At 59.8% G+C, this 41,577-nt stretch carries 41 protein-coding genes and 1 tRNA gene; 18 read left to right on the forward strand and 24 right to left on the reverse strand.

The annotated features are described in order from the left end of the window. Positions 1 to 11 precede the first annotated feature (11 nt). From HMPREF2781_RS05310 to betT, 3 genes are all read right to left on the reverse strand, one after another. Positions 12 to 1,418: an IS1634 family transposase gene (locus HMPREF2781_RS05310; protein ID WP_070644690.1), complete on the reverse strand. Its 1,407-nt coding sequence runs from the start codon at positions 1,416 to 1,418 to the stop codon at positions 12 to 14. Positions 1,419 to 1,671: 253 nt separating this feature from the next. Continuing rightward, positions 1,672 to 3,249: an aldehyde dehydrogenase family protein gene (locus tag HMPREF2781_RS05315; RefSeq protein WP_070644661.1), complete on the reverse strand. Its 1,578-nt coding sequence runs from the start codon at positions 3,247 to 3,249 to the stop codon at positions 1,672 to 1,674. Positions 3,250 to 3,294: 45 nt separating this feature from the next. Further along, on the reverse strand, positions 3,295 to 5,550 hold the full coding sequence (gene betT / locus HMPREF2781_RS05320; protein WP_070644662.1) for a choline BCCT transporter BetT: 2,256 nt from the start codon (positions 5,548 to 5,550) through the stop codon (positions 3,295 to 3,297). A 330-nt stretch (positions 5,551 to 5,880) separates the two neighbouring features. On the opposite strand from betT, the gene betA reads away from it, so the two are divergent. From betA to HMPREF2781_RS05345, 5 genes are all read left to right on the forward strand, one after another. Then, positions 5,881 to 7,656 (forward strand): choline dehydrogenase, encoded by a 1,776-nt coding sequence (gene betA, locus HMPREF2781_RS05325; protein WP_070644663.1) that lies wholly within the window; start codon positions 5,881 to 5,883, stop codon positions 7,654 to 7,656. Between the two features lie 162 nt (positions 7,657 to 7,818). After that, positions 7,819 to 8,466, forward strand: a complete 648-nt coding sequence (locus HMPREF2781_RS05330; RefSeq protein ID WP_070644664.1) for a LysE family translocator — start codon at positions 7,819 to 7,821, stop codon at positions 8,464 to 8,466. A 19-nt stretch (positions 8,467 to 8,485) separates the two neighbouring features. Beyond that, a complete protein-coding gene (locus tag HMPREF2781_RS05335) occupies positions 8,486 to 8,764 on the forward strand; it encodes an RNA-binding S4 domain-containing protein (RefSeq protein WP_210384562.1) in 279 nt (92 codons plus the stop codon). Continuing rightward, positions 8,764 to 9,468: a VOC family protein gene (locus HMPREF2781_RS05340; RefSeq protein WP_070644665.1), complete on the forward strand. Its 705-nt coding sequence runs from the start codon at positions 8,764 to 8,766 to the stop codon at positions 9,466 to 9,468. The genes HMPREF2781_RS05335 and HMPREF2781_RS05340 overlap by 1 nt, the downstream gene beginning before the upstream one ends. Beyond that, entirely contained in the window at positions 9,440 to 9,742 is a 303-nt protein-coding gene (locus HMPREF2781_RS05345; RefSeq protein ID WP_070644666.1) for an MGMT family protein, read from the forward strand. The genes HMPREF2781_RS05340 and HMPREF2781_RS05345 overlap by 29 nt, the downstream gene beginning before the upstream one ends. 70 nt (positions 9,743 to 9,812) lie before the next feature. Here the strand turns inward: HMPREF2781_RS05345 and HMPREF2781_RS05350 are convergent, their stop codons facing one another. Further along, complete coding sequence (locus tag HMPREF2781_RS05350) at positions 9,813 to 10,937, reverse strand: HNH endonuclease signature motif containing protein (protein WP_246821780.1); 1,125 nt, start codon at positions 10,935 to 10,937, stop codon at positions 9,813 to 9,815. A gap of 425 nt (positions 10,938 to 11,362) precedes the next feature. Here HMPREF2781_RS05350 and HMPREF2781_RS05355 point away from each other — a divergent pair, with 425 nt between their 5' ends. Then, entirely contained in the window at positions 11,363 to 12,130 is a 768-nt protein-coding gene (locus tag HMPREF2781_RS05355; protein ID WP_141750572.1) for a hypothetical protein, read from the forward strand. A gap of 74 nt (positions 12,131 to 12,204) precedes the next feature. On the opposite strand, the gene HMPREF2781_RS05360 is transcribed toward HMPREF2781_RS05355, so the two are convergent. Beyond that, the gene (locus HMPREF2781_RS05360; RefSeq protein ID WP_070644669.1) at positions 12,205 to 13,047 is read right to left on the reverse strand and encodes a PrsW family intramembrane metalloprotease; all 843 of its coding nucleotides are present in this window, start codon (positions 13,045 to 13,047) and stop codon (positions 12,205 to 12,207) included. Continuing rightward, on the reverse strand, positions 13,044 to 13,535 hold the full coding sequence (locus HMPREF2781_RS05365) for a hypothetical protein (RefSeq protein WP_070644670.1): 492 nt from the start codon (positions 13,533 to 13,535) through the stop codon (positions 13,044 to 13,046). The genes HMPREF2781_RS05360 and HMPREF2781_RS05365 overlap by 4 nt, the downstream gene beginning before the upstream one ends. A 42-nt stretch (positions 13,536 to 13,577) precedes the next feature. On the opposite strand from HMPREF2781_RS05365, the gene HMPREF2781_RS05370 reads away from it, so the two are divergent. Further along, positions 13,578 to 15,494, forward strand: a complete 1,917-nt coding sequence (locus HMPREF2781_RS05370) for a M13 family metallopeptidase (protein WP_070644671.1) — start codon at positions 13,578 to 13,580, stop codon at positions 15,492 to 15,494. Positions 15,495 to 15,508: 14 nt separating this feature from the next. Further along, on the forward strand, positions 15,509 to 16,339 hold the full coding sequence (locus tag HMPREF2781_RS05375; protein WP_070644672.1) for an alpha/beta hydrolase: 831 nt from the start codon (positions 15,509 to 15,511) through the stop codon (positions 16,337 to 16,339). Between the two features lie 2 nt (positions 16,340 to 16,341). Here HMPREF2781_RS05375 and HMPREF2781_RS05380 read toward each other — a convergent pair whose 3' ends face one another. From HMPREF2781_RS05380 to HMPREF2781_RS05400, 5 genes are all read right to left on the reverse strand, one after another. Further along, a complete protein-coding gene (locus HMPREF2781_RS05380) occupies positions 16,342 to 19,668 on the reverse strand; it encodes an arabinosyltransferase domain-containing protein (RefSeq protein WP_070644673.1) in 3,327 nt (1,108 codons plus the stop codon). 31 nt (positions 19,669 to 19,699) lie between these two features. After that, positions 19,700 to 21,640 (reverse strand): galactan 5-O-arabinofuranosyltransferase, encoded by a 1,941-nt coding sequence (locus tag HMPREF2781_RS05385; protein WP_070644674.1) that lies wholly within the window; start codon positions 21,638 to 21,640, stop codon positions 19,700 to 19,702. 38 nt (positions 21,641 to 21,678) lie between these two features. Then, a complete protein-coding gene (locus tag HMPREF2781_RS05390; protein WP_070444366.1) occupies positions 21,679 to 22,437 on the reverse strand; it encodes a decaprenylphospho-beta-D-erythro-pentofuranosid-2-ulose 2-reductase in 759 nt (252 codons plus the stop codon). 14 nt (positions 22,438 to 22,451) lie between these two features. Further along, positions 22,452 to 23,867, reverse strand: coding sequence for a decaprenylphosphoryl-beta-D-ribose oxidase (locus HMPREF2781_RS05395; RefSeq protein WP_070644675.1), 1,416 nt, complete (start codon positions 23,865 to 23,867; stop codon positions 22,452 to 22,454). Between the two features lie 148 nt (positions 23,868 to 24,015). Continuing rightward, positions 24,016 to 24,294, reverse strand: coding sequence for a hypothetical protein (locus HMPREF2781_RS05400; protein WP_070644676.1), 279 nt, complete (start codon positions 24,292 to 24,294; stop codon positions 24,016 to 24,018). Between the two features lie 36 nt (positions 24,295 to 24,330). Between HMPREF2781_RS05400 and HMPREF2781_RS05405 the strand changes: the two genes are divergently transcribed. The 4 genes from HMPREF2781_RS05405 to HMPREF2781_RS05420 are packed head-to-tail and all read left to right on the forward strand — an operon-like array spanning position 24,331 to position 26,520. Further along, positions 24,331 to 24,753: a hypothetical protein gene (locus HMPREF2781_RS05405; RefSeq protein ID WP_070644677.1), complete on the forward strand. Its 423-nt coding sequence runs from the start codon at positions 24,331 to 24,333 to the stop codon at positions 24,751 to 24,753. 20 nt (positions 24,754 to 24,773) lie between these two features. Further along, positions 24,774 to 25,649, forward strand: coding sequence for a plasmid pRiA4b ORF-3 family protein (locus tag HMPREF2781_RS05410; protein ID WP_070644678.1), 876 nt, complete (start codon positions 24,774 to 24,776; stop codon positions 25,647 to 25,649). A 32-nt stretch (positions 25,650 to 25,681) separates the two neighbouring features. After that, positions 25,682 to 26,071, forward strand: a complete 390-nt coding sequence (locus tag HMPREF2781_RS05415) for a GtrA family protein (protein ID WP_010188318.1) — start codon at positions 25,682 to 25,684, stop codon at positions 26,069 to 26,071. 2 nt (positions 26,072 to 26,073) lie between these two features. Continuing rightward, positions 26,074 to 26,520 (forward strand): GtrA family protein, encoded by a 447-nt coding sequence (locus HMPREF2781_RS05420; protein WP_070644679.1) that lies wholly within the window; start codon positions 26,074 to 26,076, stop codon positions 26,518 to 26,520. Here HMPREF2781_RS05420 and HMPREF2781_RS05425 read toward each other — a convergent pair. The 3 genes from HMPREF2781_RS05425 to HMPREF2781_RS05435 form a co-directional block, all read right to left on the reverse strand. Then, positions 26,517 to 27,422, reverse strand: a complete 906-nt coding sequence (locus tag HMPREF2781_RS05425; protein ID WP_070444354.1) for a galactofuranosyltransferase GlfT1 — start codon at positions 27,420 to 27,422, stop codon at positions 26,517 to 26,519. The two genes, HMPREF2781_RS05420 and HMPREF2781_RS05425, sit on opposite strands and share 4 nt — an antisense overlap. 60 nt (positions 27,423 to 27,482) lie before the next feature. Further along, the gene (locus HMPREF2781_RS05430) at positions 27,483 to 27,941 is read right to left on the reverse strand and encodes a hypothetical protein (protein ID WP_070644680.1); all 459 of its coding nucleotides are present in this window, start codon (positions 27,939 to 27,941) and stop codon (positions 27,483 to 27,485) included. A gap of 147 nt (positions 27,942 to 28,088) precedes the next feature. Further along, on the reverse strand, positions 28,089 to 28,487 hold the full coding sequence (locus tag HMPREF2781_RS05435) for a hypothetical protein (protein ID WP_070644681.1): 399 nt from the start codon (positions 28,485 to 28,487) through the stop codon (positions 28,089 to 28,091). 187 nt (positions 28,488 to 28,674) lie between these two features. Between HMPREF2781_RS05435 and HMPREF2781_RS05440 the strand changes: the two genes are divergently transcribed. Further along, a complete protein-coding gene (locus HMPREF2781_RS05440; RefSeq protein WP_070644682.1) occupies positions 28,675 to 29,280 on the forward strand; it encodes a GNAT family N-acetyltransferase in 606 nt (201 codons plus the stop codon). 63 nt (positions 29,281 to 29,343) lie between these two features. Then, the gene (locus HMPREF2781_RS05445) at positions 29,344 to 30,234 is read left to right on the forward strand and encodes a Fic family protein (protein WP_070644683.1); all 891 of its coding nucleotides are present in this window, start codon (positions 29,344 to 29,346) and stop codon (positions 30,232 to 30,234) included. Here the strand turns inward: HMPREF2781_RS05445 and HMPREF2781_RS05450 are convergent. Further along, entirely contained in the window at positions 30,231 to 31,028 is a 798-nt protein-coding gene (locus tag HMPREF2781_RS05450) for a galactan export ABC transporter ATP-binding subunit Wzt/RfbE (protein WP_070444344.1), read from the reverse strand. The two genes, HMPREF2781_RS05445 and HMPREF2781_RS05450, sit on opposite strands and share 4 nt — an antisense overlap. Before the next feature lie 12 nt (positions 31,029 to 31,040). Beyond that, the gene (locus tag HMPREF2781_RS05455) at positions 31,041 to 31,892 is read right to left on the reverse strand and encodes a galactan export ABC transporter permease subunit Wzm/RfbD (protein WP_070444741.1); all 852 of its coding nucleotides are present in this window, start codon (positions 31,890 to 31,892) and stop codon (positions 31,041 to 31,043) included. Positions 31,893 to 32,088: 196 nt separating this feature from the next. Between HMPREF2781_RS05455 and HMPREF2781_RS05460 the strand changes: the two genes are divergently transcribed. Continuing rightward, positions 32,089 to 33,300, forward strand: coding sequence for an aminotransferase class V-fold PLP-dependent enzyme (locus HMPREF2781_RS05460; protein WP_070644684.1), 1,212 nt, complete (start codon positions 32,089 to 32,091; stop codon positions 33,298 to 33,300). Here HMPREF2781_RS05460 and HMPREF2781_RS05465 read toward each other — a convergent pair. After that, the gene (locus HMPREF2781_RS05465; protein ID WP_070644685.1) at positions 33,297 to 34,253 is read right to left on the reverse strand and encodes an NAD(P)H-quinone oxidoreductase; all 957 of its coding nucleotides are present in this window, start codon (positions 34,251 to 34,253) and stop codon (positions 33,297 to 33,299) included. The two genes, HMPREF2781_RS05460 and HMPREF2781_RS05465, sit on opposite strands and share 4 nt — an antisense overlap. Positions 34,254 to 34,268: 15 nt before the next feature. Then, the gene (locus HMPREF2781_RS05470; RefSeq protein WP_070644686.1) at positions 34,269 to 35,165 is read right to left on the reverse strand and encodes an NAD(P)/FAD-dependent oxidoreductase; all 897 of its coding nucleotides are present in this window, start codon (positions 35,163 to 35,165) and stop codon (positions 34,269 to 34,271) included. A 226-nt stretch (positions 35,166 to 35,391) separates the two neighbouring features. Here HMPREF2781_RS05470 and HMPREF2781_RS05475 point away from each other — a divergent pair, with 226 nt between their 5' ends. From HMPREF2781_RS05475 to HMPREF2781_RS12515, 3 genes are all read left to right on the forward strand, one after another. Continuing rightward, positions 35,392 to 37,104 carry a SulP family inorganic anion transporter gene (locus HMPREF2781_RS05475; protein WP_070517122.1) on the forward strand — a complete coding sequence of 571 codons (1,713 nt, stop codon included), beginning with the start codon at positions 35,392 to 35,394 and terminating at the stop codon, positions 37,102 to 37,104. 128 nt (positions 37,105 to 37,232) lie between these two features. Continuing rightward, positions 37,233 to 37,320 (forward strand) — tRNA-Ser (locus tag HMPREF2781_RS05480). A gap of 349 nt (positions 37,321 to 37,669) precedes the next feature. After that, positions 37,670 to 37,813 carry a type II toxin-antitoxin system Phd/YefM family antitoxin gene (locus HMPREF2781_RS12515; protein WP_157844601.1) on the forward strand — a complete coding sequence of 48 codons (144 nt, stop codon included), beginning with the start codon at positions 37,670 to 37,672 and terminating at the stop codon, positions 37,811 to 37,813. Between the two features lie 79 nt (positions 37,814 to 37,892). On the opposite strand, the gene HMPREF2781_RS12160 is transcribed toward HMPREF2781_RS12515, so the two are convergent. From HMPREF2781_RS12160 to HMPREF2781_RS12520, 6 genes are all read right to left on the reverse strand, one after another. Next, on the reverse strand, positions 37,893 to 38,162 hold the full coding sequence (locus HMPREF2781_RS12160; RefSeq protein ID WP_083308526.1) for a type II toxin-antitoxin system RelE family toxin: 270 nt from the start codon (positions 38,160 to 38,162) through the stop codon (positions 37,893 to 37,895). A gap of 9 nt (positions 38,163 to 38,171) precedes the next feature. Beyond that, positions 38,172 to 38,426, reverse strand: coding sequence for a type II toxin-antitoxin system Phd/YefM family antitoxin (locus HMPREF2781_RS05490; RefSeq protein WP_371325752.1), 255 nt, complete (start codon positions 38,424 to 38,426; stop codon positions 38,172 to 38,174). A 57-nt stretch (positions 38,427 to 38,483) separates the two neighbouring features. Beyond that, on the reverse strand, positions 38,484 to 39,239 hold the full coding sequence (locus HMPREF2781_RS05495) for an NAD-dependent deacylase (protein WP_070644688.1): 756 nt from the start codon (positions 39,237 to 39,239) through the stop codon (positions 38,484 to 38,486). Positions 39,240 to 39,243: 4 nt separating this feature from the next. Then, on the reverse strand, positions 39,244 to 39,975 hold the full coding sequence (locus HMPREF2781_RS05500; protein ID WP_070644689.1) for a DUF1648 domain-containing protein: 732 nt from the start codon (positions 39,973 to 39,975) through the stop codon (positions 39,244 to 39,246). 265 nt (positions 39,976 to 40,240) lie between these two features. Then, the gene (locus HMPREF2781_RS05505; protein WP_246821781.1) at positions 40,241 to 41,323 is read right to left on the reverse strand and encodes a ThiF family adenylyltransferase; all 1,083 of its coding nucleotides are present in this window, start codon (positions 41,321 to 41,323) and stop codon (positions 40,241 to 40,243) included. A 21-nt stretch (positions 41,324 to 41,344) separates the two neighbouring features. Then, positions 41,345 to 41,577: hypothetical protein (locus HMPREF2781_RS12520; protein WP_210386009.1), on the reverse strand; the 233-nt coding region annotated here is incomplete at its 5' end.

The following is a 41,577-nucleotide window of genomic DNA, read 5'->3' on the forward strand; positions in this document are numbered from 1 at the left end:
ATATCAGGTGTCTACCAAACAGGGGTCAGGTCCGATTGACCACTGCGGGTCTCCATTAGGTGGGCCACGGCTAGTGCTGCGATGACAATGTTGAGATGTGCGGTGATGGAGTCTTGTTTCCTGGCGTAGATTGGGCGTGCTTTCAGGTCTGATTTCGACATCCGAAATGATTTCTCAATGTTAAATAGCCTGCGGTAATGCCCGATAACCTCCTGGGCGGCAAGCGCGGTCAGGTCGGTTTCATAACCTTTAATTCCGGCAAGGGCTCGGTGTTTGGCAGCAAGAGCATAGTTGACCTTCTTGTTCGGGGCGGAAAGATCGATATAGCGGTTGCGCTTGATAGCGATATCGCCGTCAACAGCGCGTTTGGCTTTCGCTACTTGCTCTTTGATTCCGCGCAGGCTGCGTCTGGCCCGATCGTGGGAGTACTGGTAATGCGTCACCGTATTCGGGGTTGTGTGTTTGCGCCCATCACTTGCCGAGGCTTGTGTCCAGATCTGGCCGTGGGTGTAGTCTTCACCGGGGTGTTCCCACCGCCAGGTTTCGATCACCTCAGGCACGGTGGGGGTTTTCACCGACAAGATGTAGTGCAGACCTGCATCGATGAGGGCTTGTTTGTTCGCCGCGGAGAACATGCCTGCATCAGCAACGACGGTAACTTCATCGAGTTGGTAGGCCTCTTGGAACCGTGTGATCATCGGCAGCATCGTGTGGGTTTCTGCCGAGTTGCCAGCAAACGCCCCCGCATGCAGTGGAAACCCAGTGGCATCAGTAAGCAGCCCGACAAGGATTTGCGGCTCTAGGCGGCGCTCTTTGGAAAACCCGGGTTTGCGAAGCTCATCAGCGGTATCGGTTTCAAAGTACAAGGTGGTCACGTCGTACAAGATAAAAGTACCTGGCCCGATACCTGCATGATGGGCCAACGCTTGGGTTAGTATCTCCCCGAACGATTCGGTTGCGAAGGTGGGAAGACGCCTCTGGATGGTGCGGTAGCTTGCGCTGGTGATGCCAACCTCGGCAAGAGTCTCGATGGAATCCAGCTTTGAGCCGGGATGGATGATCCGGGCACGCACCAGATCCCGAAACACCTGATCATCACCGCTTGCTACAGCAAGACCTAGCTCGTTGAAACACGCATCAATACAGTCCAGCAAGTATCCGGCCCGCTGACCGACTACCGGCAGCGGGTGGCAAACGCTGCCTGTTGCCGGTGGGATGTGTTCTACCTCGCCGAAGTCCAATGCGAGTTGGTCACCATCAACGATGCGTTGAGCTTCAGCTCTTAAAAGCGCAAGCTCAGACTCTGAATGCGCTGAGCCGATATGCTTCATCCTTTTCGCACCTTTGCGTTCAGAGAACACCACCTGCACCGCCATCGCCCCAGAAGCGGTCTTGACAGTGCGAATATAAGGACTCACAAAAATCAGACTACTGAATACCCCCGGCACTACCCACTTAGTGCGGAAAAATTCCTCCCCACCGACGAAAACCAACAGGTAACAGTGTCAAGAGTGACGTTACTCACCCACCCATGACCTAAGTCAGGACGTCAACATTGACACCATGACCATTAAGCCGCGCACGCAAAGCTAAACCGTGGTGTGTGCCTGCCACTGAGGCCCCGCGTTCTTTTCTGGACCGCGGGGCCTTAGCGATATCTGTTCCTACGAACTACTGTAAACCGAACTGCTCCCACGCGGCAGGGGACAGGTTTTGGTACACGTGCTTGTGTTCTTGGTATTCGGCTAGGCCGGTGGGGCCAAGCTCGCGGCCGTTACCGGACTGCTTGTAGCCGCCCCACTCTGCCTGCGGCAAGTACGGGTGGAAGTCATTGATCCAGATGGTGCCGTGGCGCAGGGCCCGGGCAAGGCGCTCGGCGCGGCCAGCGTCAGCGGTGTACACCGCACCCGCTAGGCCGTACTCGGTGTCATTCGCGATGGCGATGGCCTCCTCCTCGGTGGTGAAGGTCTCGATGGTTACGGTTGGGCCAAAGGCCTCGTCGTGGACACAGTCCATCTCGCGGGTCGCGCCATCAATGATGGTGGGCAGATAGTAAATGCCAGCCCCCAGGTCAGTCGTGCCGGTGCCATGCGGTCCAGTGGTGTCCTGGCTAGTGGCGACGCGTCCGCCAGTGAGGATCTTGGCGCCCTGCTCACGTGCTTTATCCACATAAGCGGCAACCTTTTCGCGGTGCTCAGCGGAGATGAGGGGGCCGGTCTCGGCCTTTTCATCTGTAGGGCCACCGATTTTGATCTTGTTTGCGCGCTCCACCAAGGCGTCAACAAACTTATCGTGCAAGGACTCTTCGACAATGATGCGGGAGCCCGCGGAGCAGACCTGTCCGGAGTGGAAGAAGGCGCCGTTGAGGGCGTTGTCCACGGCGACGTCGAAGTTAGCGTCAGCGAAGATCACGTTCGGGTTCTTACCGCCGAGTTCGAGTGCAGTGCGCTTGACGGTCTCGGCCGCATTCTTGGCGATAATTTTGCCCGTGGCCAGTCCACCGGTGAAGGACACCATGTCCACATCGGGGTGTTGGGACAGCGGGTTGCCACAGTTAGCCCCACCGCCGGTGATGAGGTTACCTACGCCGTCGGGCAAGCCACATTCTTTGAGTGCGGCCATGAGCAGCATGGCGGTGTGCGGCGTGAGCTCGGCCTGCTTGAGTACAAAGGTGTTACCGGCAGCCAGTGCGGGACCCACCTTCCAGGACACCTGTAGCAGCGGGTAGTTCCACGGCGTAATGAGACCACAGACGCCAATCGGCTCTGCATCGATACGGGAGCGAACATTTGGGTCACCCGGGTCGACTACTCGACCGGCCTGGTGCTGAGCCAGGGTACCGAAGAACTCGAAGGCATTGGCGATATCATCCATATCGCCTAAAGATTCCTCGTAGCGCTTGCCGGTATCGGCGGACTCGGCTTGGGCGAAGAGCTCCTTGTGCTCGCGGATGAAATCGGCCACGCGGATGACCAGCTTGCCGCGTTCGACGGCCGGGGTATTAGCCCACTCGCCGTTGTCGAAGGTTTCACGGGCAACCTTGATGGCGCGCTCGGTGTCCTCGTCGGAAGCCTCGGACACGAGGCCCACGGTGGAGCCATCAGCGGGGCAGATGATGGTGCGGGTCTCGCCGCTCTGGGCAGCCTCCCACTGGCCATTGATGAAAAGGGACTTGGGCGAGCCGCCGGAGTGCACGCCCTTCAAGAGGTCGGTCGTTGTGGGGTCGAACAAAGTGTTCTGGGGGCTCAAGTGAAAAGCAACCTTTCTTTCATAGAGGCTTGTGGATTCGCCAGCTTAGCTATCTTCGCGCCAGGTGCGCTCAGGCTCGGCGCCATCGGAGACATCGGATTCGCCCGGCTGGGTTTGTTGCATATATAGGAAAGCCAGGTGGCGTTCGTAGAGATCCAACACGTTATTGATGATTTGGTTCCCAGAGTAGCCATAAACGTCATAGCCCAGTGAACCGGTCATATCGTAGACCTCGAGGCGGTAGTACTCATCGCCTTCGCCTTCAATGAAGTCTGGACGCTCGGCGGCGACGGGAAAGAGCTGATAACGGAACTTTCGTTCATTGTGGAGACGCACTTCAAGATCAAGCTGGGGCAGCTCGACATCGGGAAGCTCGCTGGTGAGCAAGATGGCGTCGTAGCCGCGGGTGCGCATGTGCGTAGCAACCTGCTCAAGAGCGTATGTAGCGGTGTCGCGTAGGTAGGTCTCCATCTCTGTCTTAGAGGGGAAGGTGTTGGCTCGATCCAAGCGGTTCTTCCACAGGCTGGAATCAGCTGGTTCGCGCTCGGTACGACTAGAGATGACTCCATGCAGTGCGGTGCTGCGGGCGTCAGCTTGGATGCTTTCCAGACGCAAGGACTTCCACAGTGAGAACATGATGAGATACACCACGAAAGCAAAAGGAAGTCCCATCACCACTGTGGCGGACTGAACGGTGGCGATGCCGTCGATCTGCAGCAGGGCCAATGTTAGAGCGCCGACGGTGACGGACCAGAAAATGCGCAGCCAGCGGGAGCCGTCTTGGCGGTTATCAGTAATGCGCGAGGTGAAGTTGGACATGACCAGTGCGCCGGAGTCGGCAGAGGTGATGTAGAGAAGCAGGCCAATGAAGGTGGTCAGGAAGATGACAATGGCAGAGCCAGGGAATTCCTGCAGCATATCGTAGAAGCCCTGCTCAGGGACGTTAATGGCATTTTCTGCGAACTCTGGATAGTCGCCGGAGCGCACCATATCCAAAGCGGTGTTGCCGAAAAAGGACATCCACATGAGGATGAACAGGAATGGGAAGGTAAGGGTGCCGAAGATGAACTGGCGCAGCGTACGGCCGCGAGAAATGCGGGCGAGGAAGAGGCCCACGAATGTGGCCCACGCGATCCACCAGGCCCAGAAGAACAGAGTCCAGGCCTGCATCCAGGCATCAGTGCTGGCTTGGTCTTCGGCAAAGGCGAAGGTCTCCAAGGTCCAGGAGGGGAACTTGGACACGTAGTCACCGACGTTGGTCACGATGGCGTCGAAGAGGTAGGCGGTCTTGCCAAAAACAACGATGTAGACCATTAGCGCAATGGCCAGGTACACGTTGAGCTCAGACAGGAAGCGGATACCTTTGTCCACACCAGATACGGCCGAGAGGGTCGCAATCGAGATGGCGATGATGATGAGCGCGGCCTGGAGGCCGAATCCCTGCTCGATGCCAAAAATGAGGTGGATACCGTAGGAAAGCTGCACTACGCCGATGCCGAGGGAAGCAGTGACACCGAAAACAGTGCCGAGCATAGCGGCGATGTCCACTGCGGAGCCGATTGGGCCGTGCACGCGCTTGCCAATGAGCGGGTAGAGTGCGGAACGAATAGCCAGGGGCATATTCAGGCGGTAGGCAAAGTAGCCGAAGGCCATACCCATCAGTGCGTACAACGCCCAACCGGTCAGACCGTAGTGGAACATGGCGTAGACCACGGCTTCCTTGGCAGCTTCCATGGTTTCGCCTTCACCCACTGGCGGTGCCATGTACATAGTGACCGGTTCGGCCACGGCAAAGAACATGAGGTCCACACCGATACCGGCGGCAAAGAGCATGGACACCCAGGAGAAGGTGCTGAATTTAGGGCGTGAGTGATCCGGTCCTAGGCGGATCTCGCCTGCTTTGGATAGTGCTACATACAGAACAAAGACAACGGCGATGGTGGCGGTGAGCACGTAGAACCAGCCGAGGTTGTTGCCGATCCATCCGGTTACGTTGGCCAAGGTTTCTGCGGCGGATTTTTGGCCGAACCCGGCATAGAGCACCATGGCGATGATCAGTAGACCGGAAATGATAAATACTGGCCAATTCGTCTTGGGTACAGGGACTTCGCCCGCACCCACATCATCGCCGGTTTCTGCCTTGTAGCTGCCGACGAGGGCTCGTACCTGGTAGCGCGGGATGCGCCGTTTGGCTTCTTTAGTTTGAGTGGGGGTGCCACCGGTCGGCGTGGCGAGAGTGTTTTCGTTGCTCTCGTGGGCCGTGGAAGGATCCCCAGAGTCGAGAGGGCCGTGGTTAGCCATCTACTTCTCCTATCGTTGGTTGATTTATGCCGAGTCTCTTATCCACTGGGCCTCGGACTGCTCACAAAGCACTCGAGAGAAAGATGAGTGAAATGAATCATATCCGGGTAGCTATGCGGTCAAGACTTCGGATTTCATCTCCTCAGACGTCCATCCGAACAACGCAAATATACATTAATCTGGGAAAATCTCCACAGGATGTGTACGCTGGGGCGCGGCCTCGCGAAAGAGACAATGTAAATAAATGCAGTATAGTGCATAAAATATAGTAGACTCGCTCGCGGAGTGCGGTATGGAAATGTCATACAAATCATGGAAAGAAGGGGATTTATGGGTATTTTGGACAAGCTAGCCAAGAAGCGTTCTGCGAAGAAGGTCACCGATGAAGTAAGTGACGTGGTCGTTGTCGGCGGTGGTTCCGCCGGCTCTGTTATTGCCGCACGCCTGACTGAGGAAAAGGACACTCGCGTGCTGGTTCTTGAGGCCGGCCGCCCCGATTCCCTGTGGGATCTGTTTATCCACATGCCCTCTGCCTTCTCTTTCCCCATTGGTGCAAAGAGCTATGACTGGATGTATGAATCCGACCCAGAGCCAGAGATGAACGGTCGCCGTGTCTACCATGCCCGTGGCAAGGTTCTCGGTGGTTCTTCCTCCATCAATGGCATGATTTTCCAGCGGGGTAACCCGATGGATTACGAAAAGTGGGGCATGAACCCAGGCATGGAGAAGTGGGACTTCGCTCATTGCCTGCCATACTTTAACCGCATGGAGACTGCCGCTGCGGCTGAGCCGAATGACCCGCGCCGTGGTCATGACGGCCCGCTGTACCTCTCCCGCGGCCCGGCAACCTCCGAGCTTTTCCAGGCTCTGTTCAAGTCGGTGCAGGAAGCTGGTTACAACCTAACTAATGACGTTAATGGTTACCGCCAGGAAGGCTTCGCTCCGTTCGATCGCAACATTAAGAACGGCAAGCGCTGGTCTGCTGCCCGTGCTTACCTGTACCCGCATTTGGATCGCGAAAACCTCGAGATCCGCACCGGTGCCTTTACCACCAAGGTTCTCTTCGAAGGCCAGAAGGCCGTCGGCGTCGAGTACGAGTGGAAGGGCGGCGTTCACCGCGTATACGCCGATAAGATCGTCCTGTCCGCCGGCGCTATCAATACTCCGCAGCTGCTCGAGGTTTCGGGCATTGGTGACCGTGAGATTCTGGAGAAGCACGGAATCGACGTCGTCAAGCACTTGCCCGGTGTGGGTGAGAATCTGCAGGATCACCTCGAGGTCTATATCCAGTATGAAACGACTAAATCCACCGCTTCCTCCCAGCCGTACTTGGACAAGTGGCGTTGGCCATTCATGGGTTTGCAGTGGCTGCTGACTAAGAAGGGACCCGTTGCCACCTCCCATTTCGAAGGTGGTGGCTTCGTGCGTTCTAATGAGAACGAGGAATACCCGAACCTCATGTTCCACTTCCTGCCGATGGCGGTGCGTTACGACGGCCAGAAGGCCGACGTGAAGCATGGTTTCCAATGGCACGTTGGGCCGATGTTTTCTGACACCAAGGGCCATGTCCACATTAAGAGCGCGGACATCCACGACAAGCCGTCCATCCTCTTCAACTACCTGAAGACTGACCAGGACCGCCGAGAATGGGTCGAAGCCGTGCGCGTTGCCCGCTCTCTGCTGGACACCAAGGCTATGGAGGAGGTTGGTGCTCGCGAGTTCAGCCCGGGCCCAGACGTTCAGACTGATGAAGAAATCTTGGAATGGGTCCGTAACGATGGCGAGACCGCTCTGCACCCCTCCTGTACTGCCAAGATGGGTGCAGAGTCCGATCCGATGGCCGTGGTTAACCCGGACACCATGGGCGTATGGGGCGTTGAAGGCCTCTATGTTGCTGATGCCTCCGTCTTCCCGTCTGTGACGAACGGCAATATTTATGCCCCGACCATGATGGTGGGCGAGAAGGCTGCCGACCTCATTGCTGGCCGCACCCCGCTCGCACCGAACAACGCTAAGTGGTACAAAGCCAACACGGATATGCCGCTCTACGCTGAGGGCGAGGCCGTGCGTGATCACAAGCAGTCCATAAGAGGTGCTGACCACTAATTTAGCCTCGTGCTACATCCCCTAAGCGCTGTACTGTCGCCGAGAGATGCCAGTACAGCGCTTATTGTGTAAAAAGGGCCAGGTTACCTGTTTCGCTGCAGATGAAGCCCGCTCTACAGTGGCATGTGTTAGCAATAATGCATGTGAGTATGGGGGTGTTAGATGGCATTCAGCGCCATAGTGGCCTTAATGGGTGTGTGGTTCGCGGCGATGGCCTCGCCGGGACCAGATGTGGTACAGATTATTCGTTTGGGCGCCCGCTCTACGCGCGCGGCGGTGTGGGCCGCAATCGGTAGCACCACCGGCTTGATGATGTGGACCGTTGCTTCGCTAGCGGGGCTCACCGCATTGATTTCGGCGCACCCGGAAATCCTAGTGGCGCTGCAGATTGCCGGCGGCAGCTATCTGCTGTGGATGGCTTTTTCTGCCATCAGCGGTGGCATCAAAGAGCGTCGTGCTCCGGCAACTATGAATCCCCAACCGCGTGGGTTCACCCCGGATGGCATCATCAGACTCGGCACGGCGTACCGCATGGGCCTGGTCAGCGATCTTTCCAACCCCAAGGTGCTGATCTTCTTCGGCGCTATCTTTGCCAATTTCATCGACCCCGGCATGGGGTTTGGTGCCAATGCCACGGTGGGCTCAGTGCTCATCCTCGAAAGCCTCATCATCTTCGTTGGCGTCGCGCTGTGTACTCGTGCGGTGTCGAAGTGGATGGCGAAGAACTCCGCCAGTGTCGATATCTTTAGTGGTGTCGTGTTTGCCCTGCTTGGCGTCATCATTCTGACGGAGGGACTCCTTGCGCTTTGAGCTGGGTATGCTGGTCAGCATGCTAGAAGTCTCAATTAAGGGAGAATCCATCAAGCTCGGCCAGTTCCTCAAATTGGCCTCCTTGGTCGCAACCGGGGGTGAGGCCAAAGAACTCATCGAGCAGGGCCAGGTCACCGTCAATGGGGAAGTCACTAAGCAGCGCGGTGCAACGCTGGTGCTTGGCGACGTCATCTGTGTCTCCGACACCTGCGCCCGCGTCGTCGAAGACGACGACGATTATTTCGATGAGGCCACCGCCGATGATGACTTTGACCCGGAGAAGTGGAGGAACCTCTAATGCCCGCTTTTGAAGCAGAAGTAGGAATGCCCTACTGGATTACTCTGGCTAGTTCCGATGTGAAGGCCTCCGAAAAGTTTTACTCGGCCGTGTTGGGTTGGGAATTCGAAGACGGCATTGCCCGCCTGCAGGGCCTTCCCATCGCGGAGATTGTCCCAGGCCAAGACACCTGGGCAACTTATTTCCTTTCCCGCGACTTGGAGGCGGATTGCGCCCGGGTAGAACAACTCGGTGGCAAGATCCTCGCTTTAGGTGCGCCGTTGGCGCTTGTTCTGGACAACAGTGGTGCCATGTTTGGTTTGACGCAGCCGGAGCTCGACCGCTTCGTCGCCGGCGGAGAGCCGGGTACTCCGGTGTGGCATGAGCTGACGGTTTCGTTGAATTTCCACTCAGCGCTGGACTTTTATGGCGAGCTCTTCAACTGGGAAATCCGTGGTGATGAGCATTACGCAGTAGCGGAGGAAGAAGGCGCTGCCTTCGCCGGATTTTGGCACGCGGAGGGCTTGCCGAGTTTCTGGCAAACCTACCTGGGCGTGCGGGACATTGACCAGGCAGCTAAGGCTGTAATTGATAACGGCGGAAAGATCATTCGTGAGCCCCACGATTCCCCATTCGGCCGTCTGTGTCTGATCGAGGATTGCACAGGTGCGGCGCTTACCTTGTGTGAGGTTGAGGATGCCCCCGAAGAACCCATCGAGCTCTAGGGTTACGGAGGTCGTTCTCCGCATTCCAGCTGGCAATGTCTCCACCTACGGAGAGATCGCCAAAGTGGTGGGGGTCGGCGCGCGATATGTGGGCTGGGTGATGTCGAAAAGCGCAGATCTGCCCTGGTGGCGGGTGGTCAACAGCACTGGCCGCGCCCACACCTCGGCCGCCCAAGCCCATTGGGATGAAGAAGGCATCCCGCACCGCGGCGACCGCGTGGTCCTTTCTGAGTGTGGGCTGGATGCAACGGATCTGGGAGGCAGCGCCTATTAAGATCCGCTTTGAGAATCGCCATTCTTGGTAAGGGGGTGGCTACTGCGTCGTTTTAAACGACGGACCTTTCTTAGAAGGGGATTTCCTCACCGCCTTCAGGTTCCTTGTTCTCTGCCTTTTCTGTAGGTGCGTGGTGTGCGGCCTCTTGTTGTTCTTTGTCTAGCTCAGCTTTAAGTTCTTGAGCCTCACGGTGTTTCCGGGCGCGGAAGCCCTCAATATCTTGTGCCACACTTCGCGCCCAGCGTTTGTTCTTAGGGGCTAGTGGTCCGGAAGGTTCGGTGATTGCCCACGTTCCATCCTCAAAAAGCCAGACCACATCCCCGGTATCCGGGTCCAAAATATAAAAGGCCCGTCCGTCGGTCTTCATGTTGTGGTGATGCTGGCATAACGCGACCATGTTGTCCGGGTGCGTTGGTCCGCCATCGGCGTAGTTAATACGGTGGTCCAACTGGCATAGCCACGCAGGCATTCCGCAGCCAGCTGCACGGCAGGTGCCATCGCGGCCCTCAACATATTTGCGCACCATCGTGTTTGGTCCGTAGCTTTTGGAGGCCTCTGGCTTGGTGCTTAAATCCCTTTTTGTTACGGCCTGTGCGGGGATATTGCCCACCTGCCAGCCATGGCCTTCTACATATACTGGTGCATCCTCGACGTCATTAGCTTGATAAGTGTGGAGTACTACTCGGGCAGCCTCTGGCTCTACCTTCCCAGTGATGAGGAGGATGAGTGCCTCGGCCATAGAAACTTCATACTTTTCCGCCGCTGCCTTAATAGCCTCATGAATAATGACCCCGATGCTGCTGTCAACCTCTAGTTCGATGGTGGCGCGCTGGGCGCGGGTGAGTATGGAATACCGGTTCTTCGGGCGCGTATCTTCCACCGCGATGGAGTCATCATGAACCTTGACGAGATCACGCATGCGGCGGCGAATCTGCGAAGTGCTGGGAAACGCCTGATTGGGCTTCGTAGGAGTAAACCAACGGGCCAACGAAGTATCGATGGCAGCCACTACCTCTGGGGAAGGCTGGCCCAGCTTAGCCATGACCTGGTCAATGGCAATCAAGGCAGGTAGGTCCAGCAAATAATAAGCATCTTGTAGGGCCTTGAGCTGGGGGAGTTCTCTAAGGCGGTAAATCCCCATGACTATGCGAGCAACTGCCCCGGCCGTTTTGCCGGTCTTTAACCCAAGGCGCATACACGCTGTGTCTGAATCTTCGTCCAAGGCGGGAAGGACGCTAGACCAGAACTCGTAGTCTGCTTGGCGTATGTCCTTGCCTTTCATACATACTGGGTCGTTCGGATTGGAATGAGAAAAATAGGGAACAACAACGTCTGAAGTGGAAGACACTTCAACCCCCTCTTTTGACTGAGTTAATGCGACGGGACGAACCCCCACCGTTCGAAATCCCTTTCGAAATAAGAGCTTATTCGGTATCTCTGGAGAAGTCCATACTGCGGAAAGAAGTTGTGATTAGAGGGGTAAATGAGAAAACTGGTGCTCCACACAAGTCGTGGGGTAAGCGCCAGATAAAACGAACATTCGAGATTTCCAGTGGGGGTTTAGGGCGCCAAATCTCCAATCAGAGCTGTTAAAGCTGTGACTTGAGTTAATCTATACAAGTGTTTAAGTCTCGTTCCTTCATTGTCGGTCTTGCCCTGGCGGCCGTCACCGCGCCTTCTGCCCAGGCTCTGACTTTCGATCCTGGAAAAGTCCCACCACGCACCCAGATGACCGTGCGTTATGCCGATGGAAATTCAGTTTCCACTGGGAATAGCCACGAGTCCCGCCCCGCGCTTTCCCTGGCGAAGCTGTATCTCGGTATGTGGGTGCTGAAATATGGCGCATTCGAGGATAAGGCGCGGGTGGAGAACATGATTCGTTTTTCTGAGGACGGCACCGCCAGTGACTTGGAGCGGAAGTATCCACAGGCCATCCCCTCTATCATCGGGGAGTACCGGCTAGGGGACACTCATCACAATGGCTACTGGGGAAATACCACGACGTCGACGGAGGATCTCACTCGCTTCATAGGGGCGATATCTGGCGACCCGTCTGCCGCGCCGCTCATGAAGGGTATGGCGACGGTAGCGCCTGTGGCATCCGACGGCTACCGCCAGGACTTTGGCACCGCACGCATCCCGGGCATTATTGGAACGAAATTTGGATGGTCGGACAACCGTCAGGTTCACGCTAGTGCCTCTTTCGGCCCTGGGTATAGCGTGGCGGCTAATACTTATGGATCCCCCGCGGATCTCACGGGGGATGTGCTGGGAGCGGTGGAGGTTGCACCGCAGGCGCCAGGCTTGCCGACGCCTCTACAGGACGCGCGCGATAGAGCATGTGCGGAACTAAAACGGGCGGTGCCGAGCTCATCGCAGGCATGCTAAGCGTAGCCGTTGTCGGAAGTAAAGAAAGTATCCTTCGGGCGCGACATCAGAGCTGCAGGGGCAGTTCGACTAGTTCACCGCAGGCTGGCGAGGCCGGGCGAATGCGAGTAGGTATCGTCCGCCTTAGCTAGACGGTGGGCTCGAATCCCCAGGGCGATGACGGTGGGGTAGAGGATTAGCGCGACGACGATATACTGCGTGATCAGCTGCCAGGTTTCTTCCCACATGTAGTTCCACGCGAAGTGGAGACAAAAGGAAACAAAAAGCGCGCCCACGCCGACGCCGAGACGCCACCACCAAGTTTTATGGGCAGCGTAAATGGCCCAGCCGATGCCGAAGCCCGCAATGGCTGTCAGTGACATGTGCAGACCTGGTCCCGCCACAAGGCGCAGTCCCCACATCTGCAGCATGCCAATCCAATCCGACGTCGGGTGCATTACGGCGCCGAGAGAGGCGTAGAGGATGTTCTCGAAAACATCGAAAGCCCAGCCCACGAGTGCGCCGACGATGAAGCCGTGCCAGGGCCGGTTGAGCTGGCGGAAGCTGAGGAGAATGAAGACCACGCCGAGGGCCTTAGCGAATTCCTCCGGATAAGCACCGGACCAGGACATCATGGATTCTTCCCAGCCCACACCTTTGGTGAGGGAGGTGAACGGCAGTGCGGAGAGGAGCGCTAAAGATACCGCGGTGCCGCCTCCCCACAGCACGCTGGCAGTGGCCCAGCCCTTGGCCGGTGCGGCCCACATCGGGCTGAGGCGCCACAGGTATAGGCCTAGTGCTAGGAAGGCTAGTCCGATCAGCAGGCTTATCAGGCCTGGGAGCGGGGCAACGAGAAAGGAGCCCAACAGATTGATAAGAGCGGCGGGTAGGCAGACGCCAATGAAGACCCACAGGGTTACGCGGAAGATCTTGCTCACTTGAAGGCCTCCATAAATTGATCGGCGAATTCCTCTGGGTTTCCATCCGAGAAGACGAGCTCGTAGTTGAGGTTTCCCTTGGCCACGCTGAAGGCAACGACCGGGATGTACGTATACGTTCGCAGGACGAGGATGCCGTCTTGGTTTTCTACTTTTTCCTTCGGCATCGACCCGAAGGTGGTCGCGCGAACGGCGCGGCGCAGGGCTAGCTCATCATCGTCGACATCAGAGGTGAGATAGGCCTCGACCAAGGTGTCGCCGCAGTCCCACGCCTGGTTGGCCACGGAATCGTAGTTAACGCTGCACTCGACGCCGTCGATGGGCTGATGCCACTCCGGATCATCGAGGACGACTGGCTCTGTTTCCGGCTCGTGTTCCGGCAGTGCCAAGCTGAGGATGGCGGGCGTGCCCAGCACGAGGAGAGTCACTCCCAGCACAGCGAAAAACGGCCCCGTCATCTTCGCTGGCGGGAAACGATAAGAAGTCATGCACACCACACTAACGCGTGCTTCTGACATAGAGTGAAGTGCATGAAGGATCTGTATCAATTTGTTAATGGCCCCTGGATTGAGTCCCACGTTATCCCCGATGACCGTGGCGTCGACGGCACTTTTCACGCGCTTCGCGACGAAGCCGAGGAACTCGTCCACGACATCGTTAAGGAAAACACGGGCCGCCCAGGGATCGTGTATTCCTCCCACATGGATGTAGAAGGAGTCAATGCTGCGGGAACGACGCCGCTTGACGAGGACCTCGACAAGCTGGTGGCGGCGGACCCGGAGGAGCTGGCCCACAACCTGGGTGTGCTGGAGCGCGAGGGCGTTGGCGCCCCGGTTACCTTCTGGGTGGAAAAGGACTCCGGCGCCGAGGAGGCGGTGGCCTACATTATTCAGTCCGGTTTAGGTCTGCCGGATGAGGCTTATTACCGCGAGGAAGCCCACGCGCAGACGCTCGCTGACTACGAGAAGCACGTTGCGGCGATGCTGGGATTCTTAGATCCCGCCCGCCTCTTCGGACTGGGCGCGGAGACGGCCGCGACGCGTATCGTAAACCTAGAGAAGGAAATCGCGGCCGGCCACTGGGATGTGGTGGCCTCGCGTGATGCGGTGAAGACGTATAACCCGGTGGACGTCGCCAAGCTGCCCAGCATCACCCGCGCCATCCTGCAGGGCGGGGGACTGCCCGAGCACCGTGCGGTAGCTATGATGCCGTCTTATTTCGAGCACCTCGAGGGCCTGTTCACCGCCGGCCGTATGGCGGATTGGCAGCTGTGGGCAACGTGGCACATTCTGCTATCGCGCGCGCCTTACCTCTCCGAGGAGATCGGTAAGAAGAACTTCGAGTTCTACGGAACCAAGCTTTCCGGTGCCACGGAGCAGCGTGACCGCTGGAAGCGCGCCGTGGGCTTGGCGGAAAACATGGTGGGACAGGAGATTGGCAAGGTCTTCGTGGACAAGCACTTCCCGCCCTCCTCGAAGTCCGAGATGGATGAGCTGGTGGAGTACCTTACCGCCGCTTACCGCGAGAGGATTTCGCAGCTGGAGTGGATGACTCCGGCTACTCGTGAACGCGCGCTGGAGAAGCTCTCCCAGTTCAAGGCCAAGATTGGCTATCCAGATACCTGGCGTGACTATTCTGACCTGGAGTTTTCTCCGAAGGGAGCGGACTTGGTGGCCAATGTGCGCGCGGGTAATGCGTGGAATCACGATTATGAATTGGCCAAGATTGGCAAGCCGGCGGACCGCGATGAATGGTTCGCAACCCCGCAGACGGTCAATGCTTTTTATAATCCAGTGGTCAATGACATCACCTTCCCGGCAGCGATTCTGCGCCCGCCCTTCTACAACCCTGAGGCGGACGCGGCGGAGAACTTCGGCGCTATCGGTGCGGTGATTGGTCACGAGATCGGCCACGGATTTGATGACCAGGGCTCGCAGTATGACGGCCAGGGCAACCTCAACTCCTGGTGGACGGAGGAGGACCGTGCGGCCTTCGAGAAGCTGACCGCGAAACTGGTGGACCAGTTCCAAGGGCAGGTACCGAAGGTGCTGGAAGGCACCGATTCCGCAGGCGTCAACGGCAGCTTCACCCTGGGTGAGAACATCGGTGACCTGGGCGGATTGGGAATCGCCGTGGTGGCCTACAAGAACTACTGCGCCGACAAGGGCCTGGACATCAATGGCCAGGTCACGCCCTTTGAGGCTGAGGGCGCTGAGCCGGAATTGGCAGAGCACGAGTACACCGGTCTGCAGCGTTTCTTCCTGGCGTGGGCGCGCGTGTGGCGCACTGCCATCCGCCCGGAGATGGCCACGCAGTACCTGGCCATTGATCCGCACTCGCCGGCGGAGTTCCGTTGCAACATCATCGCTGAAAACATCGATGAATTCTACGAGGCCTTTGACGTCGAGGGTGGTCTAGCACCGGAGGAGCGCGTCACCATCTGGTAGTACCCTTGGGGGCCATGAGTGAGTGGAATATCGGTGGTACTGATCGCCAACTAAGTCCGGAACAACAGCTCGAGCAGCTCTCCTCCTACATGGAGGTGCACTACCCGCTGCCGGACTTCCGCCCGCCGTGGGCCGGTGGAGGTTCGCCGGAGGCGGACCGCTACTGTGCGTTGCTGCCGGACCGCATCGTGCAGGCCTCCATGATGGTGCTGGGTTCCGCAGTGGATCACTCGCTGCCTGGTACTGCCTTCACGGAGGGGGTACGTGTTGAAGACTCTGAGGTGGGAGCGATCTTTGTTCCTTCAGAGCAGAATGGTCGTTGGGCGGTGTCGTTGCACTCTGGCGGATGGTGGCGTGGTGACGGCAAGGCGCTAGAGATGCAGTGGCGGCCCGAAGTGGCTGCTGCAGCACAGCTGTCCGGAACCACCATCATTGATGTCGACTATCCGTTGGCACCCGAGCACACTGTGGCGGAGATGGCTCAGTCGGTTCAGGCGGCCGTCGATTATGCCCGCGAACACGGTGCCGAGCGCGTGACGGTGTGGGGCTATTCCTCGGGTGGGGCGCTCGCAGCGCTGGTGCCTGCCGACGCCCTCCTCCTCACCTTCCCTGACTTCGGCGCGCTGGCCAAGCTCCCGGAGGACATCCGCGGTGAGTACGTCCTCGACGAGGCGGCGCTGGCAGCAGCCTATTCTGACATCTTGGTCCAGACCGCAACGCAGGATGAGATTGCGGAACGCGTGGAGATTCCCGGTGCACAGACCGCGGACTACGTGTCTATGCACCGCATTTCCACCCCGGCCGTGGCGCGGCAGCGCATTAAAGATTCGGCCGAGTTCCTGTAGGGCTACTGCTCGCCCTCCGGGCGAATCTTCATCTCGGAGTTCTTCCACAAGCCAGAGCGCTGGATGACTTCCTGGTCGATATCCGCCTTCAGCGGTTCCTCGCCCCGGGAGTTAGTACGCAGCTCGTACTTCTCAATGGCGCCCCAGTCGCGTGCCCAATCGTTGTTGAGGTAGCTCGGAATCTCATAGGAGTAGTTCACTGCCTCCGCGGTTGCCAGCGCGCCACCACCGGAGAAGGACTGGAAGTCCGTGAGGGAGGTTTGCGCGGCGGCGTCGGGAAGAATGCGGAACTCCGGAATCTCCGTCACACCGGCGTAGTGGTCGAAGGTGCGCTGGCAGGGGAACTGCAGGGCGACGGACCAGTCAAGGAGTGCCGGGGTGGAGGAATCGAACTGGGAGTTGATGGTGGCCAGCTCCGGTACGCGCGGTGGGGTAAACGCCATCCAATCGTCTTCATCGGTGGAATCATCTACCGCAACGAGGCGTACAACGTTGGCCTCTTCCGGGAGCTCGTCTAGAGCAATGCGGAGGTTGCGCCATTTGGGGGTCGCGCCGACGTCGGAAAGCTCGGCCTCACCCTTGTTGGTGACCTTGCCGTTCTTGAGGGTGCCGTACTCCAAGGTGAGCTCGGTGCCTTCCTGCTCTACACCGTTGACGTCGTGGTGGTAAATCTTGCCGGCAGCAGAGACCGCGAGGACAGGGGTGTTTTCTCCTGGTTCCGGCAAGTTGTACCACTGGGTGGTGATGGTGGCGGTGGAGCGCTGCGACTCATCGTAGGAACCCATGACCGGGACCTTTGTGTAATCCAGGTTGAAGGGCAGGTGCATCTCGGAGCCGTTGACGCCTAGCGTTCCGCGCACGCCACCGGCGGAAGAATCGGTGACTTCGGTTGTTTCGGTGGTTTCCTCATTGGAAGCAGCCGAGTCATCACCGGTGGTGTTGGCAATGGCGCCTACCGACGCCGAGTTGAGGTTCTCCGGCTCAATATCTTCCTTGATCATGTTGGGGCCGAAACCGAAGTTATCCTCGTCTTCGTCAACCAGCGAATCCTTGAGGTCGCCGTCGACCGGAGTGAGGAAAGCCTCGTTGGTGTTGGTTTCCACCATGGTGGCATCCGCCAGCGAGCAGACATCGCCGCGCAGGGACGCCAGGTTGCCCTTGCCCACGGAGTAGGAATCCGCCTGGGCCACGTAGCCCTTGGCAAAGGAGGCGCAGGAGAAGGCCACGATGAGGATGCAGGCCACCGCAATCGGTGCGGACATGGCGCCTGCCCAGCGAGAAACCTTGGCGGCGTTGGCGGCCTCGAATTCCTCGAGGGTGCCGGCGGTTTCGGCCTTGTTCTTGCGATAGCTGTGAACCAGGGACTGGTAGAGGCCAATCGCTAGGACCACCATGGCGATCGCGAGCACCACGGTGTTGGCCTCGATGGCCTTGAACTGCACGGTGCGGTCCCACCACGGGATGCCGAAGGAAGACACGTACCACCACGCGTTCCAACCGCCGAGGGAGATGGCGAGGAGGAAAATCACCGCGGCGATGGAGAAGGTCCGGGCGCGCGGGGAGCGCATGGCGATCTGGGACAGGACCACCGAGCCGAGCGCGGCGATGACGCCGGCGATACCGGCGTAGATACCGAAGTGGTGCGTCCACTTCGTCGGCGTGAACATGAGGAAGAAAGCCGAGAGCGCCATGATGGCCAGCAGGCGTTTGGTGGGATCTGCCTCCGCACCGACGACGCGGTGGTTCTTGATGAAGGCGTAGATGATGAGCGCCAGGCAGAAAAGCATGGTGAACATGGCGAAACGGCGCGTCAGGGAGCCATCCACGGAGGGCTCGAAGAGCGTGGAGTAGCGCACGAACTCGGAGTACCACGGCAGGGACGGGCCGACCGCGGAGCGCACGCGCGTGGATTCGATGACTGACGCTAACGTTTGGTCCCCGAAGGCGGCAACCATGACGGCAGTGCCGCAGGCAAGGAACGGGGCGATGAGTGCCGGCCAGGTTACTGCGGGGGCGCGCGTGCCCATGATGCGGAACAGCGCGGGCAGGCAGACCAGGAAGATGCCCACCGCGGTCAGGCCGGTGGGGCCAGCGGCTAGGGTGATAGTGGCGATGATGGTGCCCACCGCTGCCGGCAGAAGGCGCTGGGTGGAGATGGCGCGCTCGAAGGAAGCCCACGTCAGCATGACACCGAGGGCCACGATGGGCTCTGGACGTACGCCGTTGTTATAGGGCAGCCAGAAAGCCAGGAACATGAACGCGGCGGTCCAGTGCGCGAGGCGGCGCTCGTTCACGCGGGTACCGAAGCGCGGGAGCATCTCGCGCGACAAAACAAACCAGATGATGAGCGCCGAGATGAGCGAGGGCAGGCGCACGATGATGGAGGCGCTGGAGAACTGTGCCAGCCATGCCACGAGGTCGTAGTACGGCGCGCCGAACGGGGCCTCGGGGACGCCGTACCAGCGGTAGTAGTTCGCCATGTAGGTCGCGTGATCGGAAACGCGGCCCATGGTGAGGATGAAGCCATCATCGGAGGTATTGGCGCCGAAGACGTACCACCAGCCGAGTACAGCTGCCACGACGCCATCGAGCGGGCGGATCTGCTTCCAGGTTTCGGGCATGAAGCCAAGGCGTTTGCCATCGAGGCGGTCAATCCGCCACAGGCAGACCAGGCTGATGACCACCATGGCCAGGCCCAGCCACATGGCGATGAGCTTGAGCGGTGTCGGGGAGGAGGTAAACCGAGAGTTGATCTCTACGTGGATGCGGAGGTCGTCGCCAAGCTCTGCGAGGTTCTCCGGAGTGTCATCAATCTCGGTGTAGACGCCGGTGACCTGCGGGCGCAGATCCTCCTCGGTGGTCTTCTTGTGCTTGCCCACGGAGACGGTGGTCCCGTCCTCCGTGGAGGCGATGCTGAGGGTGGCGTCCTCTGGTAGCTGTGCCACCTGCTCGGCTGTGAGAGAGAAAATGACCTCATCGAGGCTGGTTACCGAGAGGCCACCCTCGCCGGCGCGGACAAACATGCCGCGATTGGAGGCCTTCTTGGACTCCGGGGGCACGGTGCCGTAGAGCAGGTCCTGGCCGTCGCGCAGCTTGTCGACGGCTTCCAGGGGGATCTCTGCATCAATTTCTTCCGGCGCCACCGAGATGAGCGGGGCGTTGATGGACTGCAGGGAGCCCTGCTGGGGCCAATCGAAGGAGGATTGGGTCTGGTTCACCGGCAGTAGCGGCGTCGCCACGAAGCACAGGAAACCAATGAATCCAGCGATGATGGCGGTGAGTCGCAGGGACTGCGGTGCACGTAATGAAGAGGTTTTCCGATCTGACACGGCGATCAGTCTACGTCACCGCCTTGGCTTCTTAAGATCGCGCCGCCACGACGAAGGGGCCGATTTGTTGCGTGTTCCAACCTTCCTCAAAGACCTCTGGGTTGAAGAACACCGCGCGGTAGCGCACGTTGGGCTGGTTGGGGTAGATGTCTTCCGCCAAGTGCGTCTTGTAACCATCGCCGGGTTCTTCTAGGTCGCCGCGGAAGATGAGGACGTCCGGCCCGCGCCACGGTGCGGACTGAAGCGACTTCGCAAACTCTTCCGGAGTCTGTTCCCAGGATTTGGAAGCCCACTCCTCGATCTGTAGGTTGCGGGTGCTGAACTCTCCCAGTGGGTTGGCGTAATTACTGGTGAAGGCGTTGAATCCGTAGTAGGGGTTATAGGCCATGAAGAGCTTCTCATCGGTCAGGACAACCGTGTCATTGGCCTCGTAGCCTTGGGCATCGATGAACTCGCGGATCTCGCCGTAGTTGGCGGAAGAATCGCTGGTGTAGCGGTCCGCGCGTTCCCCGTAGCCGTCGGTATCGGTATAGGCATGGTCCAAGGCGGTCACGTTCGTTGCCGGGATCTGCTGGGCATAGTAAACACCGCCAAGCCCCATGAGGATGGCAAAGGCTAGGGTCACGCGCTTGCTGGTGACCTCGCTGAAGCCTTCCGGGTAGAGCGTGGGCAGGCCCATGAGGCGGATGTCGGCCAGCGCGAGGATGCCGGCCGTAGCGAAAAGCACCACGACGATCAGCTCTAGGCGGAAGCCCAGCAGCGTGCTGCCGGCGAGGGTCATGACCATGGAGGCCAAGGTCCACAGGTAGGTGCCGACAAGAGCGGTGCTCAGAGCGCGGATTTCGGGCTCGTCGATGCGCATGACGAGGTAAATCAAGCCGATCAGGCTGAGGATGCCAATGACGGACAACGAGAGGAAAGGCGCCGGGATTTGGGTGCCTTCTTCCGGCAGGTAATGCTGCGCGGTGGACTCCAGCGGGGCAGTGGCGTGCAGGACCCCGTAGAGGTAGGGCGCCCAGGCGATCGCAGCGATGGCCAGGGAACCGGCCGCGATGGTGACCAAGTGCACGAGGGGTACCCATGTGCGCTCAGCGACGCCGGTGACCAGTGCAATGAGGCTGACGATGGTGAGCGCCACTGCACCCGTGTAGAGCGTGTAGAAGCAGGCAGAAACTCCCAGGTAGATAGCGATTGCGGCAGTAGAGAACCAGGAAGCCCTGTAGAAAGCGTGGGAGCACAGGACGGCCACTGCCGGGACGCCCATGGCGATGACGGCGGAATAGGGCTCCTCAGCGCCAATGGTCAGGGTCACCGCCATGGTGGTCAACGCAATGGCGGTGGCAACTGGCAGCGAACCGCTGAGCCTTTGCCACACCGGAACCAGGATGCACCCGGCCACGGCCAGGGAGATAAGGCTCCACGGTTGATAAACCTCCCAGCCCGGCATGTTGAGAAGGTTCGCGAGCCGCCCGCCCATCCAGAACCAGCCCAACGGGTAGAAGGTAGGCAGGCCCTCGTAGTTCATGTCCGCATAAGAGCTGGCCTCTGTGGCGCGGGTGAGGAATTGGGTACGGAATACCTGGTCGACTTGGACGCCGTCGAGCCACAGGCGGGAAGCCGAAAGGGGCAAGCCGATACTGGTCAGCGTGAGCAGCGCTGGGGAGATATAACACACAGCGGTGGTGAGCCACGTCCGCCAGCGGGGGCGCGGCGTAATAATCCACCACGCGCACAGAGCACCCACCAAGAGAACGGTGAGCGCAGTTCCCGCCGTGCTCAACGCACGGGTCACCATCGACGTACTGAACGCCGGGAGGGAGACCGTCTTGAAGGCGAAGAAACCAATGAGCGTGATAAGGCCGCCACCTACAGCGGCGGCGGCCATTCCCACGAGAGTGGCGCGACGCGTCAAGCGGTCGACGTTATATTCCACGGTGGGGGAGATAGACGACGTGGCGGGAGACTCAGTCATGTAAGTAGTTTCCCATACGCCGTGGACATAGCGGAACTTTAGAAAGGCAGCTTCCGGAAGATCGCCTGTGGGATAAACTTGAATCCCAAGGACACGTACTCAAACAGCGGGTGCACGAAGATGGACTGCTTGCCATCCAGCACCGCCTTGACGGTGGCCTTAGCCACGTCGGAGACGTTGACGGTCAGGGGAGCTTCGCCGGCTTCCGCCGACATCTTGGTGCGCACCTGGCCTGGGCGAACCACGAGCACCTTGGCGCCGGAGCCGCGCAGGGCCTCACCGAGGTTGATGAAGAAGCCGTCGACACCGGCCTTGGAGGCGCCGTAAACAAAGTTGGAGCGGCGCACGCGCATGCCGGCGACGGAAGACAGCGCCACGATGGTGCCGTGGCCCTGCTGCTGGAACTTCTGGCCGAGTAAGACACCGAGGGAAACCGGTGCGGTGAAGTTAGTCTGGGCCGAGGCAACTGCCTTGGCCTGGTCCTGCCACAGTTCCTCCTGGTCACCGAGGGTGCCGAAGGCGATGATGGCGACGTCGACATCGCCGCGCTCAAATGCGCGCTTGACGACGTCCCCGTGGCCCTCAAAGTCAGTCGCGTCGAAGTCGATGACCTCGACGTCGCCACCGCGGGACTCGATGGTTGCGCGAGCATCCGCGATACGCGGGGAGTCCGCACGAGCCGCCAGGGTGACCTTGGCCGGGCCGCGCTCGAGGAATTCCTCGACGATGCCGAGGCCGATCTCGGAGGTGCCGCCGAGAAGGAGGATGTGTTGTGCTTGGCCTACTGCATTCAGCATGAGGTGATTCCTTTCTAGTGCAGCTCGAGGCGGCGGGACATATCGGAGGCGAAGACGCCGGTCGGGTCGATGTCATTGCGAGTCTTGAGCCAGCCCTCGAGGCCCGGGTACATCTTGTGGAAGTTCTCCGCTGAGGTGCGGGACTCCTTGGCCAGGTAGAGGCGGCCACCGAATTCCATGACGCGCTTATCCAGATCATCGAGGAAAGCGCCCAGGCCCGGCTTGATGGGGAAGTCCACGCAGACATTCCAGCCAGGCATCGGGTAGGACAGCGGGGCCTTGTTACCCGGGCCGAAGAGCTTGAACACGTTGAGTGCGGAGTAGTGGCCGGAGCGCTGCATGTCCCGGATGATCTCCTTGAAGGGCTCGACGGCGTCGGTCGGCACCACGAACTGGTACTGCAGGAAGCCATTGGAACCGTAGCCACGGTTCCACTCGCCGATGAGATCCAGCGGCTGGTAGAACTGCGTGAGGTTCTTGACCTGGTTACGCGCCGGGGCGCCCATGAGGTAGTAGGCCTCACCGATAGCCATGAGGGAAAGCTTGTTCATGGTGAAGTTCGGGAAGATATCCGGAACCGTCATCAGCTGTGGGGCATTGAACTTCAGCGGGTCTTTCGCCAGCTTCGGGGCAAGCTCTTCGAGCTGCTCCAGGGTGGCCAGGGAGCCGCGGGAAATAGTGGAGCGGCCCAGCTTTGGTTCCGGGGAGATGACGTCGAACCACGCGGAGGAGTACGTGTAGTTGTGCTCCGAGCCATCGGAGTGGAAGGCCACGGTTTCATCGAGGTTATCCGTGCGGTCGGTATCCGCGATGAAGTAGGCGGTTTCCGTCTTCGTCATCTTGATCTTGGCGCGCAGGATGATGCCGGTCAGGCCCATGCCGCCGACGGTGGCCCAGAAAAGATCGCCGCTCGGGTCATCCTCAGAGCCTTCCGGGGTCAGGTGCAGCACGCGGCCGTCTGCCACGAGCAACTCCATCGAGGCGACGTGGTCACCGAAAGAACCGGCGGAGTGGTGGTTCTTGCCGTGGATATCCGGGCCGATAGCACCACCGATGGTGACTTGGCGGGTGCCCGGCAGAACCGGAACCCACAGGCCATAGGGCAGGGCGGCCTTCATGAGCTGGTCGAGGGTGACGCCACCGTCGACGTCGACAATGCCTGACTCCGGATCGATGGAGTGGATCTTGTTGAGCGGTTGCATGTCGATGACGAGGCCACCGGCGTTCTGCGCGGGGTCGCCATAGGAGCGGCCCATACCGCGGGCGATGACGCCGCGGCGCAGGTGGGAAGGCTTATCAGCATTGTCCTCAGCCACCTGGGCGACGGCAGCCTTGATGACGTCGACGTCCGGGGTGGACAAAACGTGGGCGGTTGTTGCCGCCGTGCGGCCCCAACCGTGGAGGGACTTCTCAGTAGTATGCAGTTCCATCTCTTACTCTTTGATTCGATGTGATGGGTCGGTTTCCTACACTACCTAGGCGGTCGTGCCTGTGGCGGCAGTGAAAACGTGAGATTAGGTACAAAAGCCAAGCAAACGGAACATTTGTGCTGTCCGGTTGTGTGGGTTTAGTTCGGAATTAGTAAAGATCCATGATCTCGCGGATTTCTTCCGGCAGTTCTTCTTGGGAGCTAATTTCTGGGCCTTCATAGGCGCGCAGGATCTCATAGACGCGGCCGCGCGACGTGGAATCGAGGATGGGCAGTTCCTCGGCGATGAGCCGCGTCATAAAACCATTAAGCGGCAGCGAGGTGTGTTCCGTCGCCAGAAAGTGACCGTGACGCTTGTCTTCCTCGGCGCGCTCATCTTGCGCTGCTCGCTGTGCCGGGGTGAGGTGCTCTTTTTTAGAGGAGTACATGCACGGTAGCCTACCGCCCGCCTAAGGTGGGGCGGTATGACCTCTCCCAAGCAAGATAATTATGCGTTGGATGACACCCTCGCCGGCCGCATCACTCAAGCCGCGGCTGTGGGCATTATGACCTCTTATCCGGATTGGATCAAGAACAAGACTGCGCTCGTTTTCGCGTATGTGCTGTCCTTCTTAGGTTTCGGCGCGCTCGTGGCCATTACTAATGCCGAGAGCCACGAGGGCCAGCCGGAGCCGGAGACTCCCGATGTCCCCGCGTGGGCGATCCCGGTTGCCTTCGGAATTCTGCTGCTTGGCGGATGGCTCACAATAAAGACTGAGCACAGCGTGGTCCGATTTATTCGCCGCCGCGGCGTGGAAAAGCCGTGGACCGTCTGGGGTGGAATCAGTGCTGCCATCGTCTTCATTCTCAGCGAGCTCGAAGCGCGCGAGCTCACCGCCCGCAACTAAAAATGCGTATGGTGGGGCACATGAGCTCAAAGGTCACAGATTTGGCGCAGGTCCGCGCCAATCGTGGTGATTCTGCTCGAACCCTGCTGTGTCAGGTATCCAACGTCCGCGCGGATGCAGAGGTGCACCGTCAGATCGGTTTCTCTGATGCGCTCACGTTGGAAGAGCTCCACCATATTCTTGAAATCTGCTTCGGGCTGCCACACGAGGATTCCCCATGGCACTTCTTTGAACACACCGAAGCCCGTGGCCAGCGTATCGATCCAAGCCATACCGTGCGCGAATTCTTGAGCCGTGGGGGCGAGCAGGTTGATTACGCCTGGGGTCTGTGGGACTTCGAAATCGTCGTGGTCGAAACCTATCCGCGCGATAGCGGGACGCCGGAGGCCCTGTGCGTGGGCGGTTCCGGTTCTTTCCACACACCCTTTGATCTCACCGCCGTGAATGCGGAGCTCACCGGCCAGGAAACCATCGATGAGGTTTTGGATCTTGTGGCTAGCCCCGTCCGCGCGTTGATTGAAAGAACCCGGCTTTATGACTTCGTTCCACTTCTCCAAGCTCTAGACCTGAACCGTGAAGTCAGTATTGATGCTCAGGCGTTCCAGCAGCTGCGTACCTTGCCGCGAGAAGTAACAAATGAAGGCAAGGACGCCTTTTGGTCTATGGCTCTAGCACTGTCCTGCATGGGCGGGCGCGAATTAACCGATTCCGTAGCGGAGACGTCCATGGCCGCGCTGGGGTGGGTTGACGATGATGGCGAGGAATTGCATGGTTCGGCGATCCGGGAGCTGTGCTCGGCTTCGCTTAAGGTGCTTTCGTCTCTCGGCGCCTATGGTGAAAACGCCGTCGCACCCGTGGACCGTCTGGACATTTACCGCGCCCTTGTCCGCGGGTAGAGTATTTCGCCGTGACTGAACCTACTTCTAGCATGAAGACCCAACTCGTGCGCTTCGTATCCGTCGGTGTTTTCACAGCGGCGATCGATTATGGCCTTACCCTCTTTCTGACGTACCTAGGCCTACACCGTTCCCTGGCGAAGGCGATTGGCTGGGTCTTCGGCACCATCGCCGCCTATGTGGCGAATGCCCGGTGGACCTTCGGCGCCCAAGTTTCTGGTCGTACAGCCGGTGCCGTGGGATTGCTGTATTTGTCCACCTTCGCCGTGCAAAACTTCCTGTACTGGGTGCTTAACGCCCCGCTGATCAGCTTGGGCTTCGACGGCGCGCTCAAGGACACCATTGCCTTCGTCATTGCACAGGGCGTGGCCACGGTGACTAACTTCGCCATTCAGCGCGCCTTCATCTTCAAAGGAAAGTAATCATGCCCGAACGCCTCTCACGGTCGAATTCCCTGCAGGCGCAGGGCACGAAGTTTGCGATCACGGGGGCCATTGCCGCGCTTATCGACGTCTCTCTGACCTGGCTTTTTCAAATTGGTTTAGCGTTATTCGGCGAAGTAGCCTCGCGGACCGTCGGTTTTGCCGTCGGTACTTTGGTGGCTTACTTGTTGAATCGACGGTGGACCTTCAACGCGCGGGCCTCGAAGCGCCGCTTTGTTGCGGTCTTTGCCACCTACGCCATGACCTATGCGATCAACATTTTGTTGTATCGCTGGGCCTTTCCCTTCTTTGACCACACGCTGGACTGGCCTTCGTCCTGGGCACTGGCGGTGGCTTTCGTCATTGCCCAGGGCACGGCAACGCTGATTAATTTCTTTGTGCAGCGGTGGCTGATTTTCCGCAGCACGCGCAAGTCCTTTGAGTTTTAGGGCCGGCGGAAGTCTTCTTTGCGTCCGCGGTTGTGCAGGCGCAGCCATTCCATGAATCCCTTGACGTCATGCTGCTGGACTAGGAAGAACCAGCCGAAACGTGCGAATTCCTGTGGTAGCAACTTGCGCATGCCGCGCTGCCACAGAAGGTAGCCGCGGTTGCGGTAGGTAAAGAAGCGCTTGAACTCGCCTTCCGGGTATTGCGTGTGCATTTTTCCGCCGAGGATGGGCTTGAACTCATCGGAGCCATCCGGATGCAGGTAGCTGGTGGTCAGCGCAGTGCCGAAGTTTAAACCCGAGTTGACCAGGCGGCGGTGATATTCCACCTCATCACCACGGATGAACAGGCGGTAGTCTGGGACGCCGATGATCTCCATGGCCTCGGCGGAGATGAGTGCGCCGTTGAAGAGGGAGGCAATGCCGGGCAGAAAGTCACCCTCCAGCTCGCTCATGTAGCGCCGCCACACCAGGCCCTGGCGCAGTGGGAAAGCCAGCTTGGCAGGCTCATCGATATTGCACACGGCGGGGGAGACTTCGTGGAGTGCGTTGTTTTCCGCAACTCGGTAGAGCTCCTCTAGCACGTGGTGGTCGGCGGGGCGGCCATCATCATCCGCGCACCACACCGCGTCCGCGCCGAGGGCGAGTGCGGTGAGGAAACCCAGCGCGAAGCCGCCGGCGCCACCAAGGTTGGTTTCGGAAGGCACGTAGACGCCGCGCTCGCCGGCTAGTTCGTGGAGGAGCTCCTCTACTGCTGCTTCCGCACCGTTATCCACCACGATCACCCACTGCACTGGGTGCGTTTGGTTCACCACCTGTTCAAGGGAGGCGCGCAGTAGCTCCACGCGCTGGTGGGTGACGATCACAGCGGCCGTTGTACCGGCCTGGGACAGGGTGGCAGTCATGGGTTCTATTGTGCCACCCGCCTGTGGCACTCAGGTGCGTGACATGGAGGTGGCAAAGGTTTAGGCGTTGAAGCCCGGAATCTTGATGAAGCCGGAGTTCACAGCATTGACAACGCCAGCAATGAGGCCGAGCACAATCGCGGCGATAGAGGTGCCAACGAGGATTTCAGCGGTGGCTCCCACCGGGTATTCCTTGGCGGTGTCATTCTTCAGGGAAGACATGGCGACATCCTTGGCGGAGCCAGCAGTCTCCAGGCCTTCTTTGATTTCTTCAGGGGTGCTGCTGCCCTCGCTACTACCCTTGCTGCTGATAGCCTCAGCGCCCTTCTCAATGCCGTAATCCACGGAGGAAGCGAAGCCGTCACCACCGACGGCTTCCTTGAATCCTTGCTTCAGGATGTAGCCAAAGACCTCAGCCTCGGAAACCTCGGAGGAACCCTTCTCAGCAGCGGTGGCCGGGGCGATAGACAGGGACAGTGCGGTGGCGGCGGAAACGGCAGCGGCGGTGAAACGCTTCATGGAGGTTCTCCTTGGAAGAACGGTAGAGAAAGTGAAGAGGTAGTGAAAGTGTAGAAAGTGCCATGCAAAAGTAGGCGATAGCGAAAAGCTCCAGCCCTCAAAGGACTGGAGCTAGAAATTCAAAGCTAAAAGCTTGATGCGCTCAAGTTAGAACGGAAGGGAAACGCCCGGGATGAGGCCGTTCTGAACTGCGGTGTAAGCAGCACCGAGGACGGCAGCGGCGATGCCAACGCCCCAGAGGATGTCAGCGGTGGTGCCCAGAGCATAGCCGTTCTTGGCGTCGTTCTCCCAAGAGGACTTGTTGACGTCAATGTAAGCCTTTGCGGAGCCACGCTTGGCGTCCGAATCCCAGTTCTTAGTAGCTTCCGAGCTCGTCTTGGAGGAAGCAGCCGCGGGCGCCGATTCGCCCTTGACACCGGCGTAGAGACCAGCGCCGATGATGGTGCCAAGATCTTCCCAATCGCCTTCAGTCTGTGCAGAGGCAACACCAGTGGACAGGGACAGTGCGGTAGCAGCGGCTACAACGCCAGCGGCGAAACGCTTCATGATAGGGCTCCTTAGGGTTAAGAGAGAACAGTGCCTGTGATTCAGGCTCGCGACGATTTTAACTTGAAAGGATCTGAGAAAAGAAGCAAATAGAAAAAGTTTCTTTCGTGATTCACCCATACAGGGGGTATGCATATTTCCAGTGCATGAGACTAAAGGTGCGTTCTACGCAAAGTACAGTGTTCTCATGACCGTGAGAAGCGTTGAAGAAATGTGGGCTCCCTTTAGGGTTTCCATCCACGTGGGTGAGCTGAGTCTGCGGGTGCTGCGCGATAGTGACATCGCCGCCATTCATGGGGTTAGCGCCGCTGAGATTTTCGGCGAGCCGCTTCCGGAGTACACGTTCCCGTGGTTGAAGCAGAAGCCTGATCCGAGTTTCCGGTGGGCGCATCGCGCACAGATGTCCCCGGAAGAATGGTCGCTCGACTTCGGAGTGCATCTTGATGGTGAGGTTATCGGCTCGGTGGATCTGCGGGCGAAGAATTTCTCCGATAACCATGAGGTTGTAACCGGATCGTGGATCTACCACCGCCTTCAGGGCCGCGGGATAGGTACGCAGATCCGTCATGCCGCTGCGGTCTTCTGCTTTGATTACCTGGGTGCGCATCGGTTGCGCTCGGAGTGGGAGCCGGGAAATGAAGCTTCCCAGGCTGTGTCGCACAAGCTGGGCTACACCATCAACGGCAACAAAGCAGTGTTGCGCAAAGAGGATTATCAGCCGGGGCCGGAAGTGGCTGTGGCCGGCATGAGTGAGGAACTGCGCGCGATGTTGGGAGCCAACTTCGCTGTTTGAGGAATAAATCGTGAAAATGGGAGAGTTTCTACTCAATTTCACGGAAACTTGTAGAATGTTGGCATGCTTAACGCGCGGTCCGCCTCAAAAATCGACGCTCTTCTTGATCGGTATGCGGCGTTGCGGGAGGACGCCCCCGAGGCCGTCGCGGAGATAGCACGCGCAGAAGTGGCGGAGTCGGTGTATAACTCGAACGCCATTGAGAATTCCACGCTGACTTTGGAGGAGACCGAGAACATCTTGGCGGGGTTTACCGCCAGAGCGCACGATTTACGGGAAGTCTTTGAGGCTAAAAACCTGGCGGACGTGACTGAGGAACTAATTCGGGGCGTCGGTAAGCTCGATGCAAACCTTATTCTGCGACTGCATGGTATGTTGCTTCGCGGCATCAATGACGACTGGGCGGGGCGCTTTCGTCGAAGGGGGGAGTGGGTACGAGTGGGGGCACATATGGGTGCTAATCCCGAGTATGTCGACCGACTGGTAGAGGACAGTATCACCGAGTACTACGAAGACGAGAGCTACTTTGTCGATCGCATTGCGCGGTTCCACGCGGAATTTGAAACCATCCATCCTTTTTCAGACGGCAATGGGCGCATCGGGCGCGTCATTATCAATCAACAACTCTTAGAGCTAGGGGCGCCGCCCATCATCATTCCGAACAAGGGAAAAGAGCGCCACTATTACCCTGTGTTCCGTGGCTACCCGGTGAGTGGGGACTTTTCTGCATTGAGCACACTTATCGCGCGGCAACTCGTCGAGTCCTTGCACAAGCGCATCACGCTGCTGACCGCGCCGAGGGTAATTCGCCTGTCGGAATGGGCAAAGGTTAACGGTGTCTCTGGGTCCGTCGCCGCCAATAAGGCGGCGCGGGGTACCATTCCGGCCTTCCGACAGCGTGGAACGTGGATGATTGACGCGCAATATGTCAACGAGGCAGGTAGCAGGGGCTAAACGTTTTCCTCGTTATCGAAGCGCTTGCGCAGATCCCGCACGTACTGGCCCACCTCAGGGCCTTCGTACTCGCCGACGACGTCGGAGACCTCGCCCACCGAGCGGATCTGGCCGTGGTCGATCCATAGGGCGGTATCGCACAGCTGGGCCAGGAAGTCATTGGAGTGGGAAGCAAAGACCAGGATGCCGGAGCGCTTCACCAGGTCCTGAAGGCGGACGCGGGCCTTGGCCATGAAAGCAGCGTCGACGGCGCCGATGCCTTCGTCGAGAAGCAGGATCTCTGGCTCAATGGAGGTCACCACGCCCAGCGCTAGGCGCACGCGCATACCAGTGGAGTAGGTGCGCAGCGGCATGGAGAGGTAATCACCCAGCTCAGAGAACTCCGCGATCTCATCCATCTTGGCCTTCATCTGCTTGATGGTCTGGCCCAAGAAGAGGCCGCGGATGATGATGTTGTCGTAGCCGGAGACCTCTGGGTCCATGCCCACGCCGAGGTCGAAGACGGGGGCGACGCGCCCACGGACGTCGGCAGCACCGCGCGTGGGTTCGTAGATGCCGGAGAGCAGGCGCAGCAGAGTGGTTTTGCCCGCGCCGTTGTGGCCGACGAGGCCCACCCGGTCACCTTCGCGCAGGTGGAGGTTGATGTCTTTGAGCGCTTCCACCATGACCACGTTCTGGTCATTCTTGCCAATGGAGCCACCGGCCGTGGAGAGCATCGCCTTCTTGAGAGAACGGGACTTGGCATCAAAGATGGGAAAGTCCACGCAAGCGTTATACGTATCAATGGAAACCATGGACGATCCTTTCTAGACCCAGTAGGAGACGCGGAAGCGCCACTGGCGCATGGCCAGGCCGGCGATGAGCAGGCCGGCGACGGTACAGCCGATGACGATGAGCCAGTGATAACCGGCGACGGGCTCACCAATCATGGGGGCGCGGATGATCTCCATGTAGTGATAGAGCGGGTTGATCTCAGCGATGCGCGCGCGGCTGGCCACGGCACCTCCCTGCTCCTTCAGGGTGTTGGTCATCCACACGATCGGCGTGACGTAGAAAAGCAGCTGGGTCAGAGCCTCCAGCAGCGGGGCAACGTCACGGAAGCGGGTGGCGATGATGCCGAAGAACATGGCTACCCACACGCCGTTAACCAGGAAGAGTCCTAGCGCCGGGATGAACAGGAAGAACTCCCAGCCCAAGTGGCGCGGGAAGATAAGAATGAGCAGCAGCCAGATGATGAGGTTGTGGCCCAAGAAGAGGGTTTGCCGCCAGACTAGGCGGTAGACGTGCACCGACAGTGGTGCGGGCAGCTGTTTGATCAGGCCCTCGTTGTCGATGAAGACTGTCGAGCCTTCCTTAATGGCGCCCGAAATGAAGTTCCACATAATCAAGCCCACGGTCACGTGGGGCAGGAATTCTGCAACCGGGATCTGGAAGAGCATGGAATACAGCAGGCCCAGGGCCGCGGCCATCACGCCGGTTGCGATGGTGATCCAGAAAGGACCCAGCACCGAACGGCGGTAGCGCTGCTTGATGTCTTGGATGCCCAGCTTGAACCACAGCTCGCGCTGGCGCGCGCCTTGCAACAGATCGGCGAAAGCCGCCGACATGGTCATGGAACGCGAGGCCGGCTCTTCGCCGGGTGCAGGCGCGGAGGTCATGCGGGCGACGTCGTCACGCAGGTTTTTCTTGTCTTGCACGTCCTTCACCCTAGCGCGCACCTCCGCCAAACACCTACACACACGCCCTTAACCTGGGAAAACGCGAGCGAGCTGGGAAAATCGAGGGTTAGGAAAGATTTACGTGGGGCGTATAGAGTAGGGAGCGTTCATCCGCATCGGGAGGAAGGGTTGAAGCATGACGGAACAGTATGACGTCGCCAGCGTGCGAGGTCTTTACACTGGTCTGTCCGATGGTTGGACCTACCTGAACGCGCACGCCGCGCCGCAGATTGCGGAGCGCGTGGCCTCTGGCGTTGCCCGTTCTTTCCGCATGTCCGCTACGGTGAAACCGCTGGAGGATGCCGTGGGCGCGCACTCGGCGCACCACGACCCCGGAGAGCTCCACGCGGCGGACATGTATGCTTCCGCGCGCCGGGCAGTGGCGGATCTCACGGGGGCGACGGCGGAACGGGTCATCCTGGGCCCGTCGCTGCCGGTGCTGTATCAGGCTTTGGGCGTTGCACTGCGCCCGCTGTTGCGCCGACAGTCTTCGGTGGTGCTCTCCCGTTTTGATTCTCCGGAGTTTACGAGTGCGTTCGCACACCTGGGTACTGATATTCGGTGGGCGCAGCCGGATTTAGGAACTGGCGAGCTTCCGGCATTCCAATACGCTGATCTGGTGGATGGCTCTACGCGTTTTGTCGCCTTTTCTGCCGCCCACGAGCTGCTGGGCACTGTAACACCGGCCGCGGAGATTATTGATTCGGTCCATGAGCGTTCGCGCGCATGGGCGCTTGTCGACGTCTCCTCGATCGCCCCCTACCGTCTCCTCGACTTTGATGCGATTGGGGCGGATATCCTCGGCGTGGATGTGGGTGCTCTCGGTGGTCCGCAGATGGCGGCGCTGGTCTTCCGCGATACTGCGATGTTCCGTCGCCTCGATGAGCTTGTCGTTGGCCCGGTTTCCGCGGGCTTGGCGGGTGGCGTTGGCCCCCTAGTGGATCATGTGGCGGAACTCGCCGGCGGGGAGCGCGGTTCGCGCCGCGTGCGCCTGACGCGTTCGATGCAAGCTCTCTCCGGCTATATGGAGGATCTCACCGGGGATCTCTACAGCCTGTTGGGCACGCTACCGGCCGTTCACATCCTGGGTGTGACGGGTGAGGCGGCTGCCGACGCCTCCGATGACCGCCTCCCGCGCCTCACCTTCGCCGTGCGCGATGTTCCGGCGGATGTGATCCACCGCCGGCTCTTCGACAATGGCCTAGTTACTACCATCGCTCCGCACACCCCGCTGCTCACGGAGATGGGAGTGGAGGAGGTCGGCGGTGCCGTCACGGTTTCGCTGAGTCCGTTTAGCACGTACCACGATGTGGAGCACCTCACCCGCGTGGTCGCGTCTTTGGCTTAGACCTCGAGGACGAGCTTGCCCGTGACCTCGCCGGAGTCGAGGGCTTTGTGGGCTTCGGCGGCGCGAGCAAGCGCATACGTCGCGTGCAGGTGGTGCTTGACGCTGCCGTTCTCTAGCCAGGGCCAGACATTTTTGACGGTGTCCGCAACGATGGCGGCCTTGCCCTCCAACGAGCGGGAGCGCAGCGTGGTGCCCTGCAGGGTCAGACGCTTGTTGAGGAGGATGGCCATGTTGAGCTCGGCCTTCGTGCCACCCTGCATTCCGATGGTGACCATGTGGCCGCCCTTAGCCAGCGCGATGAGGTTCTTCTTGAGGTACTTCGCGCCCATGATGTCGAGGATGACATCGCACTGGTTCTTCAGTTCCTCGGCGAAGTCCTGTTCGTTGTAGTTGATGAGGATGTCCGCGCCGAGTTCCTTGCAGGTCTCGAGTTTTTCGTCCGAGCCAGCCGTCACGGCGACGGTGGCGCCGAGCTGCTTGGCCACCTGGATGGCGAAGGTGCCGATGCCGCCCGCGCCACCGTGGATGAGGATGGTTTGGCCCTTGTTTAGTTTCGCCTCCATCGCGATATTGGACCACACGGTGCAGGCCACCTCGATGACGGAGGCGGCCTCGGCAAAGGAGTAGCCGCTGGGGATGGGCAGCAGCTGGCCCTGCGGCACGGCCACGTACTCGGCGTAGCCGCCGCCGGCCAGCAGGGCGCCGACCTTGGAGCCAACCGCGACGTCGGTGTCGCCTGCGTCGACGACTTCGCCTGCGACTTCGAGGCCGATAATCTCCGAAGCGCCCGGCGGCGGCGGGTAGTGCCCGCGGGCCTGGAGCAGGTCGGCGCGGTTTACGCCGGCGGCTTTGACTTTAACGAGGACTTCGCCGGCAGCTAGTTCTGGTGTGGCGACATCCCCCAACTCCAGCGAGTGCGGGTCTTCCAGGTTGGTCTGAATGATGGCTTTCATGCCACACCACCGTACTTAAATCCAATCATCCTCGACGAGGAAGCCGTTGACCGTGATAGCAGCAGCATTGGCCTGGCCCATGGCCATCGCCACCTGTGCGCCTGGATTGACCACGTTGCCCACCGCCCAGACGCGCGGGTGGCTGGTGGCACCGGTGAGATCAGCCTCGATCAGGCTGCCGCCCATCGCCGGTGGCGGGCTATGGCGCTCGAGGTTGAGGTCAGCGAGGAACTCATCGTGGGGGCGGGGAATGGGCATGTAAAACAGTGCATCGACGGCATGCTCGTCGCTTTCCAGCAGGACTTTTCCGTCTTGGAAGGCGGTGACGGGGCCGTCGATAAGCGCAATGCCCCGCCGAGTCAGGTCCGCGCGCTGCTCGTCGGTGAATTCCATTCCATTGGTGAAGAAGGTGATGTCCTTCGACCACTGGCGCAGAACCGCGGCATGGTGGAAGGAGAACTCGCCGATGCAGAGCACGCCGAGCTTCTTGTCCGCCACCTCGTATCCGTGGCAGTAGGGGCAGTGGAGGACCGTATTTCCCCAGTTTTCTTCCAAGCCCGGGATGTTGGGGTGCTCGTCGTCCACGCCGCTGGCGACGATGATAGAGCGGGCAGCGATGGTCTCACCGTTGCTCAACGTGGCGGTGAGCGTGCGGTCATTATCGGTGACGGAATCCACGGTGGCGTTTAGGATCTGCGCGCCGTAGCTGCGCAGCTGTTCCTTGCCGCGCTCCTGGAACTCAAGGGGTGGCGTGCCCTCGAGGGCAATGACTCCATGAATTTCATGGGCGAAACGGTTGCGGGGAGTGGCGGAATCAACAATGAGCACGCTGCGGCGGGCGCGGACCATGACTAGGGCTGCCTGCAGGCCGGCCGCGCCACCGCCGATGATGAGGGTATCTACTGTCTGCATGGCCGCGAGTAAACCAGAGGAGGGTTTATATGGCAATGGTTTTCATTAATTTGTGGCAGGCGTCACGCCCAACCCTGACTTGGCCAAGTTAGTGTCGAAGGGTTGGGGTGTGGTGGGAATTCGTCAACATGAGGCATCGGCCAGAATTGCGAATGCGGCCCGTCGAAGGATGGCGCCTTGTGTATCCTTTGGATGTCGTTGAGCTTTTAAGGAGCAAGAAAGTAGCATGACCTACCCCTCCACCGTCTCTAAGGTGGGCATCCGATCGCGTGCCCTGCGTTTCGCACCGCGCCGCTCGGACTGGTCCCGCGCGACGATCGGGCGCGACCTTTCGGCAGGCCTCATGGTGGCCCTCGTCGCACTGCCCCTCGCGCTCGGCTTCGGCGTTGCGTCCGGTGTTGGCGCCGCAGCCGGAATTACGACGGCCATCGTCGCGGGCATCTTGGCCGCGGTCTTCGGTGGTAGCAATGTTCAGGTAAGCGGCCCGACCGGCGCAATGACCGTCGTGTTAATCCCCATCGTGGCCGACCATGGTGCCGATGGGGTGCTCGTTGTCGGCGTGCTGGCGGGACTCATGCTGCTCTTACTGGCATTCACCGGCGCTGGCCGCGCGATGAAGTACATGCCTTTGCCTGTCGTCGAAGGTTTCACAGCCGGTATTGCGGTGATCATCGGCCTCCAACAGCTGCCTGCTGCACTCGGTGTTGACGTCGACGGCGAGAAGGTCCTCGGGTTGGCGTGGGGCGCAATCAAAGCTTGGTTAGATGCCCCGGGATGGCAGGCGCCAGTGATGACCCTCGCGGTGGCGGCCGGAATCGTGGTTGCGGCGCGCGTTCGTAGTGGCTTTCCCGCGGCGCTGGTGTTGGTAGCTGCCGCGACGGCCATCAACATGCTGGCAGACAGTAACCTGAAGACAATCGGCTACATCCCGTCGACGTTGCCTGCTCCGCGCTTGCCGCACATCCCGTGGGAGCACCTGGATTCCTTGCTGTTGGCAGCGGTCGCCGTCGCAGCGCTCGGTGCGTTGGAATCGTTGCTGTCAGCGACGGTTGCCGACGCAATGACTGTCGGCGACCGTCACGATCCCGACCGCGAGCTCTTTGGGCAGGGCGTGGCCAACGTCGTCGCGCCCCTGTTCGGCGGGATCCCCGCAACAGCCGCGATCGCCCGAACTGCCGTCAACGTGCGGGCCGGCGCAGGTACGCGCCTGGCGGCGGTGTTCCATTCGCTGCTTTTGCTCGTCGCAGTGCTCGTCGCGGCCCGGTGGGTGGGCGAGATTCCTCTCGCTGCGCTTGCCGGCGTGCTTATCGCCACTGCGATCCAGATGATCCATCCGCGGAACCTCCGCTCGGTGATGCGCGCCACCAAGGGCGACGGGGTCACCCTGCTTATTACGGCTGCCGCCACCGTCGTGTTCGACCTTGTCGTCGCCGTGCTCATTGGCCTTGTAATAGCGGGCTTCTTCGCGCTGCGCGATACCGCCCGCACGGCGGTGTTAGAGGCCGCCCCGCTGGAGACGGGAGACCACCGCGACAAGGAACGCGAACTCCTCGATGAGCACATCGCCGCCTTCCGCTTGGAAGGCCCACTCTTCTTTGGCGCAGCGCACGATTTCCTCCTCGATCTCGCTGATGCTTCGTCGGTCAAGGTTGTCGTGCTCCGCATGCGCTATGTCACGACGATTGACGCCACTGGCGCCCAGATGCTCGCTGACACGATCGGGCGCCTTGAACGTCACGGCACCCGGGTCCTACTCTCAGCCACGAAGCCCGAACATGTTCCGGTGTTGCGCGAACTCGGCGTATTTGACCAGCTTGCGCACGAGAATCACGTCTTCGACGACACTCTCGACGCCATCGCCCACGCCCGACTGCATGTCTCGCGCATTCAGCATGAGGAGTCGGATGGCGCACCCGCGGCGTCGCAAAGCAATCAGTAGGACGAGTAGCACTGGCGAACCTGCGGTTGTGAGGCGATTATCGGTGACGTGATGAGCCGAATTCTTCTCCCGCGGCGGAGTCTAGTACTCTGAACGTGTTGCGCGCGGTGCATGCTGACGCGTGACGAGGAGGCGTGGCAGAGCGGCCGAATGCACTGGTCTTGAAAACCAGCGTGGGGAAACTCACCGCGGGTTCAAATCCCGCCGCCTCCGCCAATTGTTTTGGGGGTCATTTGTAGCGGCTTTGCTTCTGTCCCATGCGGCTGTAACGAAGCTCAGAACGCATCCTGCCAGTAGGAATCCGCTAATTTGCAGGTGGGTGGCCGAGTTTCCGCCGCCGCCAGCCACGACGAGGAAAATCGAAAATGCAATCGCGACAAGGCAGTGGATGACCAACCGGCTATGCGCTCCAAGGTGGCATTGCGGCCAAGCTTTCTCGATAGCCCAGCTCACTGCTGCGAGAATGACATAAAAGACGATTCCCGCTAAGGCTCCTGGAACTAGGTAGAGCATGGATTCATCTCCTCTCGGGGGGAATAATGGTTGTGGTAAGGAAGGCGGTTTCGTGATGTCAGAGGATAACTATTCGGCGTGGGTAGAGACTGATTATCTTTTCGGCTCCCCAGTCAATGCTCGCCGGCTATTGGAGTCTTACGAGCAAGTGCTAGACGGAAAGGCTAAGGAGCACGACATCGATCTAGCTGTGTAAGAACTATCTTCCGATCGAAGTGGAGTATTCACCTTCTGGCAGGGTGGAACCGGTTTTGTTTATCTGAGAGGAATTTTACCTATTTCCGGTAAACATCTCGTCGGTGAGCAATGCGCAGGACGAGCACCACGAGTTTTCCGTCTAAGATTTCATAAACTACGCGATAGTGTCCGACTCGAATTCTGTACAGGTCGTCTGAGGCTCTTAGCTTCTTTACTCCATCAGGGCGAGGGGTAACGGCCAAGTCTTCGATTGCAGCAAGTAGTCGCCTCTGTGTCGGTCTGTCGAGCTTGCGTAATTCCTTGGCTGCGGATGCTTTATAGGTGATTCGATAAGTGGAGTTAGCCATAGAAGGCGATTAGGTGAGTCCGAGTTCTTTTTTGAGGTCTTCGTGTGAAATCTCTGCGGCTTCTCCTCGGGCAATCTCAGCGGCCTGAACATCCTCACGATCTTCCAGTGCTTCGACTGCGCGGGCGAAAAATGAAGGAGAGACGACAAAAGCGCGAATCCGGCTTCCACGACTAGTGATGGCGACGGGCGTGTGCTGTGCCTCTTCAAGAATTTGGCTTTGGGATTGGCGAAACTGGCTGGATGCCACTGACATCGTTTTCATACAACGAATGTACATCTTGTACATTTTGGTGGGCAAGGGTCGCGGGATTTCTGGTTGCTACTCGTCTTTGCCATCGATCCGCCCCGCCAAAATGCGAGGCAGCGCCTCCGCTGCGGTGGCGGTGACCACCACGCTGGCAAGCGGCGAGAGATCCGTGGGCTGCGGGGTGACTTCCACGATGGGGATGCCGCGTGCGTGGGCAATCTGCGGCAGGCCGGCAGCGGGGTAGACCACGCCGGAGGTGCCCACAATGAGCAGCGCGTCCGCGGTGGACATGCGGCGTTCGGCCTCGGCCCATTCGTCGTTGGGCAAAGCCTCACCGAACCACACCACGCCTGGGCGTACGAGCCCGCCGCACACGGGGCACTCGGGTGGAGTGATGCTCTCGACCGGTTCCTTCGGCAGCGCAATGTCCTCGTCGTACGGTGTATCGCAGTCGGTGCAGCGGAAGGCGAATAGGGAGCCGTGTAGGTGGACCACGTCCTGGCTTCCGGCGCGCTCGTGCAGGTTATCGATATTTTGCGTGGTCACCGTCATGCCGCGTGCGGCAGCAATCACGCGGTGCCCGGCGTTGGGCTCGGCCCGCTGCGCCAGCTGTGCGCGCCACAGGTACCAGGCGAACATGGGCTTAGGCTCGGTTCGCCATGCGCTTATCGACGCCATCGCAACCGGATCCACGTTCTCCCAGATGCCCGTCTGCGCATCGCGGTACGTGGCGATGCCGCTATCCGCGCTCATGCCCGCGCCGGTGAAAACCTCAACGTGGGTGGCATCAGAAAGGATCGACTGTGCGCGCTCAAACAGGTGCTCCATGCATCTAGAGTACGGCGATGATCACGCAGAATGCTATGGATGCGCTAAGCGCGATTCCCATGCGCCATAGGTAGCGCCGGCCCGGTTCGTGCGCGGTGTTGATCTGCAGCTTCGAAGAATTCGTGGAAAAGACTGCCATGCACATGGGGTCGGTGGGCTCGTTGTAGATGCCCATGCTGCCGGCAAAGCGGAGCGCTTCGTTGCGAACTTGTTCTTCATGGTCGGCGGGTATGGATTGCACGGCCTTCGGGGATGTCAGCGTTAATCGGACGCCCTGAATCATAACGAACACGGTGAAGGCTATCCACGCGGCCACGAGCAGAAAGCCGGAGAAGGGGATATCCGGAATGACGGTGCAGACCGCGGTGAGGCACACGCAGGCCGTCATGGTGAGGACTGTCTGGGCAATGAACGTGGAGGTCTTTCCAGTGAGCAGCTCCGCGCGCTGTGCCGTGGCCTCGGAGAACGGAAGAGCTGACTCTGCCGGAACATCCATTGTTTTTCGAGCCAGCGAGATCGGCGGCACGCACAGCGGCAGCGCAATGGCGAACACAACGCCGATCCACACGAGGACCGTTGCGTTGAGGAAAGATTTGGGTTCGAAGCGGTCCGGGTTGCCCGAGCCATCGAAGTGGACCGGGATGGGATCGGGCACCGAATCCCAGCGCAGCAGCATGTACACCAGCGTGAGAGCACACACCACAGCGGTGGCGACGTAATACTGGCGGCTTCTCATGGCAGTGAGCTTACAAAGGGGGTGGCTGGTTGGTCGATGAAGGGGGGATAAAGATGGTCCCTTCATAATGGTCCCATTACTTTGGTCCTTTCCCTGAGCAAAAGGACCATCTGGGCGCAGAAAACTGGCTGTAAAAGGTCCCTTTGCGGTGAGTAGGGACCAGAATATGGGGACCAAACTATTGGGACCATGTGGCCAGGGTGATGTCGAGAAGGCGGAGCCGCCGGCTGAGGAGCTAGAAAACCTATCAGCCCGGGGCCGAAAGCTAGTCTGCCACGCCCTCCTCGGCCTCTAGGTCATCGAGAGAGATGGTCTCCAGATCGCCTCGGCGTGCGGCAGCAGCCTCGGCCTCGAGCTCGGAAGTGTGTTCTTGCCAAGCATCGATGCCACCGCGCAGCGAGTAGACGTTGCTGAAGCCGCGGGCGCGCAGGGCTTCGACGGCCTGGGCGGAGCGCAGGCCGCTGGCGCAGTAGAGGACGGCGAGGTCGGCGGGGTCGATGGGCGGGTTGTGGCCGGCGAGGATGTCATCGAGCGGGAGGTGCTGCGAGCCGGGAATGAGGGAAGTGGCGCGTTCGGGGGCGGTACGGACGTCGATGAGCGTGGCGCCTTCTGGAATGTCGCGGATATCCGTGGGGTTGTCGGGGCGCGCCGGGATGGCTCCGTTGGCGCGCACGGGGATGTATTCCCAGGTCCCGGCGAGGGAGTCGTAATAGCCCAGCGTGCCGATGAGCGGGGTGCCGATGCCCGTGAGGAGCTTAAGCGCCTCCACCGCCAAGGCGGAGCCGGCCACGCCGACGACCGGTCCCATCACTCCGGCCTGCGAGCAGGAAGGTACCTGCGGATCGGTGGGGAAGAGGTCCTCGTAGACCGGGCCGTGGCCGGAGTGGAAGACGGTCAGCTGCGCGTCGTATCCCAGAAGTGAGGCCCACACGTGCGGAATGCCCAGCTCATGGGCAGCCCAGGAGGCCAGGTGGCGGGAGTAGAAGTTATCGGTGCCGTCGATGATGAGGTCAGCCCCGCGCAGCTGCGCCAGGGCGGTATCAGGCGTGAGGCGCGAGAACTGCTCGACGGTGCACTCGGGGTTGAGGGCGCTCAAGGCTTCAGCGGCGGATTCAGTCTTGGGCTGGCCCACGGTCGCCGTGCTGTGGATGACTTGGCGGTGCAGGTTGGAGAGGGAGACGGTGTCGTCGTCGAAAAGCAGGATGCGCCCCACGCCTGCGCCTGCCAGGTAGAGAAGGGCAGGCGAGCCCAGGCCGCCGGCACCGATGACGGCGACTGTGGAAGCGCGAAGTCGTTGCTGTGTGGAGGTTCCCCAGAGGGCTTCCTGACGTGCGTAGCGTGAACTCATTCTGAAGTGCTCCGAGTTTTCCTAGACTTTTGCCTTGATTTCTATTGTTTCCTGCAGTGGATTCTGATTAAAGAATTCGGTTTCAATCCCGGTTGGTGTCGATATTCTAAGCTCTGGCGGAATCGTGCTTCGTCCTACCTCGACGCTCACTCGAACGTCATGCACGCCCTTGATGGCCACCAGTGTGTTGACCTTGATGACGAGTTCATCTTTGTCAGAAGGGCCTGACCCCCGGAAAGTAGACACGTCGGGGG

Origin of the sequence: Corynebacterium sp. HMSC062A03 (assembly GCF_001811145.1) — a bacterium.
Taxonomy (GTDB): Bacteria; Actinomycetota; Actinomycetes; order Mycobacteriales; family Mycobacteriaceae; genus Corynebacterium; species Corynebacterium aurimucosum.

Excerpts from the sequence above, each read along its gene's own strand:
- betT (WP_070644662.1), bottom strand. The coding sequence starts at position 5,550 with ATGGCTAACCACGGCCCTCTCGACTCTGGGGATCCTTCCACGGCCCAC.
- betA (WP_070644663.1), top strand. The coding sequence starts at position 5,881 with ATGGGTATTTTGGACAAGCTAGCCAAGAAGCGTTCTGCGAAGAAGGTC.
- HMPREF2781_RS05330 (WP_070644664.1), top strand. The coding sequence starts at position 7,819 with ATGGCATTCAGCGCCATAGTGGCCTTAATGGGTGTGTGGTTCGCGGCG.
- HMPREF2781_RS05335 (WP_210384562.1), top strand. The coding sequence starts at position 8,486 with ATGCTAGAAGTCTCAATTAAGGGAGAATCCATCAAGCTCGGCCAGTTC.
- HMPREF2781_RS05340 (WP_070644665.1), top strand. The coding sequence starts at position 8,764 with ATGCCCGCTTTTGAAGCAGAAGTAGGAATGCCCTACTGGATTACTCTG.
- HMPREF2781_RS05345 (WP_070644666.1), top strand. The coding sequence starts at position 9,440 with ATGCCCCCGAAGAACCCATCGAGCTCTAGGGTTACGGAGGTCGTTCTC.
- HMPREF2781_RS05350 (WP_246821780.1), bottom strand. The coding sequence starts at position 10,937 with ATGCGCCTTGGGTTAAAGACCGGCAAAACGGCCGGGGCAGTTGCTCGC.
- HMPREF2781_RS05365 (WP_070644670.1), bottom strand. The coding sequence starts at position 13,535 with ATGACTTCTTATCGTTTCCCGCCAGCGAAGATGACGGGGCCGTTTTTC.
- HMPREF2781_RS05370 (WP_070644671.1), top strand. The coding sequence starts at position 13,578 with ATGAAGGATCTGTATCAATTTGTTAATGGCCCCTGGATTGAGTCCCAC.
- HMPREF2781_RS05375 (WP_070644672.1), top strand. The coding sequence starts at position 15,509 with ATGAGTGAGTGGAATATCGGTGGTACTGATCGCCAACTAAGTCCGGAA.
- HMPREF2781_RS05385 (WP_070644674.1), bottom strand. The coding sequence starts at position 21,640 with ATGACTGAGTCTCCCGCCACGTCGTCTATCTCCCCCACCGTGGAATAT.
- HMPREF2781_RS05390 (WP_070444366.1), bottom strand. The coding sequence starts at position 22,437 with ATGCTGAATGCAGTAGGCCAAGCACAACACATCCTCCTTCTCGGCGGC.
- HMPREF2781_RS05395 (WP_070644675.1), bottom strand. The coding sequence starts at position 23,867 with ATGGAACTGCATACTACTGAGAAGTCCCTCCACGGTTGGGGCCGCACG.
- HMPREF2781_RS05400 (WP_070644676.1), bottom strand. The coding sequence starts at position 24,294 with ATGTACTCCTCTAAAAAAGAGCACCTCACCCCGGCACAGCGAGCAGCG.
- HMPREF2781_RS05405 (WP_070644677.1), top strand. The coding sequence starts at position 24,331 with ATGACCTCTCCCAAGCAAGATAATTATGCGTTGGATGACACCCTCGCC.
- HMPREF2781_RS05410 (WP_070644678.1), top strand. The coding sequence starts at position 24,774 with ATGAGCTCAAAGGTCACAGATTTGGCGCAGGTCCGCGCCAATCGTGGT.
- HMPREF2781_RS05415 (WP_010188318.1), top strand. The coding sequence starts at position 25,682 with ATGAAGACCCAACTCGTGCGCTTCGTATCCGTCGGTGTTTTCACAGCG.
- HMPREF2781_RS05420 (WP_070644679.1), top strand. The coding sequence starts at position 26,074 with ATGCCCGAACGCCTCTCACGGTCGAATTCCCTGCAGGCGCAGGGCACG.
- HMPREF2781_RS05425 (WP_070444354.1), bottom strand. The coding sequence starts at position 27,422 with ATGACTGCCACCCTGTCCCAGGCCGGTACAACGGCCGCTGTGATCGTC.
- HMPREF2781_RS05430 (WP_070644680.1), bottom strand. The coding sequence starts at position 27,941 with ATGAAGCGTTTCACCGCCGCTGCCGTTTCCGCCGCCACCGCACTGTCC.
- HMPREF2781_RS05435 (WP_070644681.1), bottom strand. The coding sequence starts at position 28,487 with ATGAAGCGTTTCGCCGCTGGCGTTGTAGCCGCTGCTACCGCACTGTCC.
- HMPREF2781_RS05440 (WP_070644682.1), top strand. The coding sequence starts at position 28,675 with ATGACCGTGAGAAGCGTTGAAGAAATGTGGGCTCCCTTTAGGGTTTCC.
- HMPREF2781_RS05445 (WP_070644683.1), top strand. The coding sequence starts at position 29,344 with ATGCTTAACGCGCGGTCCGCCTCAAAAATCGACGCTCTTCTTGATCGG.
- HMPREF2781_RS05450 (WP_070444344.1), bottom strand. The coding sequence starts at position 31,028 with ATGGTTTCCATTGATACGTATAACGCTTGCGTGGACTTTCCCATCTTT.
- HMPREF2781_RS05455 (WP_070444741.1), bottom strand. The coding sequence starts at position 31,892 with ATGACCTCCGCGCCTGCACCCGGCGAAGAGCCGGCCTCGCGTTCCATG.
- HMPREF2781_RS05460 (WP_070644684.1), top strand. The coding sequence starts at position 32,089 with ATGACGGAACAGTATGACGTCGCCAGCGTGCGAGGTCTTTACACTGGT.
- HMPREF2781_RS05465 (WP_070644685.1), bottom strand. The coding sequence starts at position 34,253 with ATGAAAGCCATCATTCAGACCAACCTGGAAGACCCGCACTCGCTGGAG.
- HMPREF2781_RS05470 (WP_070644686.1), bottom strand. The coding sequence starts at position 35,165 with ATGCAGACAGTAGATACCCTCATCATCGGCGGTGGCGCGGCCGGCCTG.
- HMPREF2781_RS05475 (WP_070517122.1), top strand. The coding sequence starts at position 35,392 with ATGACCTACCCCTCCACCGTCTCTAAGGTGGGCATCCGATCGCGTGCC.
- HMPREF2781_RS12160 (WP_083308526.1), bottom strand. The coding sequence starts at position 38,162 with ATGGCTAACTCCACTTATCGAATCACCTATAAAGCATCCGCAGCCAAG.
- HMPREF2781_RS05490 (WP_371325752.1), bottom strand. The coding sequence starts at position 38,426 with ATGAAAACGATGTCAGTGGCATCCAGCCAGTTTCGCCAATCCCAAAGC.
- HMPREF2781_RS05495 (WP_070644688.1), bottom strand. The coding sequence starts at position 39,239 with ATGGAGCACCTGTTTGAGCGCGCACAGTCGATCCTTTCTGATGCCACC.
- HMPREF2781_RS05500 (WP_070644689.1), bottom strand. The coding sequence starts at position 39,975 with ATGAGAAGCCGCCAGTATTACGTCGCCACCGCTGTGGTGTGTGCTCTC.
- HMPREF2781_RS05505 (WP_246821781.1), bottom strand. The coding sequence starts at position 41,323 with ATGAGTTCACGCTACGCACGTCAGGAAGCCCTCTGGGGAACCTCCACA.